Annotated in this window: 41 protein-coding genes and 3 pseudogenes (1 of these 44 only partly in view); 31 read left to right on the top strand and 13 right to left on the bottom strand. The window is 64.2% G+C overall.

Features of this window, described 5'->3' with window-relative positions; all coding sequences use genetic code 11:
• The 6 genes in view from malQ to OEJ37_RS01000 are tightly spaced (at most 34 nt apart) and all read right to left on the bottom strand, a layout consistent with a single transcriptional unit that may run on beyond the window.
• Window positions 1-117, bottom strand: the beginning of a protein-coding gene (gene malQ / locus OEJ37_RS01025; protein ID WP_263342884.1) for a 4-alpha-glucanotransferase. Its footprint begins 2,091 nt before the window's first position; only the first 117 of its 2,208 coding nucleotides appear in the window; its start codon is at window positions 115-117; its stop codon lies off the left edge, out of view.
• Window positions 114-1,979 (bottom strand): malto-oligosyltrehalose trehalohydrolase, encoded by a 1,866-nt coding sequence (gene treZ / locus OEJ37_RS01020; RefSeq protein WP_263342883.1) that lies wholly within the window; start codon window positions 1,977-1,979, stop codon window positions 114-116. Before treZ ends, malQ begins: the two co-directional genes overlap by 4 nt.
• A gap of 8 nt (window positions 1,980-1,987) precedes the next feature.
• Window positions 1,988-4,102: a glycogen debranching protein GlgX gene (glgX, locus tag OEJ37_RS01015; RefSeq protein WP_263342882.1), complete on the bottom strand. Its 2,115-nt coding sequence runs from the start codon at window positions 4,100-4,102 to the stop codon at window positions 1,988-1,990.
• A 34-nt stretch (window positions 4,103-4,136) separates the two neighbouring features.
• Window positions 4,137-6,344 (bottom strand): 1,4-alpha-glucan branching protein GlgB, encoded by a 2,208-nt coding sequence (gene glgB / locus OEJ37_RS01010; protein ID WP_263342881.1) that lies wholly within the window; start codon window positions 6,342-6,344, stop codon window positions 4,137-4,139.
• On the bottom strand, window positions 6,341-9,760 hold the full coding sequence (treS, locus tag OEJ37_RS01005; protein ID WP_263343139.1) for a maltose alpha-D-glucosyltransferase: 3,420 nt from the start codon (window positions 9,758-9,760) through the stop codon (window positions 6,341-6,343). The genes glgB and treS overlap by 4 nt, the downstream gene beginning before the upstream one ends.
• Window positions 9,760-13,152, bottom strand: coding sequence for a maltotransferase domain-containing protein (locus OEJ37_RS01000; RefSeq protein WP_263342880.1), 3,393 nt, complete (start codon window positions 13,150-13,152; stop codon window positions 9,760-9,762). The genes treS and OEJ37_RS01000 overlap by 1 nt, the downstream gene beginning before the upstream one ends.
• A gap of 319 nt (window positions 13,153-13,471) precedes the next feature.
• On the opposite strand from OEJ37_RS01000, the gene OEJ37_RS00995 reads away from it, so the two are divergent.
• Window positions 13,472-13,714: a DUF6566 family protein gene (locus OEJ37_RS00995; protein ID WP_174418570.1), complete on the top strand. Its 243-nt coding sequence runs from the start codon at window positions 13,472-13,474 to the stop codon at window positions 13,712-13,714.
• Between the two features lie 206 nt (window positions 13,715-13,920).
• On the opposite strand, the gene OEJ37_RS00990 is transcribed toward OEJ37_RS00995, so the two are convergent.
• Window positions 13,921-14,595, bottom strand: a complete 675-nt coding sequence (locus OEJ37_RS00990; RefSeq protein ID WP_047904178.1) for an HAD family hydrolase — start codon at window positions 14,593-14,595, stop codon at window positions 13,921-13,923.
• A 212-nt stretch (window positions 14,596-14,807) separates the two neighbouring features.
• Between OEJ37_RS00990 and OEJ37_RS00985 the strand changes: the two genes are divergently transcribed.
• Window positions 14,808-16,019: a sugar transporter gene (locus OEJ37_RS00985; RefSeq protein WP_263342878.1), complete on the top strand. Its 1,212-nt coding sequence runs from the start codon at window positions 14,808-14,810 to the stop codon at window positions 16,017-16,019.
• A gap of 148 nt (window positions 16,020-16,167) precedes the next feature.
• On the opposite strand, the gene OEJ37_RS00980 is transcribed toward OEJ37_RS00985, so the two are convergent.
• A complete protein-coding gene (locus OEJ37_RS00980; RefSeq protein ID WP_263342876.1) occupies window positions 16,168-16,944 on the bottom strand; it encodes an SDR family NAD(P)-dependent oxidoreductase in 777 nt (258 codons plus the stop codon).
• Window positions 16,945-17,102: 158 nt separating this feature from the next.
• On the opposite strand from OEJ37_RS00980, the gene OEJ37_RS00975 reads away from it, so the two are divergent.
• The 10 genes from OEJ37_RS00975 to OEJ37_RS00930 all read left to right on the top strand — a co-directional run bounded on the left by OEJ37_RS00975 (window position 17,103) and on the right by OEJ37_RS00930 (window position 27,875).
• Window positions 17,103-18,005, top strand: coding sequence for a LysR family transcriptional regulator (locus OEJ37_RS00975; RefSeq protein ID WP_263342875.1), 903 nt, complete (start codon window positions 17,103-17,105; stop codon window positions 18,003-18,005).
• A 307-nt stretch (window positions 18,006-18,312) separates the two neighbouring features.
• Window positions 18,313-20,511: an alpha-galactosidase gene (locus tag OEJ37_RS00970; RefSeq protein WP_263342874.1), complete on the top strand. Its 2,199-nt coding sequence runs from the start codon at window positions 18,313-18,315 to the stop codon at window positions 20,509-20,511.
• Between the two features lie 204 nt (window positions 20,512-20,715).
• Window positions 20,716-21,120 (top strand): hypothetical protein, encoded by a 405-nt coding sequence (locus tag OEJ37_RS00965; RefSeq protein WP_174418574.1) that lies wholly within the window; start codon window positions 20,716-20,718, stop codon window positions 21,118-21,120.
• Window positions 21,121-21,487: 367 nt separating this feature from the next.
• A complete protein-coding gene (locus OEJ37_RS00960; RefSeq protein ID WP_263342873.1) occupies window positions 21,488-22,624 on the top strand; it encodes a muconate/chloromuconate family cycloisomerase in 1,137 nt (378 codons plus the stop codon).
• A 51-nt stretch (window positions 22,625-22,675) separates the two neighbouring features.
• Window positions 22,676-23,611, top strand: coding sequence for a catechol 1,2-dioxygenase (gene catA / locus OEJ37_RS00955; RefSeq protein ID WP_263342872.1), 936 nt, complete (start codon window positions 22,676-22,678; stop codon window positions 23,609-23,611).
• A 114-nt stretch (window positions 23,612-23,725) separates the two neighbouring features.
• Window positions 23,726-25,084 carry a Rieske 2Fe-2S domain-containing protein gene (locus OEJ37_RS00950; protein ID WP_263342871.1) on the top strand — a complete coding sequence of 453 codons (1,359 nt, stop codon included), beginning with the start codon at window positions 23,726-23,728 and terminating at the stop codon, window positions 25,082-25,084.
• Window positions 25,081-25,569: a benzoate 1,2-dioxygenase small subunit gene (gene benB / locus OEJ37_RS00945; protein ID WP_174418578.1), complete on the top strand. Its 489-nt coding sequence runs from the start codon at window positions 25,081-25,083 to the stop codon at window positions 25,567-25,569. Before OEJ37_RS00950 ends, benB begins: the two co-directional genes overlap by 4 nt.
• A gap of 39 nt (window positions 25,570-25,608) precedes the next feature.
• Window positions 25,609-26,631, top strand: a complete 1,023-nt coding sequence (benC, locus tag OEJ37_RS00940) for a benzoate 1,2-dioxygenase electron transfer component BenC (RefSeq protein ID WP_174418579.1) — start codon at window positions 25,609-25,611, stop codon at window positions 26,629-26,631.
• On the top strand, window positions 26,628-27,404 hold the full coding sequence (gene benD, locus OEJ37_RS00935; protein ID WP_174418580.1) for a benzoate diol dehydrogenase BenD: 777 nt from the start codon (window positions 26,628-26,630) through the stop codon (window positions 27,402-27,404). The genes benC and benD overlap by 4 nt, the downstream gene beginning before the upstream one ends.
• 72 nt (window positions 27,405-27,476) lie before the next feature.
• Window positions 27,477-27,875: a RidA family protein gene (locus tag OEJ37_RS00930; RefSeq protein WP_174418581.1), complete on the top strand. Its 399-nt coding sequence runs from the start codon at window positions 27,477-27,479 to the stop codon at window positions 27,873-27,875.
• Between the two features lie 386 nt (window positions 27,876-28,261).
• Here the strand turns inward: OEJ37_RS00930 and OEJ37_RS00925 are convergent, their stop codons facing one another.
• Complete coding sequence (locus OEJ37_RS00925; protein WP_263342842.1) at window positions 28,262-28,441, bottom strand: hypothetical protein; 180 nt, start codon at window positions 28,439-28,441, stop codon at window positions 28,262-28,264.
• An 81-nt stretch (window positions 28,442-28,522) separates the two neighbouring features.
• On the opposite strand from OEJ37_RS00925, the gene OEJ37_RS00920 reads away from it, so the two are divergent.
• On the top strand, window positions 28,523-29,017 hold the full coding sequence (locus OEJ37_RS00920; protein WP_174418582.1) for a low affinity iron permease family protein: 495 nt from the start codon (window positions 28,523-28,525) through the stop codon (window positions 29,015-29,017).
• A 342-nt stretch (window positions 29,018-29,359) separates the two neighbouring features.
• Here OEJ37_RS00920 and OEJ37_RS00915 read toward each other — a convergent pair whose 3' ends face one another.
• Window positions 29,360-30,070 (bottom strand): response regulator, encoded by a 711-nt coding sequence (locus OEJ37_RS00915; RefSeq protein WP_263343138.1) that lies wholly within the window; start codon window positions 30,068-30,070, stop codon window positions 29,360-29,362.
• A 625-nt stretch (window positions 30,071-30,695) separates the two neighbouring features.
• On the opposite strand from OEJ37_RS00915, the gene OEJ37_RS00910 reads away from it, so the two are divergent.
• The 3 genes from OEJ37_RS00910 (at window position 30,696) to OEJ37_RS00900 (ending at window position 34,221) form a co-directional block, all read left to right on the top strand.
• Window positions 30,696-31,043: a hypothetical protein gene (locus OEJ37_RS00910; RefSeq protein ID WP_263342869.1), complete on the top strand. Its 348-nt coding sequence runs from the start codon at window positions 30,696-30,698 to the stop codon at window positions 31,041-31,043.
• 654 nt (window positions 31,044-31,697) lie between these two features.
• Entirely contained in the window at window positions 31,698-32,393 is a 696-nt protein-coding gene (locus OEJ37_RS00905; protein WP_263342867.1) for a polysaccharide deacetylase family protein, read from the top strand.
• A gap of 115 nt (window positions 32,394-32,508) precedes the next feature.
• On the top strand, window positions 32,509-34,221 hold the full coding sequence (locus OEJ37_RS00900; RefSeq protein WP_263342866.1) for a methyl-accepting chemotaxis protein: 1,713 nt from the start codon (window positions 32,509-32,511) through the stop codon (window positions 34,219-34,221).
• Between the two features lie 463 nt (window positions 34,222-34,684).
• On the opposite strand, the gene OEJ37_RS00895 is transcribed toward OEJ37_RS00900, so the two are convergent.
• Window positions 34,685-35,893, bottom strand: coding sequence for an ROK family transcriptional regulator (locus tag OEJ37_RS00895; RefSeq protein ID WP_263342865.1), 1,209 nt, complete (start codon window positions 35,891-35,893; stop codon window positions 34,685-34,687).
• A gap of 241 nt (window positions 35,894-36,134) precedes the next feature.
• Between OEJ37_RS00895 and OEJ37_RS00890 the strand changes: the two genes are divergently transcribed.
• Together OEJ37_RS00890 and OEJ37_RS00885 are read left to right on the top strand one after the other, a co-directional pair.
• A complete protein-coding gene (locus tag OEJ37_RS00890) occupies window positions 36,135-37,580 on the top strand; it encodes an APC family permease (RefSeq protein WP_263342863.1) in 1,446 nt (481 codons plus the stop codon).
• 7 nt (window positions 37,581-37,587) lie between these two features.
• The gene (locus OEJ37_RS00885; protein WP_263342862.1) at window positions 37,588-38,595 is read left to right on the top strand and encodes an ROK family protein; all 1,008 of its coding nucleotides are present in this window, start codon (window positions 37,588-37,590) and stop codon (window positions 38,593-38,595) included.
• Window positions 38,596-38,605: 10 nt separating this feature from the next.
• Here the strand turns inward: OEJ37_RS00885 and OEJ37_RS00880 are convergent.
• Window positions 38,606-38,959 (bottom strand): annotated as a pseudogene (locus OEJ37_RS00880) (IS5/IS1182 family transposase); the annotation flags it as partial.
• Between the two features lie 625 nt (window positions 38,960-39,584).
• On the opposite strand from OEJ37_RS00880, the gene OEJ37_RS00875 reads away from it, so the two are divergent.
• The 9 genes from OEJ37_RS00875 to OEJ37_RS35000 all read left to right on the top strand — a co-directional run bounded on the left by OEJ37_RS00875 (window position 39,585) and on the right by OEJ37_RS35000 (window position 49,403).
• Window positions 39,585-40,733, top strand: a complete 1,149-nt coding sequence (locus tag OEJ37_RS00875) for a porin (protein ID WP_263342861.1) — start codon at window positions 39,585-39,587, stop codon at window positions 40,731-40,733.
• Window positions 40,734-41,088: 355 nt separating this feature from the next.
• The gene (locus tag OEJ37_RS00870; RefSeq protein WP_263342860.1) at window positions 41,089-42,345 is read left to right on the top strand and encodes an extracellular solute-binding protein; all 1,257 of its coding nucleotides are present in this window, start codon (window positions 41,089-41,091) and stop codon (window positions 42,343-42,345) included.
• Between the two features lie 23 nt (window positions 42,346-42,368).
• Window positions 42,369-43,298 (top strand): carbohydrate ABC transporter permease, encoded by a 930-nt coding sequence (locus tag OEJ37_RS00865; protein WP_263342859.1) that lies wholly within the window; start codon window positions 42,369-42,371, stop codon window positions 43,296-43,298.
• Window positions 43,298-44,164 carry a carbohydrate ABC transporter permease gene (locus OEJ37_RS00860; protein ID WP_263342858.1) on the top strand — a complete coding sequence of 289 codons (867 nt, stop codon included), beginning with the start codon at window positions 43,298-43,300 and terminating at the stop codon, window positions 44,162-44,164. The genes OEJ37_RS00865 and OEJ37_RS00860 overlap by 1 nt, the downstream gene beginning before the upstream one ends.
• Before the next feature lie 27 nt (window positions 44,165-44,191).
• A complete protein-coding gene (locus OEJ37_RS00855; protein ID WP_263342857.1) occupies window positions 44,192-45,142 on the top strand; it encodes an SIS domain-containing protein in 951 nt (316 codons plus the stop codon).
• Window positions 45,143-45,210: 68 nt separating this feature from the next.
• Window positions 45,211-46,305: an ABC transporter ATP-binding protein gene (locus tag OEJ37_RS00850; protein WP_263342856.1), complete on the top strand. Its 1,095-nt coding sequence runs from the start codon at window positions 45,211-45,213 to the stop codon at window positions 46,303-46,305.
• A complete protein-coding gene (locus OEJ37_RS00845) occupies window positions 46,302-47,579 on the top strand; it encodes a D-tagatose-bisphosphate aldolase, class II, non-catalytic subunit (protein WP_263342855.1) in 1,278 nt (425 codons plus the stop codon). Before OEJ37_RS00850 ends, OEJ37_RS00845 begins: the two co-directional genes overlap by 4 nt.
• 79 nt (window positions 47,580-47,658) lie before the next feature.
• Complete coding sequence (locus tag OEJ37_RS00840; protein WP_213268090.1) at window positions 47,659-48,462, top strand: DeoR/GlpR family DNA-binding transcription regulator; 804 nt, start codon at window positions 47,659-47,661, stop codon at window positions 48,460-48,462.
• The gene (locus tag OEJ37_RS35000; RefSeq protein ID WP_411859216.1) at window positions 48,459-49,403 is read left to right on the top strand and encodes a BadF/BadG/BcrA/BcrD ATPase family protein; all 945 of its coding nucleotides are present in this window, start codon (window positions 48,459-48,461) and stop codon (window positions 49,401-49,403) included. Before OEJ37_RS00840 ends, OEJ37_RS35000 begins: the two co-directional genes overlap by 4 nt.
• Window positions 49,404-49,893: 490 nt before the next feature.
• Here OEJ37_RS35000 and OEJ37_RS34995 read toward each other — a convergent pair.
• Window positions 49,894-50,379: pseudogene (locus tag OEJ37_RS34995) on the bottom strand (IS110 family transposase); the annotation flags it as partial.
• Here OEJ37_RS34995 and OEJ37_RS34990 point away from each other — a divergent pair.
• The 4 genes and pseudogenes from OEJ37_RS34990 to OEJ37_RS00815 form a co-directional block, all read left to right on the top strand.
• Window positions 50,290-50,589 (top strand): annotated as a pseudogene (locus tag OEJ37_RS34990) (Tn3 family transposase); the annotation flags it as partial. The pseudogenes OEJ37_RS34995 and OEJ37_RS34990 sit on opposite strands and share 90 nt — an antisense overlap.
• A 418-nt stretch (window positions 50,590-51,007) precedes the next feature.
• Window positions 51,008-52,396 (top strand): RICIN domain-containing protein, encoded by a 1,389-nt coding sequence (locus OEJ37_RS00825; RefSeq protein WP_263342852.1) that lies wholly within the window; start codon window positions 51,008-51,010, stop codon window positions 52,394-52,396.
• Between the two features lie 357 nt (window positions 52,397-52,753).
• The gene (locus tag OEJ37_RS00820; RefSeq protein ID WP_263342851.1) at window positions 52,754-55,462 is read left to right on the top strand and encodes a M66 family metalloprotease; all 2,709 of its coding nucleotides are present in this window, start codon (window positions 52,754-52,756) and stop codon (window positions 55,460-55,462) included.
• 96 nt (window positions 55,463-55,558) lie between these two features.
• A complete protein-coding gene (locus tag OEJ37_RS00815; protein ID WP_263342850.1) occupies window positions 55,559-57,652 on the top strand; it encodes a beta-galactosidase in 2,094 nt (697 codons plus the stop codon).
• The last annotated feature ends 19 nt before the right edge of the window (window positions 57,653-57,671 follow it).

The raw sequence follows: 57,671 nt of genomic DNA, 5'->3' as shown, positions 1-57,671 counted from the left end.
GACGAGCGCGGCGAGCGCATCGTCGCCCACCCGCCGCGCGACGCCGCCCGCGTCGGTCCAGTCGGTTTCCAGTCCGGCCGAACGGGCGAGTGCCGCGATCGAGACGTCGGTCGTCATGATCGGCCCCGCCCGTTCGCGCGGTGATTCAGCGCATCGCGGTTGACCGCGCCGTCGCGCCATGCGATGCACGCACGTGGCGGCAGGCGCAGGTCCCGCAGCCGGTCGCGCGCGCGCGGCGGCGTCTCGAACACGATCTTGCCGACCGGCAGCGCGGGCAGCACCGCGTCGTGCGAGCCGAGGTTCAGCGCGATCGTCAGCGTGCTGCCGTTGCCGAGACGCCAGCGTGCGGCGAGCGCCTGCGGTTCGCCGTCGCCCGCGAGCAGGTCGACGCCGAGCGCGCGCGCGCCGGCCAAGTGCGGCGTCACGAGCGCCGCGCGCACGGCCAGCGCGCTGCGGTAGAAGCGCCGCCATGCGTCGGCGTCGGGCCATGCGTCGTCGGCCGGGTGTTTCGACAACGAACGCACGAACGTCGCGATGTCGTTCGGATCGGGAATCGCGTCGCGATGCGCGGGATCGGCGAATGCGGGAAATGCCGCGAATTCGCGGCGCCGGCCTTCGCGCACGGCGTCGGCGAGCGCGCCGCGATAGTCGGTGAAGAACTGGAACGGCTGCGTGCTGCCGTCCTCCTCGCCCATGAACAGCAGCGGAATCTGCGGCATGAGCAGCATCAGCGCGGTGGCCGCGCGCAGCGCGTCGTCGTTCGCGAGCGTGCGCAGCCGTTCGCCGAACGCGCGGTTGCCGATCTGGTCGTGGTTCTGCAGGAACGTGACGAACGCGGTCGGCGGCAGGTGCGCGCTCGGCTCGCCGCGCGCGGCGCCGTCATGCAGCGGCGACGGCTCGCCCTGGTACGCGAAGCCTTCGCCGAGCGTGCGCGCGAAGTGGCGCAGCGGCGCGTCGGCATACGCGCGGTAATAGCCGTCGCGCTCGCCGGTCAGCAGCACGTGCGCGCTGTTGTGGAAATCGTCGTTCCATTGCGCGTCGAAGCGGCCGGGCCCGAGCAGGCTCGCCGCATTGCGTTCGTTCTCGAGCACGAGATGCACGTGGCGTGTGTCGCCCGCATGCGCGCGCACGCGGCGCGCGAGCTCGCGCAGCCACGCATCGTCGTCGATCGCATGCGCGGCGTCGATGCGCAGCCCGTCGAAACGGTATTCGTCGAGCCAGTAGAGCGCGTTGTCGATGAAGAACGCGCTCGTCTGCGCATGCGCGAAGTCGATCGCGGGCCCCCATGCCGTTTGCCGGTCCGCGCGGAAGAACGCGGGCGCGTAGCGCGGCAGCAGGTTGCCGTCGGGGCCGAAGTGGTTGTAGACGACGTCGAGGAACATCTGCAGCCCGAGCCCGTGCGCGGCGTCGACGAGCGCCTTCAGTTCGTCGGGCCGCCCGTACGACGCATCGGGCGCGAACGGCAGCACGCCGTCGTAACCCCAGTTGCGCGTGCCCGGGAACGCATTGACGGGCATCAGTTCGATCGCCGTCACGCCGAGCGCGGCGATGGCCGGCAGGCGCCGCTCGACGCTCGCGTAGCCGCCGCATGCGCCGACGTGCAGTTCGTACAGCACCGTCTCGTGCCACGGGCGGCCGCGCCACGCGTCGTGACGCCAGCGATAGGCGGCCGGATCGACGACCTGGCTCGGGCCGTGCACGTCGTGCGGCTGGAAGCGCGACGCGGGATCGGGCACGGCGAGATCGCCGTCGAGCACGTAGCGATACAGCGTGCCGGGGCCGCACGGCGCGACTGCGTCGAACCAGCCGTCGCCGGCCGCCGTCATCGCGACGGATGGCCCGCCGTGCAGCTCGACGGCCGCGGTGCGGCTCGCGGGCGCCCACAGCCGGAAGCGCGTGCGGCCCGCGTCGATGCAGGTCGCGCCGAACGACGACGCGAACGCATGCGTGCCGGGCGGATGAGCGGAACGTGACGTCATTGCGGTTCTCACGAAGGCGGGTCGGGCGGCACGGCCGCGACGGCGACCGCGGCCGCATGCGCGGCGACGTCGAGGCCGTCGGCCGGCCACGCGCGCGGGCCGGCGTCCGGCGAGGCCGTGTCGACCAGCACGCGGTAGTCGAGCACGGGCGCGGGCGGCGCGAACGTGATCGTTTCGGACGACGCGTTCAGCATCACGAGCAGCGACTCGGTGCGCCCGGTGCGGCCCGCGCCGACGCGCCGCATCGTCAGCGCGCGGCGCTCGCGGTCGTGCCACGCGGGCACGGTCAGCGCGTCGCCGCGTTCGTCGAACCAGTCGATCTCGGCCATGCCCGGCGCGCCGTCGTGATCGCCCGACGGATAGCGCGGCGCCGACATCAGCGGGTACATGCGCCGCAGCGCGGCGAGCCGCGACACGAAACGCATCAGCTTCACGGCTTCGTCGCCGCGCGCCAGGTCCCAGTCGAGCCACGACAGCTCGTTGTCCTGGCAGTACGCGTTGTTGTTGCCGCGCTGCGTGCGGCCGAACTCGTCGCCGGCGACGAGCATCGGCGTGCCGAGCGCGGTGAACAGCGTCGCGAGCATCGAGCGCGCGACGCGCGCGCGTACGTCGCGGATCGCCGCGTCGTCGCTCGGCCCTTCGGCGCCCCAGTTCGCGCTGCAGTTGTCGTCGCGGCCGTCGCGGTTGTCCTCGCCGTTCGCGTCGTTGTGCTTGTCCGCATACGACACGAGATCGGCGAGCGTGAAACCGTCGTGCGCGGTGACGAAATTGACCGATGCCCACGTATGGCGCCGCTGGTGGTTGAACAGGTCGGCCGACCCCGCGAGCCGTGCGGCGAGTTCCGGTCGCTGGCCCGCGTCGCCGCGCCAGAAGCGCCGCACGGTGTCGCGAAAGCGGTCGTTCCATTCGGCGAAGCCCGGCGGGTGGCGGCCGAGCTGGTAGCCGCCGGGGCCGAGATCCCACGGCTCGGTGATCAGCTTGCGCTGCGCGAGTACCGGGTCCTGCCGCAGCGCGTCGAAGAATCCCGCGCCGGGATCGAAGCCGTGATCCTCGCGGCCGAGCGTCACGCCGAGATCGAAGCGGAAACCGTCGACGTTGAACGCGGTGGCCCAGTAGCGCAGCGAATCCATCACCATCTGCACGACGCGCGGGTGCGACAGGTTCAGCGTGTTGCCGCAGCCCGTCTCGTCGACATGAAAGCGATGGTCGCCCGGCACGAGCCGGTAGTAGCTCGCGTTGTCGAGGCCGCGCCACGACAGCGTCGGGCCGAGCTCGTTGCCTTCGCAAGTATGGTTGTAGACGACGTCGAGCACGACCTCGATGCCGGCCGCATGCAGCTGGCGGATCGCGATGCGCATCTCGTCGAGCCGCCGCGTCGCGAGATACGCGGGTTCCGGCGCGAAGAACGCGGCCGTGTCGTAGCCCCAGTAATTGCGCAGTCCGCGTTTCACGAGTTCGCGCTGCTGCAGGAACGCGTGGACGGGCAGCAGCTCGACCGTCGTCACGCCGATCGACAGCAGGTGATCGATGAACGCAGGATGCGCCAACGCCGAGAACGTGCCGCGTTCGGGCGCGCGCAGCCCGGCGCGGCGCATCGACGCGCCGCGCACGTGCGTCTCGTAGATCACCGTGCTGCGCCACGGCACGCGCGGGCGCCGGTCGTTGCTCCAGTCGAACGCCTCGTCGACCACCACGCATTTCGGCATCGCGGGCGCCGAGTCGCGCCGGTCCATCGACAGGTCTGCGCGGTTCGAATGCACGCGATAGCCGAACAGCGCGTCCGACCAGCGGAAGTGGCCGACCAGCTTGCGCGCGTACGGGTCGAGCAGCAGCTTGGTCGGATTGAAGCGATGGCCGTGCTGCGGCTGGTACGGGCCGTCCGCGCGCAACCCGTACACGGTGCCCGGATGCGCGTTGGGCAGGTAGCCGTGCCACACCTCGTCGGTGCATTCGGGCAGGTCGAGGCGCGCGAGTTCCCTGCGGCCGGTCGGATCGAACACGCACAGCTGGATGCGCTGCGCGTGCGCGGAAAACACCGCGAAGTTGGTCCCGAGGCCGTCCCAGGTCGCGCCGAGCGGATAGCGGCGGCCGGATTCGAGGCGAGCGGGCAGGGCACTCGGCATGGGGCGAAGATCTCCGTGTCGAAGGGGCGGGGAATCAGGCAGGGCTCAGCCACAGCGTGGCGAGCGGCGGCAGGTTCAGCGCTGCCGACCACGCCTCGCCGTGCGCGGGCACGGCCTCGGCCCATACGGCGCCATCGTTGCCGGCATTGGTGCCGCCGTACGATGCGGCATCGGTGTTCATCCGTTCGCGCCAGTGGCCGGGCGCCGGCAGCCCGACGCGGTAGCCGGTGCGCGGCACCGGCGTGAAGTTGCAGACGGCGACCACCAGGTGCCCCGCATCGTCGCGGCGCGCAAACGCGAACACGCTGTTGTCGCGGTCGTCGCCGATCAGCCAGGCGAAGCCGGCCGCGTGGCAGTCGAGCGCATGCAGCGCGGGTTCGGCCGCATACGTGCGGTTCAGGTCGCGCACGAGCCGCTGCACGCCGCGATGCGCGGGCGCGTCGAGCAGGTCCCAGTGCGGCGTCGAGTCGTGCGCGAATTCGGCCCATTGCGCGAACTCGCTGCCCATGAACAGCAGCTTCTTGCCGGGGTGCGCCCACATGAAGCCGAAGTACGCGCGCAGCGTCGCGAGCCGCTGCCATGCGTCGCCCGGCATCTTCGCGACGAGCGAGCCCTTGCCGTGCACGACCTCGTCGTGCGACAGCGGCAGCACGAAGCGCTCGGAGAACGCGTAGATGAGCCCGAACGTCATCCGGTCGTGGTGATAGCGGCGGTGGATGGGGTCCTCGCGCAGATACGCGAGCGTGTCGTGCATCCACCCCATGTTCCACTTGAAGTCGAAGCCGAGCCCGCCGTCGCCGGTCGGCGCGGTGACGCCGGGCCACGCGGTCGATTCCTCCGCGACGGTGACGACGCCGGGCGGCGCGGCCGCACCGTGCAGCGTGTCGTTCAGCATGCGCAGGAACGCGACCGATTCGAGGTTCTCGCGCCCGCCGTGCACGTTCGGCACCCATTCGCCTTCGTTGCGCGAATAGTCGCGGTACAGCATCGACGCGACCGCGTCGACGCGAATGCCGTCGACGTGATAGCGGCGCGCCCACGCGAGCGCCGACGCGACGAGGAACGCGCCGACCTCGGTGCGCCCGACGTTGAACACGCACGTGTGCCAGTCGGGATGCAGCCCTTCGCGCGGATCGGCATGCTCGTACAGCGCGGTGCCGTCGAACTGCGCGAGGCCGTGCGGATCGTCGGGGAAGTGCGCGGGCACCCAGTCGACGATCACGCCGATGCCGGCCGCATGCGCGCGGTCGACGAACCGCGCGAAACCGTCGACCGGCCCGAAGCGCGCGGACGGCGCGAACTGCGCGAGCGGCTGGTAGCCCCACGAGCCGCCGAATGGGTATTCGGCGATCGGCATGAACTCGACGTGCGTGAAGCCCATTCCGTGCACGTACGGAATCAGCCGCTCGGCAAGCTCGTCCCACGTCGCGCTGCGGTCCATCTCCTCGGGCACGCGCTGCCACGATTCCGCATGCACCTCGTAGATCGACCACGGCACGCGATAGCGGTCGGCGCGCGGCCGCGCATGTATCCAGGTGTCGTCGTGCCACGCGAACGCGTCGAGCGCCGCGACATCGGCGACGACGGACGCCGTGCGCGGCGGCGCTTCCGTCGCGCGCGCGCACGGATCGGCCTTGTGCGGCAGCACGCGCCCGTCGGCCGCGCGCAGCTCGTACTTGTAGCGCTCGCCCGCGCCGATGCCCGGCACGAACAGCTCCCACACGCCCGACGGCCGCCTCAGCCGCATCGGATGACGGCGGCCGTCCCATCCGTTGAAATCGCCGACCACCGACACACGCTGCGCGTTCGGCGCCCATACCGCGAAGCGCACGCCGTCGATGGCGTCGATGCGCGCGGGCGTCGCACCCAGGCAGTCGAGCACGGCGGCCGGATCGCCGGCCGCGAAGCGCGCGAGGGCCGCGTCGTCGAGCAGCGTGCCGAACGCATACGCGTCGTCGGTTACCTGCCGCGCGTTCGGCCAGTCGATCGCGAGCCGGTAACGGGGAATCGCGCCGTCGTGCGCGATCGTGCCGGCGAAGCAGCCGGCGCGGTCGACGCACGCGAGCGCGCCGAGTTCGCCGCCGTCCGGCGACAGCGCGCGCACGCGCTCGGCGCCGGGCAGCAACGCGCGCACGACGATCCGGTCGGCCTGCCCGTGCGGGCCGAGACACGCGAACGGATCGGGATGACGGCCGGCGAGCAGCGCGTCGATGTCGGCCTGTTCGAACAGCGTGTCGGTCATCGCGTTCCTCCGGGTTCGGGCGCGCTGCCGTCGTCGAGCAGGCGCTCGACGAGCGCCGCGAGCCCGCCGACCGGCACGCTCAGCCAGTCGGGCCGGTTCGCGGCCTCGTAGCACAGCTCGTACGACGCCTTGTCGATCAGGAACAGCGCGAGCAGGCGATCGGCATAACGCGGGTCGACGAAGCGTGCGGGCGCGAGCGCGGTGGCCGCGCGATAGCATTCGACGAAGCGGTCGGCGGCGGCCTGCCCGAAGCGGTCGAACAGCGCGCGCTTGCGGCCGGCCGCCTGCGGCGGCGCTTTTTCGATCGCGAATTGCGCGGTCGCGCTCACATACGACAGCGAGCGCAGGAAGCCGGCCACGTCGCGCAGCGGATGCGATTTCGCGCGGCGCCGTTCGAGCGGTCGCGCCGGTTCGCCTTCGAAGTCGATCAGCAGCGCGTCGCCCTGCACGTCGAGCACCTGGCCGAGGTGGAAATCGCCGTGGATCCGCGTGCATTGCGCGTCGAGCGTGCGCGGCACGAGTTCCCCGAGCGCGCGCACGGCGGCGTCGCGCGACGCGAGCAGCGCGTCGGCCGATGCGCGCATCGCGGGATCGAGCGCATCGAGTGCATCGAGCCGCGTGCGCAACACGTCGAGCGCGCGCTCGAACGACGCGATCGCGTCCACGCACCAGCCGCCGACGTGATCGGGTGTCGCGCGTTCCGGCGCGAACGCGGGATCGTCGGACGGCTGCGCAAGCGCGACATGCAACTGGCCGAGCCGCGTGCCGACGATGCCCGCGAACGCCGCATAACCGAGCAGCGCCTCGGGTTCCTCGTCCTCTTCCGCCGCTTCGTCTTCGTCGGCGGCCGGCAGCGCGAGCTCGTCGACCGCGCGCCGCAGGAAGTCGAACGAACGCGTCCACGCGTCGCCCTGGTTGTCGACGTAGCGCTGCAGGATCGCGACCGTGTGCGGCGTGCCGTCCGGATCGACGTGCACGACCTCGCCCGCGAGCGGCGCGGTGTTCGGGTAGCCGATGCGCGTCAGGTGCCGGCTCATTTCCGCTTCCGGATGCACGCCGTGCGCGACCTTGCGCACCAGTTTCAGCACGATCGCGTCGCCGATCACGAGCGAGCTGTTGCTTTGCTCGGCCGCGAGCCAGCGCACTTCGGCGTCGTCGCCGGGATCGAGCGCGGCGAGCGCGCTCTCCGGCAGGAACGCGAGCCGGCCGCCGTCGGAGGTCGGCACCGTCGCGCCGTCGCGCAGCTTGCGCAGCATCCCGCGCGCGAACGACGGCAGTGCGAACGCATCGGTCAGGTAGCCGACCGTATGGCCGCGCCGCACGCGCGCGAGCGCGAGCTGCGCGAACAGCGGCTGGGACGTCTCGCCGCCCCAGGCCGCCGCGAGCGGCACGATATAGCGTTCGACGCCGCCGTCGCTGGCGCTGACCCACGCCTCCGCATACTGGAACGCTTCGCCCGGCACCGGCGTGACGACGTTCAGCCATGCATCGCCGATCGCGCGATCCTTCGACGCGAACCAGCGCCGCCGCGCGAGCCACGACGCGAGCGCGTCGTGCGCGAGCGCGTGCAGCTGCCCGACGTCCGGCCGCGCGTCGCCGCGCCGCATCACGAGCGTCACGTATTCGGGCAGCGGCTCCGCATGCGGCTGCCGCCACGACGGCTCGCGGCCGTGCCCGGACAGCTCGAACCACAGGAACCCATACGGCGGAAAGGTGAGGAGATACGGGAGCTGGCCGATCGGCGGAAACGGCGAATCCGACGTCATCTCGATCGGCACGCGGCCCGCGAATTCCGACAGGTCGAGCTCGACCGCCTGCGACGCGCGCGACAGGTTCGCGACGCACAGCACCGGATCGCTGCCGTCCAGCTCGCGCAGGTACGCGAGCACCTTGCGGTTCTCCGGGCGCAGGAAACGGATCGTGCCGCGCCCGAACGCCTGCGTCGCGCGGCGCGTCGACAGGATGCGGCGCGTCCAGTTCAGCAGCGAATGCGGGTCGCGCGTCTGCGCCTCGACGTTGATCGCGTCATAGCCGTACAGCGAGCCCATCACCGGCGGCAGCACGAGCAGTTCGGGGTCGGCGCGCGAGAAGCCGCCGTTGCGATCCGACGACCACTGCATCGGCGTGCGCACGCCGTCGCGGTCGCCGAGGTGGATGTTGTCGCCCATCCCGAGCTCGTCGCCGTAGTAGATCACGGGCGTGCCGGGCATCGACAGCAGCAGCGAATTGATCAGCTCGATGCGGCGCCGGTCGCGTTCCATCAGCGGCGCGAGCCGGCGCCGGATGCCGAGGTTCAGTCGCGCGCGCCGGTCGCTCGCATAGGTCTGCCACAGCAGGTCGCGCTCCGAATCGGTCACCATCTCGAGCGTGAGTTCGTCGTGGTTGCGCAGGAACACGGCCCACTGGTTGCTCGGCGCGAGCGCGGGCGTCTGCCGCATGATGTCGACGATCGGGAAGCGGTCCTCGCTCGCGATCGACATGTAGATGCGCGGCATCAGCGGGAAGTGGAACGCCATATGGCATTCGTTCTCGTCGCCGAAGTATTCCTGCACGTCTTCCGGCCACTGGTTCGCTTCCGCGAGCAGCATCCGGTTCGGGTACTCGGCGTCGATCGTCGCGCGGATCCGTTTCAGGATCGCGTGCGTTTCCGGCAGGTTCTCGTTGTTCGTGCCTTCGCGCTCGACGAGATAGGGCACTGCGTCGAGCCGCAGCCCGTCGATGCCGAGATCGAGCCAGAAGCGCATCACCTGGATCACCTCGCGCACGACGGCCGGGTTGTCGAAGTTCAGGTCCGGCTGGTGCGAATAGAAGCGGTGCCAGTAGTACTGGCCGGCGATCGGGTCGTGCGTCCAGTTCGATGTTTCGGTATCGAGGAAGATGATCCGCGTGCCCGCGTATTTCGTGTCGGTGTCTGACCACACGTAGTAGTCGCGGTGCATCGAGCCCGGCTTCGCGCGCCGCGCGCGCTGGAACCACGGATGCTGGTCCGAGGTATGGTTGATCACCAGCTCGGTGATCACGCGGATGCCGCGCGCATGCGCTTCGCGGATGAAGCGCCGCACGTCGGCGAGCGTGCCGTAGTCGGGATGCACGTCGCGGTAGTCGGCGATGTCGTAGCCGTCGTCGCGGCGCGGCGACGGGTAGAACGGCAGCAGCCAGATCGTGTCGACGCCGAGTTCGGCGATGTAGTCGAGCTTCGCGATCAGGCCGGGGAAATCGCCGATGCCGTCGTTGTTCGAGTCGTAGAACGACTTCACGTGCACCTGGTAGATGATCGCGTCCTTGTACCACAGCGGATCGTCCGCGCAGAGCGCGGGCGCGCGGCGGCGCGCGCGGCGCCGGCGCGGCGTGCCGGCCGGCGCGAGCGACGGGAACTGCGCGCGGCGCACGTCGTCGAGGGAATCTTCGCGTTTCATCATCCGTGGGCTCCCGAAGGTCGTCGGGCGTCGTCGGGTCCGGGCGCGGCCGCCCGCGCGGCGCCCGGTGACGGCGCGAGCCGCCAGATCGCATACGGCCGCACGTGCGGATCGAGCGACACGTACTGGCGATGGCCGCGCCACGTCTGCGCGTGCGCGGCGTCCAGTTCGAGCGCGTCGAGCGGTTCGCCGTCGGCGAGCCCGAAGCCGCGCCACAGCGCTGCGTCGAGCGTGAAGTTCGCGGCCTGCGGATGCCACGGGTCGAGGCTGATCGCGACGGCGACGACGCTGTCGAACGCCGGCGTCGCCTTGACGAACACGAGCACGGCGTCGTTGTCCGCGTCGGCGAAGGTCAGGCCGAGATGCGTCTGCAGCGCCGCGTGGTCGCGCCGTGCGCGGTTCAGCCGCGCGACTTCGGCGCCGATGTGCGCGGCGCGGCTCCAGTCGCGCGCGCGCAGCTCGTACTTCTCCGCGTTCGCGTATTCCTCGCTGTCCGGCAGCGGCGCCGATTCGCCGAGCTCGAAACCCGAGTACATGCCCCATGAACCGGCCAGCGTCGCCGCGAGCGCCGCGCGGATCACGAACTGCGTGTGCGGCGCGTTCTGCAGGTGGCGCGGGTTGATGTCGGGCGTGTTGACGAAGAAATTCGGCCGGAAGAAGTCGCGCGCGGGCCCGGTCGTCAGCTCGGTCAGGTAGTCGATGAACTCGCGCTTCGTCTCGCGCCAGGTGAAGTACGTGTAGGACTGCGAGAAGCCGACCTTCGCGAGCCGGTACATCATCGCCGGCCGCGTAAACGCTTCGGACAGGAACACGACGTCCGGATGCCGGCCGCGCACGTCGTCGATCATCCACGCCCAGAACGGCAGCGGCTTCGTGTGCGGGTTGTCGACGCGGAAGATCCGCACGCCCGCGTCGACCCAGAACAGCACGGCGTCGCGCAGCGCGAGCCACAGGCCGGGCTGTGCGTCCGGCGCATAGAAATCGGGGTTCACGATGTCCTGGTAGCGCTTCGGCGGGTTTTCCGCGAAGCGCAGCGAGCCGTCGGGCCGCCACGCGAACCAGCCCGGATGCGCGGCGAGCCACGGGTGGTCGGGCGAGCACTGGATCGCGAAATCCAGCGCGATCTCGAGCCCGTGAACGCGCGCGGCCTCGACCAGCGCGCGGAACGATTCGAGCGTGCCGAGCTGCGGGTGCACGGCCGTGTGGCCGCCGTCGGGCGAGCCGATCGCGTACGGGCTGCCGACATCGTCGGGGCCGGCTTTCAGGCTGTTGTTGCGGCCCTTGCGCGCGGCGGTGCCGATCGGGTGGATCGGCGGGAAATACAGCACGTCGAAACCCATGTCGCGAATGCGCGGCAAGTGCGCGATCACGTCGTCGAACGTGCCGTGCCGATGCGGATCGTCGCTCGCCGAGCGCGGGAACATCTCGTACCAGCTCGAGAAGCGCGCCGCGCGGCGCTCGACGTCGACCGGATAGATGGTTTCGTCATGCGTGACGAACGGGCGGTAGCGCAGCGCGGCGAACGCGTCGGCCAGCGGCGGCGCGCCGAGCAGCGCGAGCCGCTCGGCGGGCGGCGCGTCCCGGAACCCGGCGACGAGGCGCTCCATGTGCGGAACCGCGCGCGCATCGGCCGGATCGGCGAGCTTGAGTGCGGTCGCGAGCAGCAGCTGGGCTTCGCGAAGTTCAAGCGTCACGTCCTGGCCGGCCGCGTGTTTTTTCGCGATGTCGTCGGCGAGCGACGCCCAGTCGTCGCGCCACGCGATCACGCGAAATGTGTGGCGGCCGAGCCGGTCGAGCATGATGCACGCGTGCCAGCGGTCGTTCGGCTCGGCTTCGAACGGCACTTCGCGCCAGTCGTCGTCGCCTTCCGCGCGCCACTGGAGCGCGGCCGCGAGATGCGCGTGCCCGTCGGAGAAGATCGATGCATGCACGACGAGCGGTTCGCCGATCACGCGCTTGACCGCGAAGCGGCCGCCGTCGACCGACGGCTCGACGCGCTCGATCGCGATCCGGTCGGCCGCGAGCGCGGCCGACAGCACCGTGCGTTCGCGCGCGGCGTCGGGGCGTGTCGTGACGGGCGGGGCGCGCCGGGCATCCAGCAGCGCGTGCGCACCGGGCGCGAGCGTGAAGGCTTCGAGCGCGGCAGGCGGGTGGGTTGGCGCGCCGTCCTGCGTCACGACGCGCGTGAAACTGCCGGGCACACCGGGCAGGATCGCGGCGGGATCGACGGTCGCAGCCGTGTCGAGATCGGGATTCAACGCGATCAGCAGTGCCGCTTCGTCATGTTCGAGCGAGGGCCCGCTGCCGCGCAGCAGCACCGTCGCGGTTGCGTCGGGCGCGCTCAACTGCGCGATTTCGCCGCGCGCGGCTGCCACGGGCGTCGCGCGGCGCCACGCGTTCGCTTCGGCGATCGCGCCCGACAGGTCGAAGCGCGCGCGCTCGAACGCGGTGCGGTAGCGATCGGCATCCGCGTCGCGCGACATCAGCGGCAGTGCGACGCCGCGCTCGAAGCCCATCGGCGCGAGCCAGCCGGTGCCGACGGCCGCGGCCGTCCACAGTGCGCGGCGATACGCGCGTGCGACGGCGTCGTCCGGTGCGTCGGGCCAGTCGTCGGCGAGGCGCGGGCCGTCGAACGCATCGGGAAACGCGATCGGCGAGCCGATGCGCCGCAGCAGCCGGTGTTCGTCGGCGAACCACGGTGCGCGCAGGTCCCACCAGCGCACCGATGAGAACACCGCATCGAACCCGGCCGCTTCGAGCTGCGCGAGCGCGTCGCGCGCATGGCCGGGCACGCCGGCGAGCACCGCGGCGTCCGGGCGCGTGCGGCGCAGCGCCGCGCGCCAGCCGGGCCACCAGTTGGCCGGCAGATGATGCGGCGCGTCGACCAGGAAGCCGGCCGCGCCCGCGTCCGCAAAGGCGGCGAGGTGCGCGCACCACCACGCCGACAGCGCGGCGCGCGCCGCGTCGTCGCCGAGGTTCGCGTGCACGACATCCAGCACGTGCGCGGTACCGCGCGGGTCGATCAGCGCATCGTCGTGCGTGCGCTCGACGTACCATTCAGGATGCGCGGCGCGCAGCGGGTTCTCGCGCGCGATGCGGTCCGGCACGACTTCGAGCAGCATGCGCAGCCCGTGGCCGTGCGCGAGCTGCGCGAGCCGCGAGAACGTTTCGAGCGCGCTCGCGCGCGTCGCGAACGTGTGGGCCGGGCGATGGAAATCGGCCACGTGGCGCGGGAAACCGGCGACGCTCGCGGCCCAGAATCCACCGACCAGCACGTGATCGAAACCCATTCCCGCGATATGCGCGAAGGTCTGCCCCCACGCGTCGAGCGGCCCGACGAGGCGGGCGTCGCAAAAATAGATGTGCGGAGCGAAGGTCGGCGTGGAGTCCATGGCGCTGGGCGTGCGGGCGGCGGCGGTCGGTGACGCCGGGTTGCCGCAACGCGTGTGCCTGCCGTGCGGAGTCCCGTGCGGCAGGGCGCGCGCGGGAAGGTGGTGCTCGGGGACTGTCGTTTTTACATGATCGAGGAACGGTCGGACGCGGAAACGTGCACTGCGCGGCGTCGAACTGCCCGACGTGTACGCGGCGGGTACGCGGCCGGTGCCGGCCGGCACCGGGAACGGCGCGTGCGCATGGGCCCGCCGGGGCGCGCGGCGGCCACGCGGCGTGCATGTGCTGCATCGTCACCGCCGACAGGCAAAGGAGGCCACCGTGCAACATCGACAGGACGCACAGATTCTCGATCCGTATCGCGGCCACGAGATTCGCGTGTGGGCATGGCGCAACGACAGCGGCGCGTGGCGCGACGAGGTGCAGGTGTATGTCGGCGGCGCGCGCATCGAGCTGGTCGAGCCGGCGCCCGCCGGCGCCGAATGGCTGACCGAGAACGAAGCATTGCGCGCGGGCGTCGAGCGCGGCCGTTATCTGATCGACAAGCGCATCGACGACGACTGACCGGCATCGCGCTCGCGCGCCGGTGTTGCGTTTCTTGACAGCTTTGACGCCCGCCGGCCTCGGGCCGGCGGCGCGTCGCACGTTACGCGCACCCGCCATTCATGGCTGCCGCTGCGATCGCGACGTGCACTTTTCGTGCAAGCCCGAGTGCGACATGGCGACCTCGACGCGAATCCGGCGCACGCGATTGTGGAGAGCTGGACGTCTCAGGGCCGCGCGGCGATTTCATCCAGATGCCACAGCAGATCCGCCGGATCGTCATACACGCGCAGCGCGCCCGCGCGTTCCAGTTCGTCGCTGCCGTAGCCGCCCGACAGCAGCCCGACGCCGAGCGCGCGGCAGCGGCTGGCGGCGAGCATGTCCCAGATGCTGTCGCCGACGACCACCGTGTGTTCGATCGGCACGTTCAGCTGCGCGGCCGCGGTCAGGAACAGGTCGGGGTCCGGTTTCGCATATTTCACCTGGTCGCGCGTGACGACGACGTTCTTTGCCGGATCGACGCCGAGCGCCTCGAGATTGATGGCGGCCGTTTCCATCCGCCCGCTGGTGGCGATCGCCCAGCGGATGCCCGCGCTCGACAGCGCGGCAAGCAACTCGCGCGCGCCCGGCAGCGGCCGAACCTGCGCGCGCAGCCGCTGGTACGCGGCCGCATGCAGCCGGGCGAGCCGTTCGACGCGCTCGGCGTCGATGTCACCCGCCGTCTCGCGCAGCAGCTGATTCAGGAACAGGCCGCCGCTCATCCCGATCTTGCGGTGGATGCGCCACACCGACAGTTCGATGCCCTCGGCGTCGAGCGCTTCCTTCCACGCGAGCACGTGCTGATAGACGCTGTCGACGAGCGTGCCGTCGAGATCGAACAGAAAAGACGTTTCAATGCGCATGTGAACCTCCTGGCTCGATAGGGTTCGAGCGAATCGCCCGTGAAAATCCTGCCGACACATTATCGGCGCGCGGCCATGTCATGGCGATGTCCCGTGGCCCCAACATGCCGTGCCGCGACGAGTCAAGCGCCGCTGGTACAATCGCGGCGATGCGCCGGGCCGGGTTTTCCGCGCCGTACGCGCCCCCAACCCTCGTCTCGTCGATTCCAGGTATGGCAACACCGGACGCCGTCAGTTCCAGTCAGTCGTGGTGGGGCGTATTGGCCCTCGCACTCACCGCCTTCATCTTCAATACCACCGAATTCGTGCCCGTCGCGCTGCTCAGCGCGATCGGCGACAGCCTGCACATGCAGCCGACCGACGTCGGCCTGATGCTGACGATCTACGCGTGGGCCGTCGCGGTCGTGTCGCTGCCGCTGACGCTGGTCACGCGTCATGTCGAGCGCCGCAGGCTGCTGGTCTGGGCGCTGGCGGTGTTCATCGTCAGCCATGTCGTCACCGGTGTCGCGTGGAATTTCGCGGTGCTGATGGTTGGCCGGCTGGGCATCGCTTGCGCGCACGCGGTGTTCTGGTCGATTTCCGTCCCGCTGGCCGTGCGGCTCGCGCCGAGCGACCGGAAAAGCCGCGCGCTCAGCCTGTTGGCGATGGGCACGTCGATCGCGATGGTGGCCGGCATTCCGCTCGGGCGCGTGATCGGCGAGGCGTTCGGCTGGCGCGTCACGTTCCTGATCATCGCGGGCGCGGCGGGCATTGCGTTGCTGCTGCTGCGCGCGACGTTGCCGGAACTCCCGAGCCAGGGCGCCGGATCCGTCGGCAGCATCGGCGTGTTTCTGCGCAAGCCGGCGCTGGTGGCGCTGTACGCGATCACCGTGCTCGTCGTATCCGCGCACTTCACGTCGTACACGTACATCGAGCCCTTCGTCCAGAGCGTGAACCACGCGAGCAGCAGCCGGATCACGTATGTCCTGATCCTGTTCGGCATCGCCGGCATGCCGGCCGCGATCTGCTTCAATCGCCTCTATCCGCACCAGCCGGACAAGTTCCTGCTGGCGTCGATCGTCGCGTTGTCGGGCTGCCTGCTGATCCTGTTCCCGTGCGCGCTGAATATCGTCACGCTGTCCGTGCATACGCTGGTCTGGGGCGGGGCGATCGTCTGTTTCGGCCTCGCGATGCAGGCGTGGGTGCTGAAGCTGGCGCCGGAGGGGACCGACCTGGCCGTGTCGATCTTCTCGGGCCTGTACAACGTTGGCATCGGCGCCGGCGCGCTGCTCGGCAACCATATCGCCGGCGACTTCGGGCTGCCGTGGGTCGGCACCTTCGGCGGCGTGGTCGGCGCGCTCGCGGTCGGGATCGCGTGGCTCGCGTTGCGCCTTCACGCGAAACGGGCGGTGGTGGAGCCAACGGCGGCCACCGGCGTGCAGTGAAGGCGGCAGCGGCTCGATGCATTCGCTCCCGTTGCAGACCGGGATGCGCGAACCGACAGCGCGCAGCAAGTTCGTGCTGTCGGTTCGCGTTGTCAGTCCGGTGACGCAACGATGAACGGCCACCGTATTTCGGATCGCGCTTCAGGCGTCATGCAATCGAATAGCCGCCGTCGGCCACGAGCGCATGCCCCGACACATAGCTGGAATCGTCCGATGCGAGGAACGCGACGATCGTCGCCATCTCCTCGGCGGACCCCCACCGTCCTGCCGGTGTCGCCGCGGCAAAGCTCTGCCGTGCATCGTCCGACGGCCAGATGCCGCGATGATGGAACGGCGTTTCGATCAGCCCGGGGCACAGTGCGTTGACGCGCACGCCTCGCCTGAACCACTCGATCGAAGCCGTCTTCGTCATCCCGATCACCGCGTGCTTGCTCGCGATATAGACCGACGCATTCTCGAAGCCGATGAGGCCGCCCATCGACGCGTTGTTGATGATGCTCCCCGAACCCTGGCGCAGCATGATTTCGGCCGCGTATTTCATCGAATTGAACACCCCGCGCACGTTCGGTTCGAACACCATGTCGAATCGTTCGGCATCCTGCTCGAGCAGCGGCGCGAACACGCCTTCCGTGCCGGCATTGTTGAACGCGATGTCGAGGCGTCCATAGGTCGAAACCGTGAAATCGAAGAGCTTGCGGAGATCGTCTTCATTCGCGACGTCCGCGACGAAGGCGCTCGCTTCGCCGCCGGCGGCCGTGATTTCTTCGACCAGTCGATCCAGTTCGGTCTTGCGACGTGCGGAAACGACGACCTTCGCGCCGCGACGCGCGAGTTCGATCGCGGATGCGCGGCCAATGCCGGAACTGGCGCCCGTCACCAGTGCGATGCGGCCCTCGAGTCGAGCCGGATGTGTGCTTGCGTTCATGATGAGATTCTCCACAGTGGTTGACCATCCACGTCAGGACGACGTCTGACGCTCATTGTGGTCGTTCGCCGGTCGCAAAAAAATGGAACAATGGCGCATTCAGAATTCCCGTTATGGGAATTAAAATCGCTTCTTCGCGAGCGTCAAAGGGGTTCCTCATGCTCAACCGGCTCGACATCCTGAAGATCTTTTCCGCGGCGGCCGCGGCGCCCACGTTCCGCGAGGCAGCCGCGCGTCTCGGTGTGTCGCCGCAGGTCGTGACGCGCGCGGTGCGCGAACTGGAGGAGATGCTGGGCGAAACCCTGTTCCACCGGACGACCCGCAGTATCCGGATTACGGCCTTCGGCCAGTCGTTTGCGCTTGAAGCGCAGGCGGCGCTTTCTGCCGTCGACGGGCTGTTCGGGGCCGCGAACGGTCAGGTCGACGAACCGGTCGGCGTTGTCAGGATCACGGCCCCGTCAGGCATGGGGCGTCATTACGTGCAGCCGGTCCTGACCGATCTCATGCAGCGGTATCCGGGGCTCGTGCCTGACCTGCGGCTGTCGGATGTGCCGTCGCCGGTGGTCGACGAACAAATCGACATCGGCGTGCGGGTCGGGGCGATCGGAGATAACCGCTTTGTCGCGCGAATGGTCGGGCCGTTGCCGATGTGGGTCGTTGGCGCCACGTCGTTGATCAAACGGCTGGGGGAGCCGAAAAACCTCAAGGCACTCGAATCGATGCCGGTGACGTGCCTGATCGACCGCGCGAGCGGTCGGGCGTGGCCGTGGATTTTTCGCGGGGAGCAGCAATTCAAGCCCGTGTCGCCGGCCTATCTGACGGACGATGCGGAAGGCGAGATCGACGCCGTGTGCGCAGGGCTGGGATTCGGCCAGTGCTCGGAATATCTCGTCCGGCCGTACATCAAGAAGGGGCGCCTCGTGCGGTTGCTGCCGAGCCTCGAACCCGAACCGTGGAAGTTGCACGTCTATCGGCCGCGGCGTGGCCCGATGCCCCGGCGTATCCGGGTGGTGTACGACGAACTGGTGGCGAAGCTGGCGCAGGCAACGTGGCGAGGATAGCCGGTGGCGCAGCGTTTCCCGGCGATGAATCAAATCGTGGCGAAGTGGAGTGAACTTCCGGTTTCGCGATAAACCTGCAATAACCATCCGGATTGTTTCTGTTTGGTCGAGTGTTTCTCCAAAGATTGGATTTTTCCTGCTAATTATTCAAATCATCAACGATAAAACACTCCAGATCCGAAAAACCGTTATCTCCCAGTATTTGACCGCATGCTGCAAAGATTGAAACAGGGAAAGAAACGTCATTAATCTGCGTACGCGTGCGAAGCGAGCCGCGCGCGCCATTCACAACAACCGGGAGACGGAGATGAAGGGCAGAAATAATTTAGGAATATTGATGATGTGCCTCGTTGCAGCGGCGATAGGCTTGTCCGCATGTGGCGGCGACGATGTCGGTTCGTCGCCGGCAACGGGCACGTCGGCGACAGGGGCGAAGTCGACCGCTGGAACGATGCCAATGACCGGAGGCAGCGGAACCACGGGTACGTCGCCGACGGCGATGCAGCAGATCGCGGTGAATCCGCCGCCGATGGGCTGGTCGTCGTGGAACAGTCTCGAGGAAAACGTCAGCTTCGATACGATCAAGGCCCAGGCCGACGGGCTGGCCGCGCTGAATGCGAACCTCGCGACGGGCAACAAGTACCAGTATGTGAATATCGACGAAGGCTGGTGGACGTCCAGAAAGCGTGACGCGAACGGCAACTTCATCCTCAACGTCGACATGAACGGCAATCGCACCAACCAATGGCCGGGCGGGATGAAGGCGATGGCCAATTACATTCACGGCAAGGGGTTGAAGGCCGGAATCTATATCGACGCGGGTCCGCAGGGCTGCGGAAACACGAACGGCACGCATTTTGTCGGCAGCGATTACGCGCACTACGATCATGATTTCCTGCAGTTCGCGCAATGGGGCTACGACTTCGTCAAGGTCGACTGGTGTGGCGGCAGCGCGGCCGGATACGATCCCCAGCAAGCCTATACGGCGATATCGCAGGCGATTCAGAAAGCCTATGCCGCCACCGGAAAACTGCTGGTGCTGAACATGTGCGACTGGGGCACGCGCGGCAAAAGCGGATATCCGGACGCCGGCCTCGGGCCGTGGGACTGGGCGGCCGGCATCGCAACGTCGTGGCGGACGACGGGCGATATCTACGGGCCGGGGAGCGGTGTTCCGAACTTCGGCTCCGTGCTGGGCAACTTCAGCGGCAACTATCATCCCGAAGGCCAGCACACCGGTTACTACAACGATCCGGACATGATGGTGGCCGGCATGGGCATGACGGCGGCGAACGACCTCGCGCACGTGAATCTGTGGGCCATTGCCGGCGCGCCGATGATTCTCGGCAACGATCTGTCGAAGACACTCTCGGGCGATACGGTGAGCCTGCTCACCAATCCCGAGCTGATCGCGATCGACCAGGACATGCTGGGCCTGCAGGGATTGAAGGTCGCGGATGCCAATGGGCGGCAGGTCTGGGCGAAGCTGCTGGCCGGTGCCGGGAAGCGCGCCGTTCTGCTGTTCAACAACGGTACGGCGGCAAGCGACATGACCGTTACGTGGCAGCAACTGGGTTTCGCCGCGGGTACTTCGGCCACCGTCCGCGATATCTGGGCGCACAAGGATCTCGGCACGGCCACCGGTTCCTATACGGTCGCGAGCGTGCCCGCCGGCGGCACCGTGATGCTGGCGCTGGGCGGCACGGACCTTCCGTCGACGACGTACCTGCCGGGCACGTTGACGGGCGGCGCGTCGTATTCGGACTGCCCTGCCTGCGCAAGCGGGACGAAGGTCACCGGGTTGGGTGCGGTGACGTTCAATAACGTGACCTCGCAAACGGCAGGCGGCTACATTCAGATCGCCTACCAGAACACCGGAACGGAAACCGTCAAGGCGCAGCTTGGTGCAAACGGCGGAAACGGAACGACGCTCGCGTTTCCGCCCACGGGCAGTGCGATCGGCACGGTGACGGCCTTCGTCAACCTGCAGTCGGGGCAGAACACGTTGACCTTGTCGAGCCTCGACGGTACGACTGCGTCGCCCGCGATCACGTCGATCGCCGTGGTGGCCGGGCCGGTGAAGGTGCCGCCACCGCCGCCGTTGGCCTATGAGGCCGAGGCCGCCGGCAACACGCTCGGCGGTGCGGCGCGCGTGTCGTCGTGCGGCGCCTGTTCCGGCGGACAGGACGTCGGCTATATCGGGAACGGTGACGGCACCAGCAACGGAACGCTGACGATCAACGGCATCTCGGTTGCGGCGGACGGCACGTACAGCGTCGCGATCGCTTACGTGAACGGCGATTCGGCACCGCGGAACGCGCAGCTCAGTTTCGACGGTGCAGCGCCGATCTCCGTGGCGTTCCCGTCGACCGGCGGGTGGGGGAACGTATCGACGCTGACGGTGACGGGCGCGTTCAAACAGGGCGGCGCCAACACGCTGAAGTTCTCCAACCCGACGGGCTGGGCACCCGACATCGACGGAATCGCCGCACCGACGAGGCAATAACGTGCGCGTGGCGCGGCCAACCGGTCACGGGCGGTCGCGCCATCTCCGGGTGCGGACCTGACGAGTTCGTCGCCCCGCGTCGGAAGGCACGTGGAAAGCCGACATATTGCGGCATCATCATGGAGCCGACGCACCCGCACCCGGTGCCCGACAATCGACTGGAGACCCTGCATGCCGATACCCCGGATTGAAACGCGCGACGCCATGGGCGACCCCGATGTCGTCTATTTGAACCCGGATCACGTGCTCTGGATGTCGCAGCCGACCGCCGCGCAGCGGCGGCCGGACAGCATGGCCATTCGCGTGGACGATCGCGTCAAGGGCGGCACGCTGCTGATGGCCGACCATCCGCCGGCCACCCGGCTCCTGCATGACCTCGGCCCGTTCGTGACGGTGACGCTGGCGAACCCGTCGTCCGACTATCCGGACGGTCTCGTGCATATTCGTGCGCATGCGATCGTCAAGATCGCGACGGACGAGCCCGACAAGCCGCTGGCCGACCGGACGCTGGGCTGGGTCCATGTCCAGGACGGTTCGGCTTTCAAGGCCAAGGATTACGCCGGCGTGGCCGCGCAATGGCAGGCGTCGGTCGCAGCGGCTGGCCGCTGACCGGATATTCACGCGGGCGGGACGAAGCAGCGGCCCGTCGCGCCGCCGCGGTCCGGCCACGTTTCCCCTCAGGAAAACCCTGACCTTCCCGCGACGACCGCCGATTCCGGCGGTCGTTGCCCGCCTGCAAGCGGCCGTAGCGCAATGCTCGGGCCGCGGCATCCCGCATCCGTCCTCATCCCGTTCCAGCAAGGCTCCGCGCATCGATAACCAGCCAAAAAAGGTATGGTGCGACGCAGTAAAACGCGAATATTCCTGGATTTTGATACCTGTCAGGTATGAAAATCCGAGGCCAAAAGTATTGGACGGTGCATTTGCCCGGCGCGTATAAATCCGTCCCATGAACTCCCCACACGCAGCGCACCCCATGTCCTCCGCCACCATCGAACGCATCGAAACCCGTCTCGTCGACCTGCCGACGATCCGCCCGCACAAGCTGTCGGTCGCGACGATGCACGGCCAGACGCTGATGCTCGTGAAGGTGTTCTGCAGCGACGGCGTGACGGGCATCGGCGAAGGCACCACGATCGCCGGGATGGCCTACGGCCCGGAAAGCCCCGAGGCGATGAAGCTCGCGATCGACACGTACCTCGCACCGGCGATCGTCGGCAAGGACGCGACTCGCGTCCAGACGCTGATGGCATTCGTCGGCAAGCTCGCGAAGGTCAACCACTTCGCGAAGAGCGCGCTCGAGACCGCGCTGCTCGACGCGCACGGCAAGCGGCTCGGCGTGTCGGTCGGCGAACTGCTCGGCGGCGGCCGGCGCGACCGCTTGCCGGTCGCATGGACGCTCGCTTCCGGCGACACGGCCACCGACATCGCCGAAGCCGAGCGGATGCTCGACCTGCGCCGCCACAACGTGTTCAAGCTGAAGATCGGCGCGAAGTCGCCGGATGCGGATATCCGGCACGTGGCCGAGATCAAAAGGGCCGTCGGCGATCGCGCGTCGGTGCGCGTCGACGTGAACATGGCGTGGAGCGAAACGCAGGCCGTGCGCGCGATTCCGGCGCTGGCCGATGCCGGCTGCGAGCTGGTCGAGCAGCCGGTCGCGTCGGCCGCGGCGCTCGCGCGCCTGATGCGCCGCTTCCCGGTCGCACTGATGGCCGATGAAATCCTGCAGGGCCCCGACAGCGCATTCGACATCGCGAAGCATCACGGCGCGGACGTGTTCGCGATCAAGATCGAGCAGAGCGGCGGGCTCTTCGCGGCACAACGCGTGGCCGCGATCGCGGACGCGGCCGGTATCGAGCTGTACGGCGGCACGATGCTCGAAGGCGCGTTCGGCACGGTCGCTTCCGCGCACCTGTTCGCGAGTTTCGCGAACCTGCAGTGGGGCACCGAACTGTTCGGGCCGCTGCTGATCACCGAAGAGATCCTGACGCAGCCGCTGGATTACAGCGATTTCGAACTGACCGTGCCGGACGGCCCCGGTCTCGGCATCGAACTCGACGAGGACAAGGTCAGGCGTTTCACCCGCGACGGGCTGACGAGAGTCGCGCGGTAACCCGAGTCACGCAAAGCCGTCATTCCCCCAAATACACATGGAGACATCATCATGAGCGTCAAAGTTTTCGATAGCCGGGAAGTGCAGGATCTGCTGAAGGCCGCATCGAACGCCGGCGGCAACGGCGGCAACGCGCGTACCCGGCAGATCGTCCTGCGCCTGCTCGGCGACCTGTTCAAGGCGATCGACGATCTCGACATCACGCCCGACGAAGTGTGGGCCGGCGTCAACTACCTGAACAAGCTTGGTCAGGATGGCGAAGCAGCGCTGCTCGCGGCCGGCCTCGGCCTCGAGAAGTATCTCGACATCCGGATGGACACCGAGGACAAGGCGGTCGGCCTCGACGGCGGCACGCCGCGCACGATCGAAGGGCCGCTGTATGTGGCGGGCGCGCCGGTGCGCGACGGCGTATCGAAGATCGACCTCGACGCGGACGAAGGCGCGGGCCCGCTCGTGATCCACGGCACGGTGACCGGCCTCGACGGCAAGCCGGTCGCGGGAGCACTGGTCGAATGCTGGCACGCGAACTCGAAGGGCTTCTACTCGCACTTCGACCCGACCGGCGCGCAGACCGAATTCAACCTGCGCGGCGCGGTGAAGACGGGCGCCGACGGCAAGTACGAATTCCGCACGCTGATGCCGGTCGGCTACGGCTGCCCGCCGCAGGGCGCGACCCAGCAACTGCTGAACGGCCTCGGCCGCCACGGCAACCGCCCGGCGCACGTGCACTTCTTCGTCGACAGCAACGACCACCGCAAGCTGACGACGCAGTTCAACATCGCGGGCGATCCGCTGATCTGGGATGACTTCGCATATGCGACGCGCGAGGAACTGATCCCGCCGGTGGTCGACAAGACCGGCGGCACGGCGCTCGGCATGAAGGCCGATGCGTACCAGGACATCGAGTTCAACTTCGTGCTGACGCCGCTGGTACAGGGCAAGGACAACCAGATCGTCCACCGCCTGCGCGCAGCCGCGACGGCCTAACCGCCCGCCGGCGCGGCGCGGATGCGCCGCCGCCGGCCGGGTTCCCGCGAGATTCAACCGATACCGATGCGAGCGTGCGTTGCAGGATGCGGCACGCGCATGGGAGGAGCCAACATGTCCGCCACCATCGACCAAGCCAACGAACTGGATCACCTGCTCGCCACCGCCGTGCAGGATGACAAGGAGGCCGGCGTATTCCGCTGCCGCCGCGACATTTTCACCAACGCCGAGCTGTTCGAGCTCGAGATGAAGCACATCTTCGAGAGCAACTGGGTGTACCTGGCGCACGAAAGCCAGATCCCGGACAACAACGACTACTACACGACGTGGATCGGCCGTCAGCCGGTGGTCGTCACGCGCGACAAGACCGGCGAGCTGCACGCGGTGATCAATGCGTGCGCGCACAAGGGCGCGATGCTGTGCCGCCGCAAGCACGGCAACAAGGGTAGCTTCACGTGCCCGTTCCACGGCTGGACGTTCTCGAACACCGGCAAGCTGCTGAAGGTGAAGGACGAGAAGACGACCGAGTATCCGGTGCAGTTCAACACGAACAGGTCGCACGACCTGAAGAAGGTCGCGCGCTTCGCGAACTATCGCGGCTTCCTGTTCGGCAGCCTCAACGCCGACGTGCTGCCGCTCGAGGACTACCTCGGCGAAACGCGCGTGATCATCGACCAGATCGTCGACCAGGCGCCGAACGGGCTCGAGGTGCTGCGCGGCAACTCGTCCTACATCTACGAAGGCAACTGGAAGATGCAGATGGAGAACGGTTGCGACGGCTACCACGTCAGCACCGTGCACTGGAACTACGCGGCGACGATGGGCCGCCGCAAGGAAGACGGCACCAAGGCCGTCGACGCGAACAGCTGGAGCAAGTCGGTGGCCGGCGTGTACGGGTTCGACAACGGCCACATCCTGCTGTGGACGCAGACGATGAACCCGGAAGTGCGGCCCGTGTACCAGCACCGCGAAGAGATCAAGGCGCGCGTCGGCGACGTGCAGGCCGATTTCATCGTCAACCAGACGCGCAACCTGTGCGTGTACCCGAACGTGTTCCTGATGGACCAGTTCAGCACGCAGATTCGCGTCGTGCGGCCGCTCGGCGTCGACAAGACCGAAGTCACGATCTTCTGTTTCGCGCCGAAGGGCGAGAGCGAAGCCGACCGCACGCTCCGCATTCGCCAGTACGAGGATTTCTTCAACGTGACCGGCATGGGCACGGCCGACGATCTCGAGGAGTTCCGCGCATGCCAGGCAGGCTACGCGGGCATCACGGCGATGTGGAACGACCTGTCGCGCGGCGCGCCGCTGTGGGTCGACGGCCCGGACGAGAACGCGAGGAAGATGGGGCTGAACCCGCGCATCTCGGGCGAGCGCAGCGAGGACGAAGGGCTGTTCGTGTGCCAGCACGAACACTGGGTGCAGGTGATGCGCGATGCGCTGAAGAAGGAACGCGGGGAGGTGGCGGCATGAACTTCGATTACCGGACCATTTGCGCCGCGCTGTATCGCGAAGCGCGCCTGCTCGACGATCGCCAGTGGGACGAGTGGCTGACCTGCTACACGGAGGACGTCACGTACTGGATGCCCGCGTGGGACGACGACGATCGGCCGACCGACGACCACCAGAGCCAGATTTCGCTGATGTACTACCCGGATCGCGGCGGCCTCGAGGATCGCGTGTTCCGGATCAAGACCGAGCGCAGCGGCGCGTCGACGCCCGAGCCGCGTACCAGCCACAACGTGACGAACGTCGAGGTGCTGGCCGAACGCGAAGGCGAGGTTGACGTGCGCTACAACTTTCACACGCTGAACCATCGTTACCGCGTGACCGATCACTTCTTCGGCACGATGTTCGTCACGTTGCGCAAGGCGGGCGACGAACTGCTGATCTCGTACAAGAAGATCGTGCTGAAGAACGACTACATCCGGCAGGTGCTCGACGTCTATCACGTCTGACGCCGTTGTTATGTCATGAAGGGAAGTGGAGGTGATTCCATGTCCAGCTACAAGATTGCACTGAATTTCGAGGACGGGGTGACCCGCTTCATCGACTGCAAGGCCGGCGAGAAAGTCCTCGACGCGGCTTTCCGCGCGAAGATCAACCTGCCGATGGACTGTTCCGACGGCGTGTGCGGCACCTGCAAGTGCCGCGCCGAAAGCGGCAGCTACGACCTCGGCGACGATTACATCGACGATGCGCTCACCGAAGACGAAAAGGACAGCGGCCTCGTGCTGACCTGCCAGATGGTGCCGCAAGGCGATTGCGTGATCGCGGTGCCGACGTCGTCGGTCGCGTGCAAGACCGGCCAGAGCGGGTTCGCAGCGACGGTGACCAAGGTCGAGCAGCACAACGATGCAGCCGTCGTGCTCGAACTCGACGTCGGCGCGGCCGCGCCCGTGTTCCTGCCGGGGCAATACGTGAACATCGACGTGCCCGCGAGCGGCCAGCACCGTTCCTATTCGTTCTCGTCCGCGCCGGCCGACGCGAAGGTCAGCTTCCTGATCAAGAAGATTCCCGGCGGCGTGATGAGCACGTGGCTCGAATCGGCGCGGCCGGGCGACAAGCTGGAACTGCACGGGCCGCTCGGCAGCTTCTACCTGCGCGACGTGCAGCGTCCGCTGCTGTTCCTCGCGGGCGGCACGGGCCTCGCGCCGTTCCTGTCGATGCTCGAGGTGCTCGCGCGCGCCGGTTCGCAGCAGAAGGTGCACCTGATCTACGGCGTGACGCGCGATCTCGATCTCGTGCTGGTCGACGCGATCGAGGCGTATGCGGCGAAACTGCCGAACTTCAGCTTCGCGACCGTCGTCGCGGACGCCGGGTCGAGCCATCCGCGCAAGGGTTGGGTTACGCAGCACATTCCGGCCGATGCGCTGAACGACGGCGACGTCGACGTGTATCTGTGCGGGCCGCCGCCGATGGTCGACGCGGTGCGCACGTACTTCGACGACGAAGGTGTGAAGCCGAACAGCTTCCACTACGAGAAGTTCACCCCCAACGTCACGGCAAAGGCGGCATGATCATGCAACGATTCTCGGGCAAGGTCGTCGTCGTGACGGGCGCGGCGCAGGGCATCGGCCGCGGTGTCGCGCTGCGCGCGGCGGCCGAGGGCGGCAAGGTGCTGTTCGTCGATCGCGCGGATTTCGTCGCCGAGGTGGCGGCCGAAGCGACGGGCAGCGAGACGGCGGGATTCGTCGCGGATCTCGAAACCTACGACGGCGCGCATGCGGCAATCGCGTGTGCCGTGCAGACGTTCGGCGGCATCGACATCCTGATCAACGGCGTCGGCGGCGCGATTCGCATGCGCCCGTTCGCCGAATTCGAGCCGGCGCAGATCGACGCGGAAATCCGCCGCTCGCTGATGCCGACGCTCTATACGTGCCACGCGGCGCTGCCGCACCTGCTTGCGCGCGGCGGCGGCACGATCGTCAACATCTCGTCGAACGCGACGCGCGGCATCCGCCGCGTGCCGTATTCGGCGGCGAAAGGCGGCGTCAACGCGCTGACGCAGGCGCTCGCGATGGAATACGCGGCGCACAACATCCGCGTCGTCGCGACCGCGCCGGGCGGCACCAGTGCGCCGCCGCGCCGCGTGCCGCGCAATGCGGCCGGCGACAGCGAGCAGGAACAGGCGTGGATGAGCGAAGCCGTGCGGCAGGTGACCGATTCGACGTTCTTCAAGCGCTATGGCAGCCTCGACGAGCAGATCGCGCCGATCCTGTTCCTGGCCTCCGACGAGGCGAGCTACATCACCGGCACCGTGCTGCCGGTCGCGGGCGGCGATACGGGCTGAGCGGCACGCCGCTCGCCTTTATTCATCGACAACCAACCGGCCGGTGCGAAGACGCCGGCCACGGAGACACCCATGCGTGATCGCAAAGCCATCGTTCCGGCGGGAATGGAAGCGGTGTACGAAAAAATCGGCTACGCGCCGGGCCTGAAGGTCGGCGATACGCTGTACGTGTCCGGTCAGATCGGCCGAGACGCGGCGATGCAGCTGGTCGAAGGCCGCGAGGCGCAGATCGTGCAGGCGTTCGAGAACCTGAAGCTCGTGCTGGAAGCCGCCGGCGCATCGTTCGACGACGTGGTCGACCTGACGACGTTCCACACCGACATGCGCGACCTGCCGCTGTTCATGCAGGTGCGCGACCGTTACCTCCATGCGCACCCGAAGCCGGCGTGGACGGCGGTCGGTGCGCACATGCTGGGCGGCGCGCCCGGTTATATCGTCGAGATCAAGGCGGTGGCGGTGGTGCCGGAATGACGCGCTGCCGGCGTGATTGAAATCTATTTCGTGTCTTGCGCAATCGGCGGTGTGGTGAGGTCGACAAAGGACCCGGCGGGCCACTGCTTTCCGTGCCACGTGAGCGGCGCGGCCAGAAAACACGACCTCAATGCGGGGCCTGCCGGCGTGAGGTCGAAAATCGCATCGCCCGACGTCGCGCATCCCGGTTAGAGGCCCACTGGTTGTGGGGACACCGAACGGACGGGTGATCTCGGCAAGCGCGTTGCGCGCGACGTTCCGCACGTTACAGCGACGTTGTAAATTTGGCGCGCGGATCACGCGGCCGGGGCCGGCTGCGGCATGTCGATTGCCACGCCATTCGCGCTCCGGTGTGCTGCCTTTCACGATGCCGTGGCGGCTGCCGGCTATGCCGAGCGACGGGAGGAACCAGGCGCGAAGACGGTCGCTAACGTCGCACTGCGCGCGGCAATGTGCTGGCGTGACCGGCTCGTGCGGGCGATTCGCTCTTCCGGCCGCGCGGCGTCGGCGATCACGTCGACATCGCGCGGATTGCCTTCCCGCGGGGCGGCAAGGTCGCCGGGCATGCGACATGCTCGTCCGTGGGCGGCGCGTGCATACGGGACCGAACGCCGCGCCGAGATCGACAGTCCCGTCCGGGAGGCGCCATGCGCGAATCGAACGATCCTTCCCGCGTCCGGCAGGACGCGGGCGGCGAACTCAGAGCCGGCGTCGCGGCGGCGTACCGGCCGGCACGCCATCCCGTCACGCGCCTCTTCGAACGCTTCGCGTCGCACGTGACCGTGTGGGCCGGTTCGCCGGTCGCGTTCGGCAGCGCGGTCGCCGTCACGGTGCTGTGGCTTTTCACCGGGCCGCTCTTCCACTATTCGGATGCGTGGCAGCTCGTCATCAATACCGGGACGACGATCATCACGTTCCTGATGGTGTTCCTGCTTCAACGCAACCAGAACCGCGACAGCGTCGCGCTGCATCTGAAGCTCGACGAGCTTCTCGCGGTCACGCACGCGGCGAGCGACCGGCTGATCGGGATCGAGGACGCATCCGAGGAAGAATTGCGCGCACTCGCGCGGACCTACCTCGACATGGCGAAGCGGGCAGCCGAGCGGGAAGGCGAGCCGCCCGACAATCCGCCCGAATCGTGACGGGGAGAATGGGGGCGCGGTATGGCTGCGGAGCGATCGGCACGAGAACTGCGGACATTTTTTCAACCGGTTGTCATTTCTGTTGCGGCATCGCAGATCGCAACGCATCCGCGCGGTGAATGCCGGTTGCGCGTTGGTTGCAGTCGGCGTGTTCGTGCAGGGGAACGTCGCGCTGCAGACGACCGATCTCTGCCTGTGGTGCAACGCGCCGGGCGGAGGATGGCACGCCGGCGGCGCGCAAGGGGCGGCACGCGCGCAATAGCCGGTGGTTAGCCGATCGACACGTGCGCTCGTGCGCCGCACGTGTGGTACGCGACGCAACGCGACGGCACGCATTCGGCGTTATTCCCATGCGTGCTTGCTGAACTGATAGCCCTTGCAGCGGATCGTTTTGATTCGCTTCGGTTCGAGCGCGTCGTCACGCAGTTTGCGGCGCAGCTTCGAGATGTGGCAGTCGATCGAGCGATCGAGGCCGTCGAACTCGATGCGGCGTAACAGCAGCGTCAGGTCTTCCCGGCTGACCACCTCGCCGGCGCGGCTGGCAAGGGCCCACAGCAGGTCGAATTCGGTCGAGGTAAGGCGAGGCGCGCTACCGTCAGGAAGGTGAACCTTGCGATCCGTCCGGTCGATCGAGAACTTGCCGAACACGAATCGCTGGGGCGATTCGGGCGCGCAGCCGGCCGGATGCATTCGTAGCCGTCGCAACTGCGCCTTGATCCGCGCGAGCAGAATGCGTGGCTCGATCGGCTTGTGGAGAAAGTCGTCTGCGCCGAATTCCAGGCCAAGCAACTCGTCGAACTTTTCGTCGCGTGCCGTCACCATGATGACGATGCCGTCATATTGCGTGCGTGCCTCGCGGCAAATCTCGAAGCCGTCCTTGCCCGGCAGGTTGATGTCGAGAAGCACGAGGTCGGGGCAACTCGCGACGATCGTGGATACGGCGTCGGTGCCGTCGAACAGCGTGTCCACCTCGTACTGATGCTTGCGCAGATAGTCCGCGATCAGCGCGGACAAATGGACGTCGTCTTCGACGAGCAGGATTCGGATGGGCATCGATAAACGAAGGGGCAGTGCGGGAAAATGGCCGGCGGTTAGTGCCAGTCCGAACGCGTGGTCGCCGAAGCGAGTTGCATGATACTGCGCAAAATTCCGACGGAATGTGACGAAATATTCATCGTTCTTTGAACAGATCTGAACGGAAATCATCACGTGTCTTGCGGAAAAGCGAATGGATGACGGTGCGGAATCGTGCTGTCCGCGAACGGCTCGATGTTCGGGGGAAAAGAGTCTGAGCGATATCTGGCGCGTAGCCGGCAGGGAACCCTGACGAGGCGTCGTTCGGGCGAAAACGTTTGCGGAAACCCGCTTGCGAGAACGTCACTTGTGCTGGCCAGCCCTAGGCTCGTAAAGTTGATCGACATATCATTACAAAATATTACGTACGCGGCGGCATACGGCTCCCTACAATCCTCGCAACTGACGGGTGTGCATGCTGTATTGCGGGTTCCGCTCTGTCGTCACAGGGCTTGCAGCGACGAAGGCGGTGACCGAGAACACGCAGTTGCCCGCATTCGGCGCGTCACTGCCGGCATTGAGCCCGTGAGGATCGGTGTTGACGTCACATAGGCCTTCGAGGAAAAAGCATCCGGACCGTACGATATATTGACAGGAGTGCGAAATGACGCCGCTGCAAATCGTCCAGAATCTCAACGCGCTCACGAACGCGATCGAAGTCGCGGTTGCGCGGGCCGACTGGAGCGAGGCTGTCCGGGCCGCGGAAGCACGTTCAAGGTTCGTGATCGCGCTTGCGCCCGATCAACCGGACGAGGTTCGCGCGGCGATCGGGAGAATGCAGGAGACCGATATCCGGATCTCCACCGTCGCACGGGAAACGTTGTTGGCACTCGTCACCGAGGGCTGGATTGCGCGGTGCGGAGCCCGGCTGCCGACGCATGCGCTGGCGGCGAAGCCGATGTCGCCGAGGGCGGATGCCATGGCATCCCGAAACTCTTCTTTTCCCGCATGAGCGTTACTGCCTGGGCGCTCAATATGCGGGCAGATCTTTGGACGTGCCTGTCACGGGTTTAACGTTTCGGTGGCGGTATGCGATCGCGAAAACGCATCAATTCTGTCGATCGACGCGGTGGTTCGTCGACGGCGACCATGAACGAGTGGAGAGCCGCCAACGCATGTGGGCGGTCGCCACGCCGAAAGCTTGGCGTTCGGTGAAGCCTGGCGGCCGGATATTGACGGACGACACGGGAATCCCGTGACCGATGGTGATCAGGATGCCGTTATCGCCATGAGCCTGCCGAGGGCCTGTCATGTAGCCCGTACCTGGCTAGTTGCCTGACGATGATCTGATCTTCGATCAGAGCGGGTTGCCCTGGTTCCGGCACTCACCCTGGAATTGCCCGGAACCCCTTTCGCCGGCCCCGAAACGGGCCGGCTTTTTTTCAGAGGTTCGATTCACGATAAAAATATGATCATGAAGGATGCCAAACCATATGGCGAGTGCATCTGAATTGTCTGCGGCAAGCGGTGATGACTGTTTTGATATTCAAGGTAAGTAAGGCTATCTATGGAATCGTACGCACGATCGGTACCAGTGGTGATGTACCGCCACGTTTCACCATCGCCCGGGGAGTTCAGCATAACCCCGGAGCACTTCGAATCGCAGATGCACTGGCTGGCGCGTAACGGATACGTCACGTTGACGGCGGACGAATTCGCGTGCTTTCTGCACGGCGCGGCCATGCCCGAGAAGTCGATCCTGCTGACGTTCGACGGCGGTTATCTGGACAACTATGTCCATGCTCATCCGTGCCTTGTTCGCTATGGCCTTAACGCGATCATGTTTCTTGTCACCGGTCGCGTCCAGGACGGACCCGCTAGATCCTTTCGCAGTCGTGCTTCCGGTGAGGAACGTTCTCATGCGGAATGCGAACGCCTCGTTCTGATCGGGCAAGCCGACGATGTAACAGTCCGCTGGAGTGAGATCGACATCATGCGGGCGGCTGGCACTTTCGAATTTCACAGTCACACGCACAGTCACCTGCGCTGGGGCCAGTTGTGTACCGATCCGGACGACAAAATTGATCGCATCCGCACGGACATCGAGACGTCGAAGCGGATTCTGACCGAGAAAACGGGCATGGCATCAGCGCATTTGTGCTGGCCGGAAGGCTGCTGCGACAGTGACTGTATCGACGCTGCCCGAGCGGCCGGGTTCGAGTACCTCTACACAACGGACAACACTCGACGCAACGTTCCGGGTAGCGCCCCGTACCAGATTCATCGCATGGCCGACAGCGGCAGGAATGGAGAGTGGCTGGCGCGAAAGGTGCAGCAATACCAGCACGAGCAGTGGGGGTGATTGTCGAAAACCATGACGCAAACGATTGGCGGCCGTCACGTCATTCAAGCAGCACGGCGCGGGGACGATAAAGAAGGAAACCTAACTTTATTCCGTTTTCACGGGGAGAAAAAGCATGAATGTCAGACCGATGACGGTACGGGCAAAACTCGCGGTTGCCTTTGGTCTGCTCGCCGGGCTGGTGGTGCTGGTATCGGGACTGGCGTTGCACGCATTAAGCGACGCAAATGACAAGTTCGCCCTGTATGTGCATGGCGTGACCGCGCGCGCCAATGCCGTGGGACGGGTACGCAGTGCGGTCGACCGACGCGCGATCGCCGCGCGCAATCTGGTTCTGGTTACCAAGCCTGCCGATCTGGAAATGGAAAAGGCTGCCGTAACGCAGGCGCATGAGGACGTGCGGGTACGTTTGAAGCAACTGAACGATCTGATGGCCGGCGCAACAGACACGACGGACCAGGCTCGTAGCCTGGTGGCCGATATCAATCGCGTGGAGAGCGAGTACGGTCCGGTGGCGACCGACATCGTGAGCCTTGCGCTTAACAACAAACGCGACGAGGCGATCATGAAGATGAACGACCAGTGCCGTCCACTGCTCGCAGCACTGGACAAGGCGACCCGAGCGTACGCGGAATACACGAACGGGCGTGCCGAACGCCGGGTTCAGGAGGCGGCTGAGCAGTATGCCGCGCAGCGCGCACTGCTCGTCGGCATCTGTCTGGCCGCGCTTGCCGCGGCTGCTGTCGCAGCGCTGCTGATCACCCGCAGCGTGACGCGGGCACTCGGCGCGGAGCCGGCCGAGCTCGGCGGCGTCACGCGACGCGTGGCGGGCGGAGATCTGAGTCCGGTGCCGGGTGCACAGGCCGCGCCACGTGGGAGCGTGCTCGCCTCGATGGGCGAGATGCAGACGAGCCTCGTGCACCTGATCGGTCAGGTCAGAACCTCGGCGGACAATATTGCCACTGGCACGAGCCAGATCGCTTCGGGTAATCAGGACCTGTCGTCGCGTACCGAGCAGCAAGCGTCGTCGCTGCAGGAGACCGCCTCGAGCATGGAGGAACTGACCTCTACGGTGAAACAGAACGCGGAAAACGCGCAGCAGGCAAGCGCGCTGGCGACGAATGCATCCGCGGTCGCGCACCAGGGTAGCGCCGTGGTCGGACAGGTCGTGGAGACCATGACCGACCTCAGTCATAGTTCGACGAAGGTCGCGGAGATCACCGGAATCATCGAGGGCATCGCGTTCCAGACCAACATCCTGACCCTGAACGCCGCGGTGGAAGCCGCGCGCGCGGGCGAGCAGGGGCGCGGCTTCGCGGTTGTGGCGAGCGAGGTTCGAAGCCTCGCGCAGCGCTCGTCGAGCGCTGCGAAGGAGATCAAGGACCTGATCAATGCCTCGGTGCAGAAGATCCACGACGGCTCGACGCTCGCGGGTGAGGCCGGCAAAACGATGGCCGAAGTCACGCAGGCGGTGGCGCGCGTAACCGATATCATGGGCGAGATCGCAGCGGCCTCGAGCGAACAGAGCCGGGGTATCGAGCAGGTCAACCAGGCGATCACTCAGATGGACGAAGTCACGCAGCAGAACGCCGCGCTCGTGGAGGAGGCGGCGGCGGCCTCGAAGTCGCTGGAGGATCAGGGCCGTCAGTTGACCGAGGCGGTGGCGTTCTTCCGTGTCGATGGCGCGCCTGCCGGCATGCCGGTGCGATCGCAGCCGGAGCCGGTGCGGCCTGCAGTTCCCCGGGCCCCGGCCGGTTGGAAGACCTCTGCGTCGGTCGTGCGGACGTCCGCGCCGGCAATGGCCGCTGCCGGCGCGGCTGATGCCTGACACGCCTTCCAGGCGGCCCTGCCGCCGACGAACCGGAAAGACCGATGGATGGAGTTGTGAAGGGGCCGCAGAAGAATGCGATGCGCGAACCGATCACCGCGGTGCGTCGCGGCACTTCGGTCAGCGCCCACGCCCCGGAACATAGAGCCGCTCGACTGGCTCGGGCGCATCGCACAGTCGCGACGGGTATCCTGGTTTGCCGTGCATCTGCACGCCAGATCGTGTGATGCACTGCGCGTGCCGCAGCCCGATCACGTCGTCGGCAATGCGGCTGGCTAGTGTCGCGTCGACCGGATCCGCCGGCGATTGTCCGGGGCTGGCTGCGCATGGCGCCGCGAGCGTCTTCGTGCTCGCATCCGGTTGCCGCCACGGATGCTCATATGCAGCACCGATCTCGGCGTGCAACTTAGGCGCACCGTCCACAACAGGAATCACCGACGGAATCACACGGCGTGCTCCGAGATCAGGCGTCGTAGCCCACCCGCTCGAAGGCCTTCACGCGCGCCCGATCGATGCCCTGCACGATCGCGCCAAGCAGCACCGCGTCCGTTCCCGTCGCGGAGATCGCGAAGTCGGGCACCGGGATCGGCAGCGACGCCGACAGGTGTGCGCGGATCGCTGGCAGAAGCAGCGCACCGCTGCGACCAATACCGCCCGCCAGCACGACGAGCGCGGGATCGAGCACGGGAATGATCGACGCGAGTCCCCATGCGAGCTGACGCGCTTCTTCGGCCACGCATCGTTGTGCGCGCTCGTCTCCGGCATTGGCCGCGACGAAGACTTCCTCGGCACTCGACACCTCGAGCCCGCATCGCCGCGCATCGGCGACGATGCCGTTTGCCGCCGCGAATGATTCGAAGCCATGTCGTGGGCCGTCGCCAGTGCCCCCGCCGACGGAAGGGGCGGGGGGAAGCACCGCGATCTCGCCCGCGAACCCGTGCGCGCCTCGGTGCAACCTGCCCCCGGCCACGATGCCGATACGGATACCGGTGCCAATCGACATGAACACGAAATTCTCGACGTCGCGCCCGAGTCCGTACCGCTGCTCGCCCAGTGTCGCCAGGTTGATGTCGTTCTCGATCACGATACCGGCGCCGAGTGCCTCGCGCAGTGACGGGATCAGCCCCGGGCGCTCCCAGTCCGGCAGGTTCGGCGCAAGGCGCAACCGGTCGCTGGCCGCGTCGAGCACACCGGGCGAACCGATTACGGTCACCAGTACGTCGTCGCGCGGCACCTTCTGTTCGTCGAGCATGGCATCCACGATCTCGACGATGCGCGCGACCAGTTGTGTCACGCGCGCGGGCGAGGGCTTTTCCAGCCGTGCGATGACGGTACCCGTCAGATCGGCGACCGCGCCGCGAAGCCATTTTGCGCCGACGTCGATGGCGACCACGAACCCGGCACGCGCGCGGGGCGCGTACAGCCGCGGCGAACGCCCGGCGTTGCCGGCGCGTACGCCGGTCTGCTCGACGAGCCCCAGCCGTTCGAGATTGCCGAGGGCAGCCGATACCGTCACTTTCGATAGGCCGGTGCTTGCGGCCAGCTGCGGGCTGGATGCGGGGGCGAGTGCCAGCAGATGCTGGTAGATCGCCCATTCATTGCCCTGACGGACGAAGGCCGGACCCCGGGTAACAGGGGCGGTCTGAATAGCGTTCGGGATGCTGTGGTTCATGCGGGGCGTGATTTGCGGGATGGCCGATCCTATCAACGACCCGTCTCGCGGGGCAAGCCCATCCCGTGATCGGGGCGGTTCGAGCGAGCGCGGCAGTCGGAAGGCAACCGGGTTATTTTGACGGATTTGCATTCGTAAAGAATCTTTCCTATCATTCGTGGCGTGACACCGACAACGAGAAGCGGTGCCGACCGGAGCAGTTCCGAACGACGAGACGCGGCACAAGCCGCATGGAGACATGATGAGCGATTCGACCTGGCAAGAACCCGCCGGCACGCGCGCAGACCCCGCGCCGGCACCCGAAAGCGACGGCCCGCAGTTTCGACGGTCGGTCGGACTGTTCCCGGCGATCGCCGTCAACATGATCCAGATTTGCGGCGTGGGTCCGTTTCTGACCATTCCGACGATCGTCGCGGTGATGAATGGGCCGCTCGCCGTGATCGGCTGGATCCTCGGTGCGCTGCTCGCGATGAGCGATGGACTGGTATGGGCGGAACTCGGCGCAGCGATGCCCGGGGCAGGGGGTACGTACCTGTACGTGCGCGAGGCGTTCCAGTACCGCACCGGCAAACTGATGCCGTTCCTGTTCGTCTGGACCGCGATGCTGTCGATCCCGCTGATCATGAGTACTGGCGTCATCGGCTTTGTCCAGTACCTCGGATTTTTCCTGCCGAATCTCGCGCCTTGGCAGACGCATGCCATCAGTATCGCCGTAGTCGCGGTCGTGGTTCTGGCGCTGTATCGCCGTATCGAATCGATCCGTGCGCTGAGCGCGGTGCTATGGATCATCATGATCCTCGCCGTCGGCCTGACGACCGCTGCCGCCTATTCCGATTTCCACCTGGACCTCGCCATGTCGCTGCCGCCGGATGCGGGCGATATCGGCAAGTTCTTTACCGGCCTCGGCGCGGGCCTGATCATCGCCATCTATGACTATGCCGGCTATAACACCACCGCGTACATGGGCGACGAACTGAAGAACCCCGGCCGCGTGATGCCGCGTTCGATCATCGTCTCGATCATCGCCATGATGGTGTTCTATCTCGCGATGAACATCGGCGTCATCGGCACGGTGCCGTGGCAGGGCGTTGCGAAGTCGACCTCCGTAGCATCGCTCGTGGTGTCGCGCAATTGGGGGCATACGGCCGCAGCGTTCGTCACGGTCCTGATCCTGATCGCGGCGTTCGCGTCGGTGTTCGCCGGTTTGCTCGGAGGTTCGCGAGTGCCGTTCCATGCAGCGCGCGACGGCGTGTTTCTCTCCGCGTTCGGCCGGCTGCATCCGCAACACAACTTCCCCCATGTGGCGTTGCTGGTCATGGGCGTGGTGACGGCGGCCGGAACGTTCTTCGACCTGACCACGGTGATCAATATGCTGGTCGCCGTGGCGGTACTGCTCCAATCGGTCGCCCAGATTGCAGCATTGACCGTGCTGCGCAGGCGTCAGCCGGCGCTGCATCGCCCGTACCGGCAGTGGCTGTACCCGGTACCGAGTCTCGTCGCGCTGGTTGGGTGGCTGTATGTCTTCTACGCGACCGATCGCCTGTCGCAGATCATGTCGACGATCTGGGTCGCACTGGGCCTGATCGCTTTCTTGATCTGGGCGCGCGTCGCACGGCAATGGCCGTTCGGCCCGAAACATGTTCGCGAAGTCTTCCTCGAGCGACAAAAGTCCGCCGCCAGCCACTGAGCCTCCGATGAACGCATACGACCTCCCGGCAGACCGGTCTGTCAATACCAGCGACGACGGCTTCGCACTGGCTGTCGATTTCGGTGGCACAAAGATCGCAATGGCCACGACCACGCAGTCGGGACACCGTCTGCACGAGACCGAAATCCCGACCCTGGCGCAACAGGGTGCGGATGCGGTGATGCGGCGGATGTTCGAAGCCGCGTGGGGACTGATCTCCCGGACCGTCGTCACGCTCGGTGCGCCGCTTCGTGCGGTCACCGCCGTGACGCCCGGCATCATCGAGCGGGACGGCATCCGCCTTGCGCCGAACAACCCCGGGTGGGAGCGGCTCGTGCTCGCGGACCAGTTGCGCGAAGGCTTCGGGATTGAATGCGTGGGCGTCGAAACCGATGTCAAGGCGGCGGCCTTCGCCGAGGCGCGATGCGGCGCACTCGTCGGTATCGATTGCGGCTTGTATCTGAACCTGGGAACCGGACTGGCAGCCGCTGCGGTCATCGGCGGAAAGGTGCTGCGCGGGTCGCACGGTGCCGCCGGCGAGATCGGATATCAGTTGCGCGGAGTGCCGGGGGAAGCGCCATTTGCGGAAGGGGGCGCTCCGCTCGAAGATTTCGTTTCAGGTCGGGCGATCGGCGACCGGGCCAGCAGGATGCTCGGTCGCCCGGTTACGACGCGTGAAGTATTCGACCTGTGCTTGACGGATCCGCAGATGGCACACCTGCTCGACGACACGCTCGCGAGCCTGAGCGCACATGTGGCGAATATGGTGCTCCTTCTCGATCCATCACGGGTCGTTATCGGCGGCGGAATGTCACGGATACCGCGGGTCGCGGATGAAATCCGGACTTGCCTCGCGCGCGCCGTTCCCTACCCGCCCGAGGTGACGGTTTCGGCCTTCGGGCATGGCGCTGCGCTGCGAGGCGCGATCGCGCTCGCCGGGGATGTCTGGAACACCCGTCGTCCGTCATTGGCGCTTGCTCAACGCGAAGGCCGGTTTCAAGCGCTCCTTTATTAGAGTCCATTTCAAAAGGACTGCCGGTACGTCTGAAGATGTTTCCGGAAAACGTGCACGCAACCAAGTTTGAGGAGTGCTTCGTGAATGTCGGCGCGACGCGCAAAGCGCGTGCGAAGACGGCGAAAGTTGTAGCGCTATGCGTGAGTACGTTCGACCACCCAGCGGTATTCGCCGAGCCCGCTACCGTGCTCGGTGCCGTGCCTGGCGATCGCGGGCTCGATGCCGTGCTCGCGAAGCTGCTGACGATGGGGCTCGGGGGTGTAGCCGTGTTCTGCCTGATGATTTTGGGCTTGCGAAGCGGTCGACCGTGCACACCGTGAATGGGCGGGATCATGCCGACGAGCGGCAGCAACCGCCCCGAATCTGGCCTGGTCGAGAGGTCGTACAAGCGCATCCCGCTCTTGAACACGAACAGGATGCCGTTCAGTGCTGCCCGGTTTGAAACTGGGCAGCCCGGTATTGCAGACATATGGCCCTGTTTTTCGAGTTTGGACGACCGACTTCGCCGTGGAACTGAGCGCCTTTCCAGTATGAGGCGCAGGCACCGCTCGCTCGGCATCCATACGCCACTCCACAACACATCACAATTATGATTGCATTAGATTTTTTTGACTGATAGCGTGACGCATATTGATCTTTCCTGGTGACCAGTTCGAAAAGGTTGCCCCGCATCCTCGGGTTCGATTGTGAGACCCGCCCTCGACCAACTGGAGTACATCGATACCGATAATTTCGTTGAACTAAATTGTCTGCGGATAACGCGAATCCCTCGCTTCTGCTTTTTCGGGGGGCGGGTTGTAAGTCAACGCCGACGCACGATCGTGGCCGGTCGCCGCCGCGATCTCTCTGTTTCGCCCGAAGAGGGCCCGGCGCGTCGATGCCGAAGTATTCGGCAACAAGTTTGCAGTGACGCTTCAATCAAGGCAGTCGATTTCCCGGTGTCGCCACCGTGGACGTCAACGGGGTCAGTCAAACAGGAGGAGCAAAGCATGAAGAAGGCATATCTCACGGCGGAAGTCGCCTTGGCGGCATCGCTCGCGGCCGGTACGGCGCATGCGCAGAGTAGCGTGACGCTATACGGCGCAATGGACATGGGCGTGAACTTCACGTCGAACGCCCAGGGGAGTCACGCATTCGCGATGGTCAGTGGCAACACGCAGGAATCGATGTTCGGGATGAAGGGCACCGAGAATCTCGGCGGCGGCCTGAGCGCGCTGTTCACGTTGGAAAGCGGCTTTAACGGTAGTAACGGCCAGTCGAACGAAGGTGGCCGCCTGTTCGGCCGCAATGCATACGTAGGTCTGGCGTCGACGCAGGCGGGCACGCTGACGCTGGGTCGCCAGACCGACGCGACTGTCGACTTGTGGGCCCCGTTCACCGGAGCCGGCGGCGCGATCGGAGACTTCGCTGCGCATCCATTCGACAACGACAACGCCGACACCAGCTTTCGTCCGAACAACACGATCAAGTACGTGTCGCCCGTGTTCGCCGGCCTGCAGGGCGAAGCGACGTACAGTTTCAGCAACACGACGGGCTCCGCGAACAATCGCAGCTATAGCACCGCGCTGAGCTATACGATGGGCGCCTTCTCGGCTGCAGCCGCATACATGAAAACGAACAACGGTGGTGCGCAGGCCCCGAACCAGGGCGGCGCGCTGACCAGCGACGCCGTCTTCACCGCAACGTCGCAGCAGAACATCGGCGCAGGCGTCAAGTGGACGTTCGCGAACAACGCGAACGTCGCGTTCGCGTATTCGCACACCGACGTATACAACCCTGTCGCGAACGCATACGTGTCCAGCATCGGCACCGGCTGGAATTCGTGGAAGTTCAACAACTTCGAGGTAAACGGACAGTATTTCGTGCGTCCGGAATTTTTCCTGGCCGGTTCGGTTGCGTACACGAACGCTCATTTCAACGGGGCTGGCGGGGACTCCACGGCCAACTGGATTCAACTTGCCCTGATGGCGAGCTACAGCCTCAGCAAGCGCACGTCCGTCTACGTTCAGGGCGCGTGGCAGCACGCGAACTCGAACACCGGCACCGGTCTCGATCAGCCGGCCATCGTCGGTTCGAGCGGCCCGTCAACGAGCAAGAACCAACTGGTCGGCCGCGTCGCCCTCGTCCAGAAGTTCTGAGGGCGGGCACGCGTCGTCGTCGCGGCGGCCGGCACCCTGCCGCCGGCCGCAGCGGCGACGTCAGGGCGGGCCAGCACATCCCCAGGCCCGATTGTCACGGCGGCCACGGCGCGCAGGATGCTGAAAAAGTTGGCGACCCGTTGGCTCTCGTTGAAACCCTCTCATTGTGGAACTTGTCTCGCGCCGCTCGGACTTGAGTCTTGCGCAGCGAGGGCGGTCTCGTCGCCGACTCGGTGAATCAAATTAGGGTCGGCCATATGAATCATATTAAGTCATAATACTGATTGAATTTGATTTTTTTGGGGTGTATCTTTCCCTTCCATCACCCCCCACAACCAGTACAGGAGGCAGCAAGATGAAAAGAAAAATGCTTATGGCGGCCGTCGTGCTTTCCGCCGCTCTGCCGGCCGGCGCGCAAGCGGCAGTGCCACTGACGGGGGAGACGGTTACCGTTTTGCTACCGCCGTGGGCGACGTTGCCGAAAGGGATGACCGACCGTTTTACCGCGCAGACCGGTATCAAGCTGAGTCTGCAAACGCTGGGCTGGGACGAGATCAGAACGAAAATCATCACGGCATCGATCGCAGGCAGCCCGCCTGCCGATGTCACAGAAATCGACTGGTCGTGGGTGGGTCAATTCGGTTCGTCGGGTTGGTATGCCCCCTTGAATGCTTCTGTCGATGCGGCAACGGCCAAGGACTTGCCTGCAACCTCGATCTTTACCTATGACAAGAAACTGATCGGCGTTCCTTATAACAACGATTTTCGCCTTCTCATCTTCAATCGCGAGCAGTTGAGCGCGGCCGGTATCGCCCAGCCGCCGAAGACGCTGGCCGAATTGCTTGCCGACGCCAAGACCATCAAGGAAAAAGGGATAGCGAAGTTTCCGATTGCGCTTCCACTCTCGGCGACGGAAGGCACCGCGACGGCCTGGTACCTGCTCACCAAGGCCTTCGGCGGGGACCTCTTCGATAACGATCTGAAGCCCTCGTTCACGTCGCCCGACTCTGCCGGCTACAAGGCCCTGGCATGGGAAATTGGCGCGCTCAAGGCAGGGCTTATCGATCCCGCGTCGACCGGCCTGAAGGACGTCGAGGTTCAGGAGCTCTTCAAAAACGGGCAGGCGAGCTTTGACGTTGCGGGTTGGGCCGGAAATCTCTCCGTCTACACGGATCCGTCGAAGTCGAAGGTGGCGAAAGCAGCCGAAGGCGCGCTTATGCCGACGGTGTCCGGAAAGACACGAACGTTTGGGTTGCCGGAGGCTGTCGGCATTCCTGCAGCATCTGCGCACAAGAAATCGGCTGAAGTCTTCATTCGCTGGTTCGTCGCGCCCGAGAACCAGATGGAAAGCTACACGGCTCTTGGAAACCTGCCGACTCGTACCAGTGTACTGAAATCGCTCCAGGAAAGCGGCAAGCTCGCCAGCGGAAAGGCGCTTCTTGCCCAGGCCGCCGTCGTCGAACCGCTTTTCAAACAGGGAACGCCCGGATGGTATCCGCAGTTCAGCAGCGCGGTTTCCACCGCGATCAATCAAGCCGCGAAAGGGCAGCTCACTGTCGATGCCGCCATCAAGCAAATTGCTGCCCAGACGACTGAAGCCCAAAAGCAGTGAACTGATCGCTTAGGAAAAGAGCCATGACCTCCGAAGTCGTCACCTCCGAGACTGCTCCATTTCATGTTGACAAGCGTTCGACCTTCAACGGCGAACGCTGGTTGGGTTTAGCCTTCGCGGCGCCCATCGTCATCATCATGGGATTACTGGTCTTCGGTCCCGTTTTAGTCACTCTGTGGGACAGCTTGCACAGGGTCGACCCCATGCGGCCCGGAACGCCGTTCATCGGCCTCGCGAATTACTGGGCATTGATGAGCGACCCCCGTGTGCAGCAGGCCTGGGTAAATACGATGGAATATGTCGTATTTGCAGTCGTTCTGGAAACGGTAGGAGGTCTGGCTGCAGCTTTATTGCTGAACAGGATTACCTGGGGCCGACGTTGGCTGCTGGCCGCCGTGGTTCTGCCGTGGGCGTTGCCGCCGGTCGTCAACGCAATCGTGTGGGCGTGGATCTACAACCCGAGCTATGGCCTCCTCAACGGTGCCCTGCAATCCGCCGGACTGATCGGCTCGTATCACGTCTGGTTCAACGACCGCACTACAGCATTGCTGCTTGTGGCACTGGTCCACGTCTGGCGCATGCTGCCGCTGACAGCGGTCATCTTGCTGGCGGCATTGCAGAGCATCCCTGCGGAACTCTATCAGGCGGCTCGTCTCGATGGCGCAGGTCCGATTCGCATGTTTTCCAAAGTGACCTTGCCGCTGATTTCGGGTGGACTCGCTATCGCGCTGAGTCAATCAACGGTATTTGCATTCAATCTGTTCGACGAGGCATGGATCCTGAATGGGTCAAGCCTGGACACTCGCCCGGTTCTCGTTCAGGTCTACATGTCCGCTTTTCAGGACCTTCGCTTTTCGTACGGTATGGCGCTGTCGGTTCTCGTCATGTTTGCCTCCCTGTTGATCTCGCTTGTCTATGTTTTACGCGTCTATCGCGAAACGAGGTACGACTGATGCGCGGCTCATTTCTTTCCCGCTTCGGCTTGCTGATTTGCGCGGCTGCTTTGTTGATATGGTCGCTGGGGCCGGTGTACTGGGCGCTTGTCACAAGCTTTACGGCGCCGACGGACCTGGTATCGGCGCCGCCGCACTTCTTTCCGCCGCATGTGACGCTCGAGCACTATCGCGAACTTCTCGGCGCGACCAGTTCGTTTCAGGGAAGCGCGGTGCAATCGGTATGGCCGCAGTTCAGTCGGGCGCTTGTCAACAGCCTGATTACGTCCCTGCTGGCAACGGTCGTCACCGTCGCGCTTGCCGCGATCGGGGCATACGCGTTTGTTCGTCTCAAGTTCCCTGGCCGAAATGTCATTTTCGTCATGGTGGTCGCGTCTCTGGCTATTCCGGCCTATACGGTCATGATTCCGCTTTACCGGCTCATGGTGTCGTTGAAGCTTATCGATACCTACTTTGGCGTCACGATGATCTATGTATCGGCGTTCCTACCACTTGCGCTCTGGCTCATGCGAAGCGTGTACCAATCGCTGCCGTTGTCGTTGGAGGAGGCAGCGTGGATGGACGGCGCAGGTCGTACCTACACGCTGGTCAAGATCGTCCTTCCGCTGGCTGCGCCGGGATTGATAGCCAGTGCGATTCTCACGTTCCTGAGTGCCTGGGGGCAGTTCATGATTCCGCTGGTTTTTTCGCCGACCCTGGCGACTAAGCCCCTGACCGTCCTCATTCCGGAATTTGTCAGTCGCAACTATGTCGACTACGGGCTGATGAATGCGGCCGGCATGCTCGCCATCATTCCTCCGATCATCGTCGTGCTTTTTTTGAACCGCTTCCTTGTTCAGGGCCTCATGGCCGGATCAGGCAAGTAGCGCCTCTTTGCAAAAAGGAATTAATCAATGAATGTGACCGAACGCGTTATCCAGGAACAGTTTCAATTCTGGCCGGCGGCACTTGCCACGCCGTCTCTTGAACCGACCGATTGCAAGTTCGTGATCGTCGGCTGCGGCACTTCGTATCATCTCGCCCAATGTATTGCCGCCTCGCTCAGTCTTCGCGGGTCGAGTGCGATCGCCGTGCCCGGAGGGGAGTGGGCACGGCGCCGGCGCGCCTATGTTGCGAGCGATGCGAATGTTCACGTCATTGCGTTGTCGCGAAGTGGCGAGTCGACCGAGACGGTACAGGCGCTTGAAGTCAGCCGGGCCGCTGGTCTTAAGACGACCGCGATCACGTGCGAAGCCGACAGCAGCATTACCCGTCATGCGGACTCGGTTGTCTTTGCAGAGACCCATCCGAGCGAAGGCATCGTGATGACGTCATCGGCGAGCTTGATGTTGATAATGGGTTTGCGTCTGGCGGGCGTGACGCTCGAAGGTAGCGTCGTGAACGACGCCATGGCGACGATGGGAAAACTTGACAGGGCGCTTCCCGATGCGTTGGCGGAACGATCCCACTTTGTCTATCTGGGTGCGGGTCCGATGTATGGAATTGCAGGTGAAGGCAGCATCAAGGTACAAGAGATGAGTCTGAGCTATGCCAATACCTATCACACGATGGAGTACCGGCACGGGCCTGTCAGCCTGGTGGACGACAAAACGCTGGCCGTTCTGCTTTACAGCCCGGACACGCGTGACGAGGAAGCGAAGCTGGCGGCGGAGTTGATCGAGAAGGGGGCGATGGTCCTGGGTTTCGGCGGACCGGGAAGTGTAGAAATCGAACTCCCGGGGGTGGCCGAAAGCCGGGCAATCATGGTGCTTCCCGCCCTGCAGATTCTGGGTGAGCGAGTCGCCGAACTGCGCGGCCTCGACACAACCGCTCCGCGTCATTTGAACAAGGTCGTCACGCTATAACGCCTGACAAGGGTCGTGTGTCGGTGCGCGTCCAAGGCGTCATCGAAAATTTTTAAAGGAGGTGTCTCGTGGCCAATGTCGAGATCACCAATGTCAGAAAGAGCTATGGAAGCCAGTCGGTCATCGAAAGCGCTAACATTTCGATTCGGGACGGCGAATTTGTGGCGCTTGTCGGCGCATCCGGCAGCGGGAAATCGACGCTGTTGCGCATGATTGCCGGCCTGGAAAGCATCACGGATGGAAGGATCTTCATCGGTGAACGGCTGATCAACAATCTTCCGGCCAAAGATCGGGACATCGCCATGGTTTTTCAGAACTACGCGCTCTATCCTCATCTGAGCGTGGCGGAAAACATGGGGTTCAGCCTTCAGATTCGCGGAACGGCGAAGGACGAAATTAAAAAGGCAATCGGTGAAGCCGCTGAAATACTGGGGCTTACCCCTTATCTGCATCGGCTTCCCAAACAATTGTCGGGCGGCCAACGTCAGCGCGTGGCGATGGGGCGCGCGATCGTCCGCAAGCCCCAGGTGTTCCTGTTCGACGAGCCTCTATCGAACCTGGACGCGCAGCTACGGGTGCAAATGCGCCGGGAAGTCAAATCCCTCCAGCAGCGGCTCGGGACAACCTCGATCTATGTCACGCACGATCAGATCGAAGCGATGACGATGGCAGACCGGATCGTTCTGTTGAACCACGGTCATATTGAACAGGTGGGCGCTCCGCTCGACCTTTACGATCGCCCGGCGAATCTGTTTGTTGCGCGATTCATCGGCTCTCCCGCAATGAACCTGATGGAAGGATCGGTCGTGCACCAGCAGGGGCAAACGTATGTCGACATCGATGATGGAATCGTCATCGCGCTCGGAAAGGACGTGCCGGTTGAATCCGGGACGAAAGTCGTTTGCGGCATCAGACCCGAGCATTTCAATATCGCCGAAGGAAAAAGTGCTCTGAACATCGACGTTTCTACCATCGAGGCAACCGGGGCAGAGTCGCATCTGCACGGGGCAATCGGCCGGCACCCGGCCACCCTGATTCTTGGGGGGCGGAATCGTATCACGCATGGCGGCTCGATCCCGTTGACTGTCGCCGCCGAGGACATTCACCTTTTTGATCTGAAAACAGGTCGACGTTTCGATTTCGCACCGGGATGCAGAACATGAACAGTACTCTGGTGCAATCCATGACCGGGCGAGCTGGCAACGTCGGGCGCCTGGGTTTTTTCTCCGTCTGTACGGCTCATCCGGTCGTGATCGAGGCGGCGCTTCGGCACGCACTCGTTCACGACGTAGATGTTCTGATCGAGGCGACTTGCAATCAGGTAAACCAGGAGGGCGGTTATACGGGAATGACCCCCGCCGACTTCCGGCGGTTTGTCGCGCAAATCGCGGTAAGGGTCGGTTTCAATACGGAACGTCTGATCCTGGGCGGCGACCATTTGGGACCGACCCCGTGGAAGAAGCTTTCGTCCGATGATGCGATGACGCGCGCCGAGGCGATGATTGCCGCTTATGTGCACGCGGGATTCCGCAAGTTACACATCGACGCCAGCATGGGCTGTCACGGAGAGCCTGAGATGCTATCGGACGAGGTCGTTGCTCAGCGTGCAGTGCGGCTTGTTCGCTCCGCAGAATCCGCCGCTTCCCGGGAGGCCCCGCCGCTCTACGTGATTGGTACCGAGGTTCCGGTACCAGGCGGGGCGCTTGAGGTAATTGATCATCTTGAAGTAACGCGACCATCCGCTGCGCAGCGGACGATCGACGTCCATCGCGCAGCATTTGAACAAGCGGGGCTCTCCGCGGCTTTCGATCGGGTAATCGGCGTAGTCGTCCAGCCCGGCGTCGAATTTGGCCACCAGAACGTCATCGTGTATCGCCCGGAGCGAGCACGTGATCTTGGCGCGTTGCTTTCAACGGGACACGGGTACGTCTTCGAGGCGCATTCGACGGATTATCAGCCGGCCGGCGCATTGGCCGAACTGGTTCGAGATGGATTCGCCATCCTGAAGGTCGGTCCGGGTCTTACCTTTGCCTACCGCGAAGCGCTCTATGGGCTAGACGCGATTGCACAAGTGCTCGCCCCGGTGCCCGAAGCGGAAACTTTGGCGGCGTCGATGGAACGCCTCATGATAGCCAGGCCGGAACACTGGGAGAAGTACTATCACGGCACCGACGATGAAATTCGCGTCCAGCGGCACTTCAGTTACAGCGACCGTATCCGTTACTATTGGGCATTGCCGGAAGCGCAGGCGGCGGTGAACGCGTTGCTGGAACGTCTTGATGGCATGACGGTTCCCGAGACGCTGGTCAGCCAATACCTGAATGCGCTATATCCGGCTGTCCGGTCAGGTGCTATCCAGGCGACACCCACGGTTTTGCTGGAATATGCGGTCAGCCAGGTATTCGACACCTACCACAAAGCGGTGACTGGTCCCTAACGCGCGCCGGCATCGAATAGCGTGGTGAAGCCAGGGCTTGAAGCTTGCTATTGATGCTGTCTGTATATCGCGATGAGATATGAAAACGAACCGATTAGAGGCCATTAGGCATCATTTGTATTCAAACGGCGAAACCTCGATTCAGGCGCTTGCCGAGGGGGTCGGCGCATCCCTGGCGACTATCCGACGGGATCTTCAGATTCTTGAGGAGCAAGGCGTCATCGAACGTAGCCATGGGGGCGCCCGCATCTCGAAGGGAGTGGATACCGAGGTCGCATTCGAAGTCCGCGAAAATCAACATCTGCGCGAAAAAAGGGCAATCGCGGCGGCGGCATATGACCTCTTGACGCCGAACAGCGCAGTGTTCCTCGATGCCGGAACGACTGTCCTGCAACTGGCTCACCTGCTACGGGTCAATCCAATCCCGTTGACCGTCGTGACAAACGGTCTGGTCGTTGCGCACCGCTTGATGAATGTGCCGAAGGTGCGCGTCTCGCTCATAGGCGGACAACTGCGTAACGAGAATGCGTCGATGGTGGGTCCGGCGGCCGAGTTGGCGCTCGATCGACTGTGGCTGGACCAGTTGTTCCTGGGAGCCGGCGCAATTGGCGACGATCACAAAATCTACAGCATGGATTCCGCCGAAGCCAGCATCAACGAACATATGATCGAAAGAGCGGCGAGTACGATCGTTCTTGCCGACGCGAGCAAATTCAGTCGGCGTTCCACATTTCTGGTCGCAGAGCTGAATAGTCGAATGCGCGTGATTTCGGATTCGTCCTTGCCTGCGGAGGAACAGTCGAGGCTGAGGAAGGCGGGCATCAATTTAATCACCGTCGAGAGCACGGGAACAGATTCCGGCCATCGGGCGAGTGGTTCATGATGTCGGCCCCAGAGTTCGTGTTGGGGATTGATGCCGGGGGCACAAAGACGTTGCTGGCGATTGCCGACCGTTCAGGGGTAGTCCCGTTTGTTACCCAAGGGTCTACGCTTGATCCGAACGGCGGCCCTGTTTGGACCCGGGAAATCGCGCGTCTCGTCGATTCTGCTGCCCGCTATATGCCCCACGTATGCGCCGCGGTGGTGGGGCTCCCGTTCTTCGGAGAGGTGGAAACAATTTCTCGGGCACAACGCGACATGTGTGCCGGCCTGTTTCCCGTGAACCACGAGGTCGTCAACGATGTTCAGGTGGCCTTTGACGGGGCCTTTGCGGGCCGGGGCGGGGTTTTGCTTTTGGCTGGCACGGGCTCGATGGCGTGGGCCGGTGACGGCAGCGGTGCAGACATAAGGATTGGCGGTTGGGGGGACGCATTTGGCGACGAAGGAAGCGCGTATTGGATTGGTCGCGAGGCGCTGTCGGAAGCCACACGCGCATTGGATGGGCGTGGACTTGATGTCGATTTTGCGCACTTGCTACTGGATGGGCTGCGTCTTGCCGAAGCGGATCTGATTGGCTGGTCGTATGCCGAGGCGGCGCGGAGATCGCGGATTGCAAGCGTGGCAAAACTCGTCAGCGAGATTGCGCTGGTCAACGAGACAGCGCGCTTAATCCTGGAGCGTGCAGGTGATCAGCTTTACGAGCACGCGAAAGCGGGCTTCGAGCGAAGCGGTTTGCCGAAGTCTGCTGACTGGAGTTACGCCGGAGGCGTGTTCGCCAGTGAAGTTGTTCTGGGTCACCTGATTTCCCGGATTGGCCGGGTGCCTGCGCCACCATCATTGCCGCCAATCGGGGGCGCACTGTTGAGAGCTGCGCGTCTTTGCAAATGGGACGCGGATGCTGCATGGGTTGACAGTTTGGCGAACTCGCTTGCGAGCGCGTATTAGATTCCGCGTCCAGTTCCCCTACTCGTGCTGCGTCGATAAATCCGCATTGGATGCGAAACAGAACGGATATCGCCAGAGACAGTGCGCGATATAGACAGCGACATGCCAGCGCAGTGTGGTGGTTCATCCACGTGGCGTTGCGCGCGCTGCGGACCTCGTCGCGCTGCTTACACAAAGCCGCAAGCTGTTGGGCCAAGCGAGGCATGACGATGGTGGCGGCTTGCGTTCCGGGCACGATCACGGCTTGTTCGTTCAGAGCCTGAACGATCTCAGCCGCCAAGCTTTTGCCCATGCGGGGCGCGAGCTTGGTCACGCGGTTGGCGAGCGTCTTCTCGCTGGTTGCGGCAAACGCGGCGGGCGACGGGTAGCGCTCAAGCAGGTCGAGCACCGCCGGATGGTCGAGGCGCGGTCCGAGAACGCGCTTGAGCGCCGGATGGATCTGGGTGAGCAGGCCGCGAATGCTGTTGCTGGTTTGAGTGACTTGGGCGGTGAGATCGTCGTCGAAGCCGCAAAGCATGGTGAGCTCGGCAAGCTGCTCGTCGGCCAATCGAAGCGAGCGCAGCGTATGCGGCATCGAGCAGACCGCTTCGGCAATGATCGCGGTATCGCGGGCGTCGGACTTGGCTTCACCTGCATGCAGATCGGCGATGCGGCGCATGGTCAGTCCCGGCAGATAGGCGACGAGCATGCCTTCGGCGCAGGCGACGGCCACTGGAAGTGCGCCGATGAGGAAGGCTGGTCGACGACGAACAGGAGTCGGCCACGAGTCTTGAGTTCGGCGATGAGAGCGCGCAGCTTGCGCCTCGTCGTCGGGTAGCATCTTGTTGTACAGACGCTTGCCGTTTCGATCGAGTGCGACGGCGTGACGCTGGCCTTTACCGACATCGAAGCCGAGCAGCAACTGTGGAACGAGTGCGCCCACCTGATCGCCAACGGCATCATCCACTACAACACGGCTTTGCTCTCGCGTGCCCATGAGCAGAAGTGCGCCACGGGCGACGAGGTCGCGATGGCGTTTATCGCCAGCATGTCGCTGGTCGCTTGGCGGCACGTCAACCTGTTCGGCGTGGTGGATTTCGGCGCCGCGACCATGCCCGTCGACATCGACGCGCTCGTTTCGTATTACGCTGACCCGGAGTACTGGGCCTGCATGCTCCAGGCAGCAGCCGAAGAGAGCGACGAGGAAACCGGAGATCCCGCTCACAAGACGTCCGGTTCGCCACTCGTTGGACTCGGGAAGCCTTGCCAGGCAAGGGCTTGGGTGAGATTTTCAGTTTTCGGTGGATGGGCAAAAGTAGCCAACGTCGCTTACACCGGCCAATCCGAAGCCCGGTAAAGTTGCACGACATATCATCACAATATATTACGTACGCGGCGGTATATGGCTCCCTACAATCCTTGTAACTGACGGGCGAGCATGCTGCACTGCGGTTTCCGCTCTGTCGTTAAAGGGCTTGCAGCGACGAAGGCGGTCCCCGATAACGCGCGGTTGCCCGCTTCAGCGTGCCACTGCCGGCATTGAACGCATGTGGTCGGTATTGACGTCGCACGGGCCTTCGAGGGGCAAGCATTCGAACGGTACGATGTACTAATAGGAGTACGAAATGACGCCGCTGCAAGTTGCGCGGAGTCTCGATGTGCTCACGAACGCGATCGAAGTCGCGGTCGCCCGGGCCGAGAAAACATGTAAAAGGATACCTATGAGAACCCATGCACTGCTACTCAGCGTATTTATGTTGTCTGCCTGCGGTATGGATTCCCCCGAGGATGTGAAACCTCTCACGACAAATTCTAGCCATTCGGCACATGCCGCCAAGGCAGCAGATACTGACTGGCAGCTTATTTTTTCTGAGGACTTCAAAGATAAAAAATATGACGGGGGTTTCAATCCCAGCAAATGGTCGTATTGCAAACGCAACACCAAAAAGCCTGGCTCGGACTGGGACACAACTATCACCAACACCCCTGCCTACGCCTCCCAAACCGGCGGGCGCCTTGTACTCCGGTTGGACGATGCAGTGATCGCCGACGATCCCATTGCTTACCACTCCGGATGCGTTACAACTGCCGATAAACTCGAATTTACTTACGGCAAAGTGGAGGTAAGAGCGAAATTCAATCAGGGCGATGGTTCCTGGCCAGCCATCTGGATGCTACCGGAAGACGGCGATTGGCCCGATGACGGTGAGATCGACATCATGGAACATTTAAAATTCAACCCCGTGGTATACGGGAATGCCATCATGTCCCCGACAGAAAAGGGAGAGGAAAGCTACACCAGCAGCGGAAACGGACTCTATAATGTCGACGATTTTAATACCTATGGATTGGAATGGAGTCCCACCGAACTAAAGTTCTATGTTAACGGTTCGTTGTACCATACCTATTCTAAGCCAGTCAATGCCACTCGGCGCGAATGGCCATTCGACAAGCCTTTCTATATCATCCTCAACCAGTCGGGCGGGAGTGAGGGAGATGGGTATGCGGAGAAGATCAATAATTCCCACTTGCCCTTCCACATGGAAGTGGATTCTGTAAAGGTATATCAGCGACCCGAATTCGAGTCCGGCGCCACTTACAAAATCTTCTCTGCGCTGGACAATACCAGCGTGCTCGGCGTGAATGGCGCCGGAAACGACACCTCAGTCGTCCTCCGGCCCGACAACACACCATCTGTCCTCGACCAGCAATGGAGGCTGACGAGCACCGGCGACGGATATTACCTGCTCCAGCCGATGCATGCCTTATCCAAATCATTCAATGTCACCGGCATCGGTAACGAGTCCAAGGTCCAGATTCAAGATGACAATGGTAGTAAGGCACAGCGCTGGCAAATTAAGAATGTTGGCAACGGCTACTACGTGCTCGCACCCGCCAGCGATCCATCCAAACGACTGGAGGTTGCCGGAGGAAGCACGGTGGACGGTACAAGCATTCAGATTAACGACCACAAAGCTGACAATGCACAAAAATTCAGAATTGTTAAACAATAAAGTAGGGTGCGCCCGGGATTCGAAATCCTCTTAAACTGATATGGTACTCGTGAAGGATCGGACTTTCTGATTATCTCGCCGGCGCTGGCTACAAGTCTGATTATTGTTTGCTGGCTCGAGATGGCGTAATAGCGCCATCCCCTGTATCCCGGCAGTGAGTGAATTTTGCTACTCATTCAGCAAAACTGTCTGAATTAAATATTTGAATTCCTTCAATACTTCCAAAATCTCATCCCGTTTCGCATTGCTCGACGGAGGAACACCCGCATGCGTTCAACGGTGTAGAGGGCTTGCGGGAGATTCTGGGCGAACCGGAAGGCAAGGCGCGGTATCGACTAGCTTACTGGAGAATTTGACGTGAAATCTTTCACGAAGGCGACGGCCGTATGGCGGTGCACGGGGATCTTTTTGCTCGGCATTTCAGCGGCTGTCCTGACTGCGTGTGGTGGCGGAGACGACGCAGCGGCGGGCAGTCCCGCAGCCAAGGGGAGCATCGGCGGCGCAGCGACGGGGGACGGCGGCGTCGGGGCAGGCGGGCCAAAAGCCGATCCGACTGCGAACCTGCCGCCATTTCCGAACTTCGCATCAGCGCTTGGCTTCTTTGATGTGACCCGGGCCAATCAGCCCCGGCCGATACGGAATGATCTGGCGGGCGCACTGCCTGGCATGGTGCAGTTCGTCCAGAGCCACTCGATCAATCCCAAAGGCAATACCGAGAATAACCTGCCAACGCTGGTCACTTCTCGCAACGCGTTGCTGCTGTTCACGCCGCAGCGCAGCCCCGCGGGCAAGGTCCGTGTCGAGGTGCAAGTGGACGGCGTAACGCAGCACACCGTCGTGATGGCTACCCCGAATCAACTGCCTGCGACCGATGTTACCGGCACCGATGGCCGTCCTGACGTTGCGTATACGAAGCGCGCCTGGAGCACCGTTTTGCCCTGGACTGTCGTGAAGCCCGGCATGGCGCTTGTATTTCGCGACGAATCGGGGCAGTTCGGTACGTTGGTCGCAAGCCAGATCGAGATGGCCGCTCCGGCAAAGATGTATATCTGGGGTATCCGTCTCGGCATGCTTACTTCGCCACCGATCGACAACGATGGCCAACCCATGCTGACCAAGCCTGCGCTTGCGGCAACAGACTACTTCCAGCTACTCCCGGTATCTCAGTTGACCGTGGCAAGCTATGAGGATGTGAAGCTGGACAAGGTCATGCTCGCGGATGGCACCATTCTGACCGGCGCCAGCAAGTCCAACGGTGACTATCATGGCGGCGACATGCGCGAACAGGTAGGCAAGTCGCAGTTCAGCATCGGCATCAATCTAGCCAATTACGGCGTCAGCAGTTCGATCAACGGCGATCAGAGTATCGGCGAAACCACGCCGCAGATTGTCTATCACCACTCCGCAGGCAACTACGCCAACGGTGTTCAAGTGCATGGCGGTTCCGGCGGCGGCGCCATGGCCACGCTCAGCACGAGCTACGGAAACGAATTCAGCCATGAGCTGGGTCACCACTACGGGATGGGCCACTTTCCCGGTCAGGTCGGCAACGACGGCTTCTGGGCAAACCACCATGCCGACAGCGGATGGGGCTACATCGACCACCGCAAGCGGATGCGAAGCAATCTGATGTGGTCGGCCAAAGAACGGGATCCTGGTGCCGGCACAGTGAATCCGCAATCCTTCGCCCACCAGTACATCTATCAGAAAGACCCCATGTCCGGCGCCTGGCTGGAGCCGGATTCGATGCTCTCCAGGTACACGTACTACACCGGTTACACCGCAACGCGCATTCAAAAGTTCATGGACAAGGCCTGGTTCGACCAGGGCTCGGCCACGGGCTACAGCCGGTGGGATGTCGCGAGCCAGAAAGTGGTACCTGCGACCCCAGGGGACGACAGGGCGCCGCCGACCCGCTTCGGCGTACCGGTCTTCACGCTCTTGGGTGCTTACGACCCGAGCAACAACACCGCGGTGATGTATCCGCCCGCCAGAGCCAACTATGGCATGGTGTTCGATAAGCTGCCCGCACCCGATGCCGCGGCAAGTGCAGCATGCTGGATTGACGTGCGCTTTGCCAACGGAAGCAAATCCATCAATCTGCATGCCGACCGGATCAGGAAGGACAGCACCAACAAGTTCCACGTCAACATCGCCGAGGCAGATCAGCCACAGAGCGCCTCGTTGTCGTGCCGCAAGGGCGATCGGATCACACGGCTTGCCGAAGTCGTGTTTCCCCAAAATCTGCCGGCCATGGCGGCCGCGGTGGTGGTGGGCGAATCGGCCGGCTATGAAGCACTGGCTGCGCGGGAGATGCCGCAAATCGAAGCCGCGTTGAAAGCCATCGGTAACGACAAGCCCCCGTTCCCCGACAGCAATCTCCGACTCTTGTTGGACAGCTGGCGTGACCGGCTCCCACAGTTGAGTGGCCCCGCTGCAGAAACCTGGAAACGGATTGAGCGTACACGTATCAGCGCCGACGCACTGAATGATTGGATGACAAACAACGCCGCAGGCCTGGACGCCAAGGCACCGGAAACAGTCAAAGCCTGGCGCGCTCGACTCGTCAACTCGGGTCTGGTTTCCGGTACGGGAGGATATGCCGATGCCTTCAGCCAGGTTGTGATGGGCCGGTCAGAGGGTTGCATGGCGGTGTCGAGCGGCGATCCACTCACCGCGAAAGCAGTGGTGACCCCTTGTGTGCGCAAGCCGGAGCAACTTTGGGTGCAGGACGCGCGCGGGGCGCTGCGCAGTGCAGCGCTGCCAGATTACTGCATACGGATCGTTGACGACTGGAATGCCGGGCTCGCCAAGTGCAACCGAGATTCCGCAGCGCAGATCTTTACGGTCAAGGACGGCAGGATCGTACCGATCACCCGGCCCTGGATTGGCTTGAAGAAAGGAGTAGGACCAGACGATGGCAGCCGGCTTGGCCAGCTTGGGGCCTACAACACGAGCTGGGGCGTCCCGCAGTGGCATGGCCTGAAGCAAGATCCCAATATGCTCCTGGCGCTTCTAAGCGATGAAAACGCTCGGCGCCTGTTGCAACTCGATCCCGTGAAGTAGGTCTTGCCGGAGCGAGATAACGATCATGGGCAGACAAAGTTTTCTTGCGTTTTCAGTTTCCCGCGAAGTAGTCCTTACCAAAGTGAGATAACGATCATGGACAGACGAAATTTTCTTGCGTTTTCAGTGGTGACCCCGCTGGTCGTCGCCTGCGGCGGTGGAGATGACAATCCGCCGGGCACCGGAATATCCGCCGGACAAAATCGAGCGAACGCAATGACGGCTGCCGGCACGAATCCCTCGTTCGAGTCCGGCCGCAAGCGCGTGCTGTCCTGGAACAGTGCGGGCAATTGGATGATGGATGGCGCCAGCTTCCAGTTTTTTGGCGCGGAGATCCACCCTTCGCGGGTTCCGTCTCAGTATTGGGATCACCGCATCAAGATGATCAAGGCGCTCGGATGCAATACGATTTCCCTCTACGTGATGTGGAATTTCCACGAGCTGTCGGACGGGACGTTCGATTTCTCGTCGCCCGATAAGGATATCGGCCGCTTCGTCGACCTTTGCGTAGCCAACAATATGTGGGTGTTGCTGCGCCCCGGACCGTACGTTAACGCGGAGTGGGATTTCGGTGGACTGCCGCCCCGCATGTTGGCCGATCCGCAGTTCCGCGATTCGGGTGACCTGCAGGGTGACCTGCAGATTCGCGGCAATTTCCCAGCCTACATGGCGGCCGTGCAGAAATGGAACGCGGCCCTTTACGCCAACGTCATCGAAGGACGGACCTTGGCTTCGGGTGGTCCGATTATGCTGGTCGCGATGGAAGACGAATATTCAGACTTCTGGGATCCGGTGGACCCCAACCACCTGACTGCCCTGGCCTCGCAGTGGACCAGTCTTGGCTACGCGGAAAAATTTTGCGTTTGCGAAGGCACGGCGAACGGCTTCAAGGATCAAAACATCCGGCTACCGGCCAATACCGCATATGGGATCAGTTTGCAGGGGAAATACGAGTCGAGCCACATCGAGGCCACGAAGAATTACGGCGTGGCAAGTTTCGGTGCGGAAATCTATCCAGGCTGGCTATGTAATTGGGGCGACCCTGCCCAGGATATCCGCGACGACAATTTTGCGAGTAGTGTGGTCGGGGCCCTGACAAAGGCCGGTCGTTCAATTGTCATTTACGTCGGGCACGGCGGCACCAGCTTCGGTTTCACGGCGGGTTGCGATGGCGAAGCCGCGAAGGAATGTCAGCCGTTGATGACGTCTTATGACTATGGTGCGCCGGTAGCGGAAAACGGCCTGCCGAACAAGAATTTTCAGCCGATCCAGGCCGCTTACGCCGCAAATACGTCATTCGGCGTTTCAGCCGGCCCGGTCCCCGCACCACCTATCGACAGCATTGCCGACGGTGAGGTTGCATCGATTTCGAGCAATCAGTTCGTTTTCAGCGATTTTCTGTCCAATGTCTCTCCGACGATCGAGAATAGTCAACCACAGACGATCGAATGGATCGCGCTGACGCTCAACAAGGGACAACCCGTCAACGCAGGCATTTATCCCGCCGGCGTCGCGGTTTACCAGACGACACTCCCGTCGGGAGGCAACTTTACAGTGGGGTTCAGCCGGCCGCCTGATTTCGCGCTGGCCTTCATCAACGGCACCCGCGTGACGAGCAACGTTCTGACGACCGTCAAGAAGGAGGAAGAGAACAAGGAAAGCAAGCTACCATCCTCCTCCGTGACTACGTTCGACATCGACGACGCGCCGCCAGGCGCCATGTTGCAGATCGTCTGCATGCCGTTCGGGCGAGCCAATGTCAATAGCAGCGCGATGAAGAAGGACGGGCGCGGCCTTTCCGGAAACGTAACGTTGAGCGGCAGTGCCTTGACGGACTGGAAGATGGCGCTTGCCCCGTTGTCCGCGGCACAACTTGCCGCGCTGCCATTCGACGCGAGCGCGCCCACGAGCGCGCGTCCCTTCTTTGCGAAAGCGACCTTCGCTATCGAAACGCCAAAGGACATGTATATCGACATGTCGTCATGGGGGATCGGCTATGTTTTCGTGAACGGACGCAACCTCGGTCGCTATTGGCCATCGGTAGGCCCCCAGACTCGCCTGTATTGCCCTGGCGTGTGGTTGAATAGTGGCGGCAATACGATTGTCGTTTTCGAATTCACGCAAGCAAGCGCCGGTTCGCTGAGTTTCTTCGGTTCGAGCAATCTGCCTTACAACATCAAGTCGGATTGATGGGAGAGGTGATGGATTC

The organism is Burkholderia sp. BKH01 (assembly GCF_025685725.1).
Lineage (GTDB): Bacteria > Pseudomonadota > Gammaproteobacteria > Burkholderiales > Burkholderiaceae > Burkholderia > Burkholderia pyrrocinia_C.
Note: the sequence above shows the minus strand (reverse complement) of the source record. Positions and strands in the feature narration are given on the sequence as shown.

What these genes read in the sequence shown, in the direction of transcription:
- catA (WP_263342872.1), top strand. Translation starts at nt 22,676, where the DNA reads ATGAGCGTCAAAGTTTTCGATAGCCGGGAAGTGCAGGATCTGCTGAAG.
- glgX (WP_263342882.1), bottom strand. Translation starts at nt 4,102, where the DNA reads ATGCCGAGTGCCCTGCCCGCTCGCCTCGAATCCGGCCGCCGCTATCCG.
- OEJ37_RS00965 (WP_174418574.1), top strand. Translation starts at nt 20,716, where the DNA reads ATGGGCGACCCCGATGTCGTCTATTTGAACCCGGATCACGTGCTCTGG.
- OEJ37_RS00870 (WP_263342860.1), top strand. Translation starts at nt 41,089, where the DNA reads ATGAAAAGAAAAATGCTTATGGCGGCCGTCGTGCTTTCCGCCGCTCTG.
- OEJ37_RS00960 (WP_263342873.1), top strand. Translation starts at nt 21,488, where the DNA reads ATGTCCTCCGCCACCATCGAACGCATCGAAACCCGTCTCGTCGACCTG.
- OEJ37_RS00905 (WP_263342867.1), top strand. Translation starts at nt 31,698, where the DNA reads ATGCACTGGCTGGCGCGTAACGGATACGTCACGTTGACGGCGGACGAA.
- OEJ37_RS00900 (WP_263342866.1), top strand. Translation starts at nt 32,509, where the DNA reads ATGAATGTCAGACCGATGACGGTACGGGCAAAACTCGCGGTTGCCTTT.
- OEJ37_RS00930 (WP_174418581.1), top strand. Translation starts at nt 27,477, where the DNA reads ATGCGTGATCGCAAAGCCATCGTTCCGGCGGGAATGGAAGCGGTGTAC.
- OEJ37_RS00825 (WP_263342852.1), top strand. Translation starts at nt 51,008, where the DNA reads ATGACGCCGCTGCAAGTTGCGCGGAGTCTCGATGTGCTCACGAACGCG.
- OEJ37_RS00975 (WP_263342875.1), top strand. Translation starts at nt 17,103, where the DNA reads ATGCTCAACCGGCTCGACATCCTGAAGATCTTTTCCGCGGCGGCCGCG.
- OEJ37_RS00925 (WP_263342842.1), bottom strand. Translation starts at nt 28,441, where the DNA reads ATGCCCGGCGACCTTGCCGCCCCGCGGGAAGGCAATCCGCGCGATGTC.
- OEJ37_RS00920 (WP_174418582.1), top strand. Translation starts at nt 28,523, where the DNA reads ATGCGCGAATCGAACGATCCTTCCCGCGTCCGGCAGGACGCGGGCGGC.
- OEJ37_RS00875 (WP_263342861.1), top strand. Translation starts at nt 39,585, where the DNA reads ATGAAGAAGGCATATCTCACGGCGGAAGTCGCCTTGGCGGCATCGCTC.
- OEJ37_RS00890 (WP_263342863.1), top strand. Translation starts at nt 36,135, where the DNA reads ATGAGCGATTCGACCTGGCAAGAACCCGCCGGCACGCGCGCAGACCCC.
- OEJ37_RS01000 (WP_263342880.1), bottom strand. Translation starts at nt 13,152, where the DNA reads ATGGACTCCACGCCGACCTTCGCTCCGCACATCTATTTTTGCGACGCC.
- OEJ37_RS35000 (WP_411859216.1), top strand. Translation starts at nt 48,459, where the DNA reads ATGATGTCGGCCCCAGAGTTCGTGTTGGGGATTGATGCCGGGGGCACA.
- benB (WP_174418578.1), top strand. Translation starts at nt 25,081, where the DNA reads ATGAACTTCGATTACCGGACCATTTGCGCCGCGCTGTATCGCGAAGCG.
- OEJ37_RS00970 (WP_263342874.1), top strand. Translation starts at nt 18,313, where the DNA reads ATGAAGGGCAGAAATAATTTAGGAATATTGATGATGTGCCTCGTTGCA.
- OEJ37_RS00950 (WP_263342871.1), top strand. Translation starts at nt 23,726, where the DNA reads ATGTCCGCCACCATCGACCAAGCCAACGAACTGGATCACCTGCTCGCC.
- OEJ37_RS00860 (WP_263342858.1), top strand. Translation starts at nt 43,298, where the DNA reads ATGCGCGGCTCATTTCTTTCCCGCTTCGGCTTGCTGATTTGCGCGGCT.
- treZ (WP_263342883.1), bottom strand. Translation starts at nt 1,979, where the DNA reads ATGACGTCACGTTCCGCTCATCCGCCCGGCACGCATGCGTTCGCGTCG.
- OEJ37_RS00985 (WP_263342878.1), top strand. Translation starts at nt 14,808, where the DNA reads ATGGCAACACCGGACGCCGTCAGTTCCAGTCAGTCGTGGTGGGGCGTA.
- OEJ37_RS00895 (WP_263342865.1), bottom strand. Translation starts at nt 35,893, where the DNA reads ATGAACCACAGCATCCCGAACGCTATTCAGACCGCCCCTGTTACCCGG.
- OEJ37_RS00855 (WP_263342857.1), top strand. Translation starts at nt 44,192, where the DNA reads ATGAATGTGACCGAACGCGTTATCCAGGAACAGTTTCAATTCTGGCCG.
- OEJ37_RS00815 (WP_263342850.1), top strand. Translation starts at nt 55,559, where the DNA reads ATGGACAGACGAAATTTTCTTGCGTTTTCAGTGGTGACCCCGCTGGTC.
- OEJ37_RS00980 (WP_263342876.1), bottom strand. Translation starts at nt 16,944, where the DNA reads ATGAACGCAAGCACACATCCGGCTCGACTCGAGGGCCGCATCGCACTG.
- glgB (WP_263342881.1), bottom strand. Translation starts at nt 6,344, where the DNA reads ATGACCGACACGCTGTTCGAACAGGCCGACATCGACGCGCTGCTCGCC.
- OEJ37_RS00910 (WP_263342869.1), top strand. Translation starts at nt 30,696, where the DNA reads ATGACGCCGCTGCAAATCGTCCAGAATCTCAACGCGCTCACGAACGCG.
- OEJ37_RS00885 (WP_263342862.1), top strand. Translation starts at nt 37,588, where the DNA reads ATGAACGCATACGACCTCCCGGCAGACCGGTCTGTCAATACCAGCGAC.
- benC (WP_174418579.1), top strand. Translation starts at nt 25,609, where the DNA reads ATGTCCAGCTACAAGATTGCACTGAATTTCGAGGACGGGGTGACCCGC.
- treS (WP_263343139.1), bottom strand. Translation starts at nt 9,760, where the DNA reads ATGAAACGCGAAGATTCCCTCGACGACGTGCGCCGCGCGCAGTTCCCG.
- OEJ37_RS00915 (WP_263343138.1), bottom strand. Translation starts at nt 30,070, where the DNA reads ATGCCCATCCGAATCCTGCTCGTCGAAGACGACGTCCATTTGTCCGCG.
- OEJ37_RS00840 (WP_213268090.1), top strand. Translation starts at nt 47,659, where the DNA reads ATGAAAACGAACCGATTAGAGGCCATTAGGCATCATTTGTATTCAAAC.
- benD (WP_174418580.1), top strand. Translation starts at nt 26,628, where the DNA reads ATGATCATGCAACGATTCTCGGGCAAGGTCGTCGTCGTGACGGGCGCG.
- OEJ37_RS00865 (WP_263342859.1), top strand. Translation starts at nt 42,369, where the DNA reads ATGACCTCCGAAGTCGTCACCTCCGAGACTGCTCCATTTCATGTTGAC.
- OEJ37_RS00845 (WP_263342855.1), top strand. Translation starts at nt 46,302, where the DNA reads ATGAACAGTACTCTGGTGCAATCCATGACCGGGCGAGCTGGCAACGTC.
- OEJ37_RS00990 (WP_047904178.1), bottom strand. Translation starts at nt 14,595, where the DNA reads ATGCGCATTGAAACGTCTTTTCTGTTCGATCTCGACGGCACGCTCGTC.